Annotated in this window: 57 protein-coding genes, 1 tRNA gene and 1 pseudogene (1 of these 59 only partly in view); 25 read left to right on the forward strand and 34 right to left on the reverse strand. The window is 69.8% G+C overall.

The genetic code is table 11. From position 1 onward, the window contains the following. Nucleotides 1–72 carry the start of an NAD(P)H-binding protein gene (locus ACIA8X_RS04325; RefSeq protein WP_393456338.1) on the reverse strand. It extends 762 nt beyond the left edge of the window, so the window shows 72 of its 834 coding nt (coding positions 1–72); it begins with the start codon at nt 70–72; its stop codon lies beyond the left edge, outside the window. Between the two features lie 109 nt (nt 73–181). Here ACIA8X_RS04325 and ACIA8X_RS04330 point away from each other — a divergent pair, with 109 nt between their 5' ends. Beyond that, nucleotides 182–595, forward strand: a complete 414-nt coding sequence (locus ACIA8X_RS04330) for a winged helix-turn-helix transcriptional regulator (RefSeq protein ID WP_393455972.1) — start codon at nt 182–184, stop codon at nt 593–595. A 12-nt stretch (nt 596–607) separates the two neighbouring features. Here the strand turns inward: ACIA8X_RS04330 and ACIA8X_RS04335 are convergent, their stop codons facing one another. Further along, entirely contained in the window at nt 608–1,090 is a 483-nt protein-coding gene (locus ACIA8X_RS04335; RefSeq protein ID WP_399457731.1) for a MarR family transcriptional regulator, read from the reverse strand. A 116-nt stretch (nt 1,091–1,206) separates the two neighbouring features. Between ACIA8X_RS04335 and ACIA8X_RS04340 the strand changes: the two genes are divergently transcribed. Genes ACIA8X_RS04340 through ACIA8X_RS04350 form a run of 3 tightly spaced genes read left to right on the forward strand, consistent with a single transcriptional unit; the run spans nt 1,207 to nt 2,724 of the window. After that, the gene (locus ACIA8X_RS04340) at nt 1,207–1,608 is read left to right on the forward strand and encodes an HGxxPAAW family protein (protein WP_399457732.1); all 402 of its coding nucleotides are present in this window, start codon (nt 1,207–1,209) and stop codon (nt 1,606–1,608) included. 39 nt (nt 1,609–1,647) lie between these two features. Then, a complete protein-coding gene (locus tag ACIA8X_RS04345) occupies nt 1,648–2,520 on the forward strand; it encodes a DUF2797 domain-containing protein (RefSeq protein WP_393455981.1) in 873 nt (290 codons plus the stop codon). Between the two features lie 27 nt (nt 2,521–2,547). Then, nucleotides 2,548–2,724: a hypothetical protein gene (locus ACIA8X_RS04350; RefSeq protein ID WP_393455984.1), complete on the forward strand. Its 177-nt coding sequence runs from the start codon at nt 2,548–2,550 to the stop codon at nt 2,722–2,724. A 3-nt stretch (nt 2,725–2,727) separates the two neighbouring features. On the opposite strand, the gene ACIA8X_RS04355 is transcribed toward ACIA8X_RS04350, so the two are convergent. After that, nucleotides 2,728–3,222, reverse strand: coding sequence for a hypothetical protein (locus ACIA8X_RS04355; protein ID WP_399457733.1), 495 nt, complete (start codon nt 3,220–3,222; stop codon nt 2,728–2,730). Nucleotides 3,223–3,898: 676 nt separating this feature from the next. Between ACIA8X_RS04355 and ACIA8X_RS04360 the strand changes: the two genes are divergently transcribed. From ACIA8X_RS04360 to ACIA8X_RS04395, 8 genes are all read left to right on the forward strand, one after another. Beyond that, nucleotides 3,899–4,150 (forward strand): type II toxin-antitoxin system RelE/ParE family toxin, encoded by a 252-nt coding sequence (locus tag ACIA8X_RS04360; RefSeq protein ID WP_393455990.1) that lies wholly within the window; start codon nt 3,899–3,901, stop codon nt 4,148–4,150. Nucleotides 4,151–4,272: 122 nt separating this feature from the next. Further along, on the forward strand, nt 4,273–4,881 hold the full coding sequence (locus ACIA8X_RS04365; RefSeq protein WP_393455993.1) for a hypothetical protein: 609 nt from the start codon (nt 4,273–4,275) through the stop codon (nt 4,879–4,881). 162 nt (nt 4,882–5,043) lie between these two features. After that, on the forward strand, nt 5,044–5,784 hold the full coding sequence (locus ACIA8X_RS04370) for a response regulator transcription factor (RefSeq protein WP_093911972.1): 741 nt from the start codon (nt 5,044–5,046) through the stop codon (nt 5,782–5,784). Further along, on the forward strand, nt 5,781–7,427 hold the full coding sequence (locus ACIA8X_RS04375) for an ATP-binding protein (RefSeq protein WP_393455997.1): 1,647 nt from the start codon (nt 5,781–5,783) through the stop codon (nt 7,425–7,427). The genes ACIA8X_RS04370 and ACIA8X_RS04375 overlap by 4 nt, the downstream gene beginning before the upstream one ends. Nucleotides 7,428–7,441: 14 nt before the next feature. Next, nucleotides 7,442–9,001: a glycosyltransferase gene (locus ACIA8X_RS04380; RefSeq protein WP_393456000.1), complete on the forward strand. Its 1,560-nt coding sequence runs from the start codon at nt 7,442–7,444 to the stop codon at nt 8,999–9,001. Next, entirely contained in the window at nt 8,998–11,265 is a 2,268-nt protein-coding gene (locus tag ACIA8X_RS04385) for an ArnT family glycosyltransferase (protein WP_399457734.1), read from the forward strand. The genes ACIA8X_RS04380 and ACIA8X_RS04385 overlap by 4 nt, the downstream gene beginning before the upstream one ends. Before the next feature lie 110 nt (nt 11,266–11,375). After that, nucleotides 11,376–12,896, forward strand: coding sequence for an MFS transporter (locus ACIA8X_RS04390; protein ID WP_393456006.1), 1,521 nt, complete (start codon nt 11,376–11,378; stop codon nt 12,894–12,896). A 153-nt stretch (nt 12,897–13,049) separates the two neighbouring features. After that, nucleotides 13,050–13,814, forward strand: a complete 765-nt coding sequence (locus tag ACIA8X_RS04395) for a TetR/AcrR family transcriptional regulator (protein ID WP_393456009.1) — start codon at nt 13,050–13,052, stop codon at nt 13,812–13,814. 95 nt (nt 13,815–13,909) lie between these two features. Here the strand turns inward: ACIA8X_RS04395 and ACIA8X_RS04400 are convergent, their stop codons facing one another. The 4 genes from ACIA8X_RS04400 to ACIA8X_RS04415 all read right to left on the reverse strand — a co-directional run bounded on the left by ACIA8X_RS04400 (nt 13,910) and on the right by ACIA8X_RS04415 (nt 18,484). Continuing rightward, a complete protein-coding gene (locus tag ACIA8X_RS04400; RefSeq protein ID WP_393456012.1) occupies nt 13,910–14,383 on the reverse strand; it encodes a PPOX class F420-dependent oxidoreductase in 474 nt (157 codons plus the stop codon). Between the two features lie 177 nt (nt 14,384–14,560). Further along, nucleotides 14,561–15,385, reverse strand: coding sequence for a YceI family protein (locus ACIA8X_RS04405; protein ID WP_399457735.1), 825 nt, complete (start codon nt 15,383–15,385; stop codon nt 14,561–14,563). 96 nt (nt 15,386–15,481) lie between these two features. After that, on the reverse strand, nt 15,482–17,980 hold the full coding sequence (locus ACIA8X_RS04410; protein WP_399457736.1) for an MFS transporter: 2,499 nt from the start codon (nt 17,978–17,980) through the stop codon (nt 15,482–15,484). Nucleotides 17,981–18,034: 54 nt separating this feature from the next. Further along, nucleotides 18,035–18,484, reverse strand: coding sequence for a MarR family winged helix-turn-helix transcriptional regulator (locus tag ACIA8X_RS04415; RefSeq protein ID WP_393456021.1), 450 nt, complete (start codon nt 18,482–18,484; stop codon nt 18,035–18,037). A 206-nt stretch (nt 18,485–18,690) separates the two neighbouring features. On the opposite strand from ACIA8X_RS04415, the gene ACIA8X_RS04420 reads away from it, so the two are divergent. Next, a complete protein-coding gene (locus ACIA8X_RS04420; RefSeq protein WP_393456024.1) occupies nt 18,691–18,888 on the forward strand; it encodes a hypothetical protein in 198 nt (65 codons plus the stop codon). 33 nt (nt 18,889–18,921) lie between these two features. Here ACIA8X_RS04420 and ACIA8X_RS04425 read toward each other — a convergent pair whose 3' ends face one another. From ACIA8X_RS04425 to ACIA8X_RS04455, 7 genes are all read right to left on the reverse strand, one after another. Next, nucleotides 18,922–19,695: a hypothetical protein gene (locus tag ACIA8X_RS04425; RefSeq protein WP_399457737.1), complete on the reverse strand. Its 774-nt coding sequence runs from the start codon at nt 19,693–19,695 to the stop codon at nt 18,922–18,924. A gap of 49 nt (nt 19,696–19,744) precedes the next feature. Then, on the reverse strand, nt 19,745–20,665 hold the full coding sequence (locus tag ACIA8X_RS04430) for an RNA polymerase sigma factor SigF (RefSeq protein ID WP_393456030.1): 921 nt from the start codon (nt 20,663–20,665) through the stop codon (nt 19,745–19,747). A gap of 269 nt (nt 20,666–20,934) precedes the next feature. Next, nucleotides 20,935–21,819 carry an RNA polymerase sigma factor SigF gene (locus tag ACIA8X_RS04435; RefSeq protein ID WP_393456033.1) on the reverse strand — a complete coding sequence of 295 codons (885 nt, stop codon included), beginning with the start codon at nt 21,817–21,819 and terminating at the stop codon, nt 20,935–20,937. A 146-nt stretch (nt 21,820–21,965) separates the two neighbouring features. Further along, the gene (locus ACIA8X_RS04440; RefSeq protein ID WP_393456036.1) at nt 21,966–22,259 is read right to left on the reverse strand and encodes a Dabb family protein; all 294 of its coding nucleotides are present in this window, start codon (nt 22,257–22,259) and stop codon (nt 21,966–21,968) included. A 47-nt stretch (nt 22,260–22,306) separates the two neighbouring features. Next, nucleotides 22,307–22,486 (reverse strand): hypothetical protein, encoded by a 180-nt coding sequence (locus ACIA8X_RS04445; protein ID WP_093911986.1) that lies wholly within the window; start codon nt 22,484–22,486, stop codon nt 22,307–22,309. Nucleotides 22,487–23,112: 626 nt separating this feature from the next. Continuing rightward, entirely contained in the window at nt 23,113–23,964 is an 852-nt protein-coding gene (locus tag ACIA8X_RS04450; protein WP_399457738.1) for a DUF2690 domain-containing protein, read from the reverse strand. Next, entirely contained in the window at nt 23,961–24,758 is a 798-nt protein-coding gene (locus ACIA8X_RS04455; protein WP_399457739.1) for a peptidoglycan-binding protein, read from the reverse strand. Before ACIA8X_RS04455 ends, ACIA8X_RS04450 begins: the two co-directional genes overlap by 4 nt. Nucleotides 24,759–25,081: 323 nt before the next feature. On the opposite strand from ACIA8X_RS04455, the gene ACIA8X_RS04460 reads away from it, so the two are divergent. Together ACIA8X_RS04460 and ACIA8X_RS04465 are read left to right on the forward strand one after the other, a co-directional pair. Then, nucleotides 25,082–25,528 carry a peptidoglycan-binding protein gene (locus ACIA8X_RS04460; protein ID WP_393456045.1) on the forward strand — a complete coding sequence of 149 codons (447 nt, stop codon included), beginning with the start codon at nt 25,082–25,084 and terminating at the stop codon, nt 25,526–25,528. Between the two features lie 158 nt (nt 25,529–25,686). Beyond that, nucleotides 25,687–26,775 carry a peptidoglycan-binding protein gene (locus ACIA8X_RS04465; protein WP_399457740.1) on the forward strand — a complete coding sequence of 363 codons (1,089 nt, stop codon included), beginning with the start codon at nt 25,687–25,689 and terminating at the stop codon, nt 26,773–26,775. A 421-nt stretch (nt 26,776–27,196) separates the two neighbouring features. Here the strand turns inward: ACIA8X_RS04465 and ACIA8X_RS04470 are convergent. The 4 genes from ACIA8X_RS04470 to ACIA8X_RS04485 all read right to left on the reverse strand — a co-directional run bounded on the left by ACIA8X_RS04470 (nt 27,197) and on the right by ACIA8X_RS04485 (nt 28,910). Further along, nucleotides 27,197–27,281: transfer RNA gene (locus ACIA8X_RS04470), tRNA-Ser, on the reverse strand. A 59-nt stretch (nt 27,282–27,340) separates the two neighbouring features. Beyond that, the gene (gene tadA / locus ACIA8X_RS04475; protein ID WP_393456051.1) at nt 27,341–27,772 is read right to left on the reverse strand and encodes a tRNA adenosine(34) deaminase TadA; all 432 of its coding nucleotides are present in this window, start codon (nt 27,770–27,772) and stop codon (nt 27,341–27,343) included. A gap of 65 nt (nt 27,773–27,837) precedes the next feature. Further along, entirely contained in the window at nt 27,838–28,368 is a 531-nt protein-coding gene (locus ACIA8X_RS04480; protein ID WP_393456341.1) for a hypothetical protein, read from the reverse strand. 320 nt (nt 28,369–28,688) lie between these two features. Further along, nucleotides 28,689–28,910 carry a hypothetical protein gene (locus ACIA8X_RS04485; RefSeq protein ID WP_393456054.1) on the reverse strand — a complete coding sequence of 74 codons (222 nt, stop codon included), beginning with the start codon at nt 28,908–28,910 and terminating at the stop codon, nt 28,689–28,691. Between the two features lie 140 nt (nt 28,911–29,050). Between ACIA8X_RS04485 and upp the strand changes: the two genes are divergently transcribed. Continuing rightward, nucleotides 29,051–29,686 (forward strand): uracil phosphoribosyltransferase, encoded by a 636-nt coding sequence (gene upp, locus ACIA8X_RS04490; protein WP_393456057.1) that lies wholly within the window; start codon nt 29,051–29,053, stop codon nt 29,684–29,686. Between the two features lie 50 nt (nt 29,687–29,736). Here upp and ACIA8X_RS04495 read toward each other — a convergent pair whose 3' ends face one another. Both ACIA8X_RS04495 and ACIA8X_RS04500 read right to left on the reverse strand, forming a co-directional pair. Next, the gene (locus tag ACIA8X_RS04495; protein WP_399457741.1) at nt 29,737–30,387 is read right to left on the reverse strand and encodes a LytR C-terminal domain-containing protein; all 651 of its coding nucleotides are present in this window, start codon (nt 30,385–30,387) and stop codon (nt 29,737–29,739) included. A gap of 173 nt (nt 30,388–30,560) precedes the next feature. Further along, on the reverse strand, nt 30,561–30,857 hold the full coding sequence (locus tag ACIA8X_RS04500; protein ID WP_003999914.1) for a type II toxin-antitoxin system VapB family antitoxin: 297 nt from the start codon (nt 30,855–30,857) through the stop codon (nt 30,561–30,563). A 271-nt stretch (nt 30,858–31,128) separates the two neighbouring features. Between ACIA8X_RS04500 and ACIA8X_RS04505 the strand changes: the two genes are divergently transcribed. Beyond that, nucleotides 31,129–32,835 carry a helicase HerA-like domain-containing protein gene (locus ACIA8X_RS04505; RefSeq protein ID WP_399457742.1) on the forward strand — a complete coding sequence of 569 codons (1,707 nt, stop codon included), beginning with the start codon at nt 31,129–31,131 and terminating at the stop codon, nt 32,833–32,835. A gap of 92 nt (nt 32,836–32,927) precedes the next feature. Here ACIA8X_RS04505 and ACIA8X_RS04510 read toward each other — a convergent pair. The 6 genes and pseudogenes from ACIA8X_RS04510 to ACIA8X_RS04535 all read right to left on the reverse strand — a co-directional run. Continuing rightward, nucleotides 32,928–33,083, reverse strand: a pseudogene (locus ACIA8X_RS04510) (mobile element transfer protein); the annotation flags it as partial. 70 nt (nt 33,084–33,153) lie between these two features. After that, a complete protein-coding gene (locus tag ACIA8X_RS04515; protein ID WP_393456063.1) occupies nt 33,154–33,279 on the reverse strand; it encodes a hypothetical protein in 126 nt (41 codons plus the stop codon). Nucleotides 33,280–33,326: 47 nt separating this feature from the next. Further along, nucleotides 33,327–33,656, reverse strand: coding sequence for a hypothetical protein (locus ACIA8X_RS04520; protein ID WP_393456066.1), 330 nt, complete (start codon nt 33,654–33,656; stop codon nt 33,327–33,329). A gap of 98 nt (nt 33,657–33,754) precedes the next feature. Further along, nucleotides 33,755–34,426, reverse strand: coding sequence for an HdeD family acid-resistance protein (locus ACIA8X_RS04525; protein WP_399457743.1), 672 nt, complete (start codon nt 34,424–34,426; stop codon nt 33,755–33,757). Nucleotides 34,427–35,128: 702 nt separating this feature from the next. After that, a complete protein-coding gene (locus ACIA8X_RS04530) occupies nt 35,129–35,722 on the reverse strand; it encodes an HhH-GPD-type base excision DNA repair protein (RefSeq protein WP_399457744.1) in 594 nt (197 codons plus the stop codon). A gap of 45 nt (nt 35,723–35,767) precedes the next feature. Beyond that, entirely contained in the window at nt 35,768–36,487 is a 720-nt protein-coding gene (locus ACIA8X_RS04535) for a siderophore-interacting protein (RefSeq protein ID WP_399457771.1), read from the reverse strand. 78 nt (nt 36,488–36,565) lie between these two features. Between ACIA8X_RS04535 and ACIA8X_RS04540 the strand changes: the two genes are divergently transcribed. From ACIA8X_RS04540 to ACIA8X_RS04555, 4 genes are read left to right on the forward strand one after another with little or no spacing between them, the layout of a single operon-like run. Further along, on the forward strand, nt 36,566–38,773 hold the full coding sequence (locus tag ACIA8X_RS04540) for a penicillin acylase family protein (protein ID WP_399457745.1): 2,208 nt from the start codon (nt 36,566–36,568) through the stop codon (nt 38,771–38,773). Further along, complete coding sequence (locus tag ACIA8X_RS04545) at nt 38,766–39,377, forward strand: GNAT family N-acetyltransferase (protein ID WP_399457746.1); 612 nt, start codon at nt 38,766–38,768, stop codon at nt 39,375–39,377. The genes ACIA8X_RS04540 and ACIA8X_RS04545 overlap by 8 nt, the downstream gene beginning before the upstream one ends. After that, nucleotides 39,374–39,847 (forward strand): cupin domain-containing protein, encoded by a 474-nt coding sequence (locus ACIA8X_RS04550; RefSeq protein WP_393456081.1) that lies wholly within the window; start codon nt 39,374–39,376, stop codon nt 39,845–39,847. The genes ACIA8X_RS04545 and ACIA8X_RS04550 overlap by 4 nt, the downstream gene beginning before the upstream one ends. After that, nucleotides 39,844–40,623: an SDR family NAD(P)-dependent oxidoreductase gene (locus ACIA8X_RS04555; protein ID WP_393456084.1), complete on the forward strand. Its 780-nt coding sequence runs from the start codon at nt 39,844–39,846 to the stop codon at nt 40,621–40,623. Before ACIA8X_RS04550 ends, ACIA8X_RS04555 begins: the two co-directional genes overlap by 4 nt. Before the next feature lie 46 nt (nt 40,624–40,669). On the opposite strand, the gene ACIA8X_RS04560 is transcribed toward ACIA8X_RS04555, so the two are convergent. The 3 genes from ACIA8X_RS04560 to ACIA8X_RS04570 all read right to left on the reverse strand — a co-directional run bounded on the left by ACIA8X_RS04560 (nt 40,670) and on the right by ACIA8X_RS04570 (nt 41,955). Continuing rightward, nucleotides 40,670–41,152, reverse strand: coding sequence for a hypothetical protein (locus ACIA8X_RS04560; protein ID WP_393456087.1), 483 nt, complete (start codon nt 41,150–41,152; stop codon nt 40,670–40,672). Nucleotides 41,153–41,257: 105 nt separating this feature from the next. Further along, complete coding sequence (locus ACIA8X_RS04565; RefSeq protein WP_393456090.1) at nt 41,258–41,482, reverse strand: DUF397 domain-containing protein; 225 nt, start codon at nt 41,480–41,482, stop codon at nt 41,258–41,260. A gap of 284 nt (nt 41,483–41,766) precedes the next feature. Then, nucleotides 41,767–41,955 carry a hypothetical protein gene (locus tag ACIA8X_RS04570; protein ID WP_393456093.1) on the reverse strand — a complete coding sequence of 63 codons (189 nt, stop codon included), beginning with the start codon at nt 41,953–41,955 and terminating at the stop codon, nt 41,767–41,769. A 180-nt stretch (nt 41,956–42,135) separates the two neighbouring features. Here ACIA8X_RS04570 and ACIA8X_RS04575 point away from each other — a divergent pair, with 180 nt between their 5' ends. From ACIA8X_RS04575 to ACIA8X_RS04585, 3 genes are read left to right on the forward strand one after another with little or no spacing between them, the layout of a single operon-like run. Then, nucleotides 42,136–42,390 (forward strand): hypothetical protein, encoded by a 255-nt coding sequence (locus ACIA8X_RS04575; protein ID WP_393456096.1) that lies wholly within the window; start codon nt 42,136–42,138, stop codon nt 42,388–42,390. Continuing rightward, nucleotides 42,362–42,877 carry a DUF6879 family protein gene (locus ACIA8X_RS04580; protein ID WP_393456099.1) on the forward strand — a complete coding sequence of 172 codons (516 nt, stop codon included), beginning with the start codon at nt 42,362–42,364 and terminating at the stop codon, nt 42,875–42,877. Before ACIA8X_RS04575 ends, ACIA8X_RS04580 begins: the two co-directional genes overlap by 29 nt. A 14-nt stretch (nt 42,878–42,891) precedes the next feature. Then, nucleotides 42,892–43,740: a helix-turn-helix domain-containing protein gene (locus tag ACIA8X_RS04585; RefSeq protein ID WP_399457747.1), complete on the forward strand. Its 849-nt coding sequence runs from the start codon at nt 42,892–42,894 to the stop codon at nt 43,738–43,740. A 45-nt stretch (nt 43,741–43,785) separates the two neighbouring features. On the opposite strand, the gene ACIA8X_RS04590 is transcribed toward ACIA8X_RS04585, so the two are convergent. The 4 genes from ACIA8X_RS04590 to ACIA8X_RS04605 all read right to left on the reverse strand — a co-directional run bounded on the left by ACIA8X_RS04590 (nt 43,786) and on the right by ACIA8X_RS04605 (nt 45,649). Then, nucleotides 43,786–44,307, reverse strand: a complete 522-nt coding sequence (locus ACIA8X_RS04590; protein ID WP_393456105.1) for a DUF6879 family protein — start codon at nt 44,305–44,307, stop codon at nt 43,786–43,788. Further along, nucleotides 44,288–44,515, reverse strand: a complete 228-nt coding sequence (locus ACIA8X_RS04595; RefSeq protein WP_393456108.1) for a hypothetical protein — start codon at nt 44,513–44,515, stop codon at nt 44,288–44,290. Before ACIA8X_RS04595 ends, ACIA8X_RS04590 begins: the two co-directional genes overlap by 20 nt. Nucleotides 44,516–44,604: 89 nt before the next feature. Beyond that, the gene (locus tag ACIA8X_RS04600; RefSeq protein ID WP_393456111.1) at nt 44,605–44,787 is read right to left on the reverse strand and encodes a DUF397 domain-containing protein; all 183 of its coding nucleotides are present in this window, start codon (nt 44,785–44,787) and stop codon (nt 44,605–44,607) included. A 10-nt stretch (nt 44,788–44,797) separates the two neighbouring features. Then, on the reverse strand, nt 44,798–45,649 hold the full coding sequence (locus ACIA8X_RS04605) for a helix-turn-helix domain-containing protein (RefSeq protein WP_399457748.1): 852 nt from the start codon (nt 45,647–45,649) through the stop codon (nt 44,798–44,800). 236 nt (nt 45,650–45,885) lie between these two features. Here ACIA8X_RS04605 and ACIA8X_RS04610 point away from each other — a divergent pair, with 236 nt between their 5' ends. After that, on the forward strand, nt 45,886–46,329 hold the full coding sequence (locus ACIA8X_RS04610) for an ATP-binding protein (RefSeq protein WP_393456117.1): 444 nt from the start codon (nt 45,886–45,888) through the stop codon (nt 46,327–46,329). Nucleotides 46,330–47,040: 711 nt separating this feature from the next. On the opposite strand, the gene ACIA8X_RS04615 is transcribed toward ACIA8X_RS04610, so the two are convergent. Further along, nucleotides 47,041–47,379, reverse strand: coding sequence for a hypothetical protein (locus ACIA8X_RS04615; protein WP_399457749.1), 339 nt, complete (start codon nt 47,377–47,379; stop codon nt 47,041–47,043). Nucleotides 47,380–47,602: the final 223 nt, after the last annotated feature.

Genomic DNA, 47,602 nt, shown 5'->3' on the forward strand with positions numbered 1-47,602 from the left:
CTCGCCCGCGTCCACGAGGGCCCGTACAAGTGGCCGTCCCACATTGCCCGTTGCTCCGGTCACCACGATCATCATCGGTCTCCGTTCCGAGTGCGGATCACGTCTCTCATCTCGTACGGCGACGCTACTGTTGTGGGGGTAGTAGGTACCTAGAGGAAAGTATTGGCGGACGGAGGCGGTTGTGACCGAGGACACAGGAATTCGGGTCCGGGCCCCGCGCGCGGGCGCCGACCCGGCGAGCGCCTGCCCCATCGCCCCCGTCGTCGACATCGTCTTCAGCCGCTGGACCACCCCGATCCTGTGGGCGCTCCACGAGTACGGCCGTCAGCGCTTCGTCGAATTGGAGCGCCGTATCGCCACGATCACGCCGAAGGTACTGACGCAGCGGCTACGGCAGTTGGAGCGGGACGGGCTGGTCGTGCGCACGTACCACCCCGAGGTCCCGCCGCGTGTCGAGTACGAGATCAGCGAACTGGGGCGCAGCCTCTCGCCGTTGTTCGCCGCGCTGTCGGAGTGGTCGGTCAATCTGGGCGAGGTCGAGCGGGCGCGGGTTGCGTACGACGCGCGGGAGGAGCGGCAGGGCCGGTTTCGCTGACCGGACCGCCCGTCACCCCTTGTCCTGCTCGCGGAGTTCGTCGACGTAGGCCTGCGCGAGTCCCGTCGTACGGGTGAACCAGTCCGTGAGTACGGCGATCTCGGCGGCGGTGTACGACGCGAAGAGGTCGTTCAGGTGGGCGTAGTAGGGGCCGTAGAGGGCCTCGACCCGGGTGACCGCGGCCGGTACGGCGGCCACGCGGACGCGACGCCGGTCGGTCGGGTCCGGACGGCGGGTGACGAAGCCCGCGCGCTCCAGGCGGTTGAGGATGCCGGTCATCGCGCCGGTCGTGACGTGGGCGTGCTCCGCGAGGTCGCCCGCGGTGAGCAGGTCGTCGCCGGCCTTCAGGACACAGGCGAAACAGAGCAGGTCGGTGATGTTCAGGCCCAGCCGCTGGGCCATCTCCTGCTGGCCGAGCAGGTGGGCGGCGATGAGGGAGTCCATCGCCTCCAGTGCCTGGGCCGGAGAGGCGGAGGGGCGCGGCTTGGCGTGCATCTTTCGGATTACCTTAGCTTGTGAGAGATTCAATGCCTAAACTTCTCACGTCGTGAGGGAATTCGGTCCCTTCGACGCGGGTGAGTTCCGCTGCCCTGGGAGAGGGAGGCAGGCACGTGAGCCAGTATGACGAGGGGCACACGATCGCGGGATGGACCGGAACGGGGATCGCGACCGTCGGTGCCACGGTGCTGGGGGTGGGGGTATGCGCGGTTTCGGGCGTACTGATGGCGGGTGGGATCGGGATCCTGGCGGCGGGCGTCCTCGTCACCTGGGCCCTGCACCTCACCGGGTGGGGCAAGCCTCCGGGTGTCCGGCCGCGGGGGCAGTGGCGGATGGGGGCGCGTGACCTGACCGCGCGGGACGGGCATGCGGGCTGCTGGGGGTGCCGGCTGGCGGGGCGTGGGCGGGGTGCGGCGGTGGCCGGGGCGGCGGTAGCGGCGGCGGGGGCGTCGGAGGGGGTTCCCGTGGCCAGGGAGCCCGAGCCCGCCGCCGAGGCCGGTCGCGCCGGTCTCTGAACGGGCGTTGTCAGTGGCAGCCCCTACGCTCGAAGAGCGATGGCACAGGCATGGAGATGCAAGGGGCTGCGTTGGTCGGCGGACGGCCCCGAGCTGGCGTGGGACGGTGGTCGGCGCTCGGCGCTGACCTGGGGGAAACGGGTGGCCTTCGGGGTCGCTGAAGGGGGCGTGCGGACATGCGTGGGAGCGCGGGGGCATGCATGTCCGGTGCGGGCGGTCGTGCCGGGGCGGAGTACGGGGGCGCGGTGCGAGGAGTGTGCGCGGCTGGACCGGGCGCACTCGGTGGCCGCGGACACGATCGCGGACGACCCGCGGCCGTACCACGTATATCTGGCGTGGTTCGGCCCCGGGATGACCAAGGTCGGCATCACCGCCCTTGAGCGCGGCTCGGCACGGCTGTTGGAGCAGGGGGCGGTCTGCTTCAGCTGGCTGGGCGTCGGCCCGCTGATGGCGGCGCGGCGCACGGAGGAGCTGTTGCGCGCGGCGTTGCGGGTGCCGGATCGGATCCCGTACGCCGACAAGCGGGCGGTACGGTCCGCGCTGCCGGCGTCGGCGGCGGAGCGGGCGACCGAGGTGGAGGACCTGCACGCCCGGGCCGTGGCCCTCCCCGGCTGGCCGGAGTCGCTCGACCGCGAGCCCTGCCAACCCGTCGATCACGCCGGGGTGTTCGGGCTCGCGGACCTGTCGGCGGCGGTCGGGCAGGTGGCCGAGCTGGTCGCGGGCGGGGTGGTGAGCGGGCGGTTGGTGGCGGCTGCGGGGCCGGATCTGCATGTGGAGACGGGCCGTGGGGTCGTTGTCGTCGATACGCGGCTGCTGCGGGGGTGGGAGCTGATTCCTGCCGCTGACGCGGAACTGTCCCTTCCCTTGAGGGAGTTCAGATCGCAGGCGAGTGTGCAGGAGGGCTTGTTCTGACCGGCCTCCTCGCCGGGCACCGGTCAGATGCCCCAGCTCAGCCAAGGCGTCTGGTCGCTGGTCAAACGCGATATCGGCAACCTCGCCGCAGTCCACCTTGGCGAGGTCACCCGCGCGGTCAAGCATCGGCTCAAGCAGATCCAGTACCGGCCGCACGTGATCGACGGCTGCTTCGTCGGCACCAGTTTGGCTCTCGGACCCTGATCGTCAGAACGTGCCGAAGAAGCGATGCCACCAACTGGGCCGCTGGACGTGCCAGGGCAGCCGGCTCGGCCCGTCGTAGTTGCGCTCCAGTAACTCTTCGGGAACGACCGCATACCCGAGGTCGATCAACGCTCGATTGACCTTCGCGAGATCGGCGGCATCCAGCTCGCCCTCAGCCTGGGCGTCCTCAGTACCGAAAAAGGCTCCGGGGTTGTCAGCACAGACCAGGGCAAGGGACCCGAACTTGCTTACGCACACTACGATCCGCGTCCCACGCACGCTTGTTTCCGCGGGCACGACGACACGTCCGTATTCGCTGGAGTCCTGGGCGTCCTGCTCAGTCGCGCAGCGAGCTGCGAAGTCGCCCTCCAGCCGTGCCACCAGGTCGCCGAACAGCACAGCGGTCACGCTGCGGTTGTAGTGTCGCGGCCACTCCAGCCACTCCGGATCATCGAGCTCCCGCAGCAAGGCCAGCAGATCCGCTTCGCTCTCCGTCACTCGCACATCTTGACGCGAGAGCCGCACCTGGATCCACACGTGGTGCCACATGCGGTGCGGCCAGGCTCGCCCGCCTGACCTATCGCCCCCGACAACGCCCATTCAAATTCAGTACCTACGTCGACAATCCGCAATCCTTGATTGACCCACTCGGCCTTTCACCCTGCCCGAGAGAGGGCTATTGGAAACCACCCTGACTACCAAAGATCCGAGCTGGAAGGAGGGCAGTATTTTGAGGTGCCTCTGGACTGCTGGAAATGCTCTGATTCCCGGGAAGTGAGCGTCATGACTGAGCAGAATCTGGTGAGCGACCTAACTGAATGGCTTCTGGTGCGTGGCTTTTCGGTCTCGGAAGAGCATCAGGCCGAGGGGTTTGAAGACATCTGGCTTCGTTTTATCGGGGAGGGGTGTGAGGTGCATCTGATCCGAGAAAGGGGGGACTGGAGGTGGGGGTAACGCTTACCGAACCATCTGAGTCTTTTGAGTCGGAGGTCGCCTTTGTTCGGGATGGACTGCATGAAGTCCTTGAGGCAGTCCAATCAGACGACAACATCGGAGATCGCCTTGTTCAAATAAATTGGGCGATCGTCAAAGACAGGCTCGGGCTGGATCCGGACATGCCGCGGCCTGGGCAGCCGGGAATCGGAAAATCGTTCTGACGGCGGAGCGGGAACGGGTGCACGAAGAGGGCGACGGGAACCTCAAACGACTCCGGGCCCGTGACGGCGAAGCAGTGAAACCCCTCGTCAAGGCGATCAACGCCCTGGCAAACAACCCTGAACCCGCGGCGAGCAGCAAACTCGGTACCACCAGCCTGAGGCGGCTGGGTGTCGGTGTGTACAGAGCCACCTACGACATCGACGGCAACAGCGTGGCCATCAGATCCTCGTGGTGGGTAGTACGGCCGCCTGACAGGGCGCGGCTGTAGGGATCTGGTGCTTGAAAGGTAAAGGAACTCGCCCGGCGTTGCCTACTGATCAGTCGTGTCTTAGGCATGACGATCAAGAGCGTTCGCAAGGAACGCATATGTGAGAGGAAGCCCTCCGTCTCATGCGGCCCCCCACCAAGTTCCTCACCACGTCCGTCGCCGCCGCGGCAGGCCTCGCCCTCGTGCTGTCGGCAGCCGGCGCCGCGAGCGCTCTACCGCTCGGCGGTCACGCGGCCCCGCCGTTCGGTGGGTTCGCGCATCGCACCGTCACCACCGCCACCGGCGACACCTTCGACCTGAAGCTGGCCGCCGGCCCGACCGTCCTGCCCGCCTCGGAGCGCAGCACAGTGCAGGTCAAGGGCGCCGGATACAACCGCGCCCAGGGCATCTTCCTCGCGTTCTGCGTGATCCCCGAGGGGGTGCGGGTCGGCGACCCGTCGACGTACACCACCCTCCCCGGCCCCTGTCTCCCCGGTGCCGAGACCAAGGACGGATCCTCGCGCCGTATCACCGGCACCGGCACGGGCACCCCCGGAATCACGATCCCGTACGAGGACGGCGGCAGGTTCCGTACGACGTTGGAGAACATCCGGCCCGAGATCGAGGACGGCGCTGTCTGTGATGTGAACGTGCGCTGTGCGATCGTCACCCGCGCCGACTTCACGGCCACCGGCGTGCGGCTGTACGACCAGTACATACCGGTCCACTTCGTCCCCAACTCCCAGGGCTGACCTGCGAGTTCACGGCGAGGGGCCCTCGGTGTCCGCTGCCGGTGCGGAGGGGCCCCTCGTGTCGATCACCCAAGCGCCCGCTGAGAGTCTCCTGTGCGTTTCTTAGGAAAATCACAGCTTTCGGAAAGCGTGTTCTTAGAGGGCACCGACATGGTGTTCACCATGACCACGACCTCGCCCCAGGGGCGCACCGAACTGCTGAGGCCGGACGGGAGCCCCGTCCGAGTGCTTGTGGTGGACGACGAGCTGTCGATCACCGAACTGCTGTCCATGGCCCTTCGCTATGAAGGCTGGCAGATCCGCAGCGCGGGAGACGGCCAGGGTGCCGTCCAGACCGCGCGTGAGTTCCGGCCCGACGCCGTCGTCCTGGACATGATGCTGCCGGACATGGACGGGCTGACCGTCCTCGGGCGGCTGCGTCGGGACCTGCCGGACGTGCCGGTGCTGTTCCTGACCGCCAAGGACGCCGTCGAGGACCGTATCGCCGGGCTCACGGCCGGTGGCGACGACTACGTCACCAAGCCGTTCAGCCTGGAGGAGGTCGTCGCCCGGCTGCGCGGACTCATCCGGCGTTCCGGCGCGGCGGACCGGCGCTCGGACTCCGTGCTCGTCGTCGGCGACCTGACGCTGGACGAGGACAGCCACGAGGTCTCGCGGGCCGGGGAGGGCATCCACCTCACCGCCACCGAGTTCGAGCTGCTGCGCTTCCTCATGCGCAACCCGCGGCGCGTGCTCAGCAAGGCCCAGATACTCGACCGGGTCTGGTCGTACGACTTCGGTGGGCAGGCCAATGTCGTCGAGCTCTATATCTCCTACCTGCGCCGGAAGATCGACGCCGGCCGTGAGCCGATGATCCACACCCGGCGTGGCGCCGGCTACCTGATCAAGCCCGCGGCGTCATGAGCGGACGACGACGACCGCGTGCGCAGAAGCGGCAGTGGCGGGCGGGGCAGCCGCGCACCCTGCGGACGCGGCTCGTCGTCGCGTCCGTGGTGCTGATCGCCGTGGTGTGTGCGGTGATCGGTGCGGTCACGACCATCGCGCTGCGGACCCATCTGTACGGCCAGCTGGACACCCAGCTCACCGAGGCCGTCGGCCGGGCCACCGGTTTCGGCAAGCCTCCCGGCGACGGCCCCGGCAAGGACGACCCCAACAACAACGGTGCGGACGACAAGGGCGCCAAGACCCTCGACCTCGGCGAGTTCGTCAAACGCGCGGGCCCGCAGTCGGCCGGCACGGTCATCGCCCTGGTCCAGAACGGCACCATCACCGAGGCCAAGGTCGGCAAGAAGCTGAGCGACAGCACCACGGCCGACGACTTCGGGATGGATGACGAGGACCTCACCGACGCGCAGGTGGAGGCGCTCAACGAGGTCGCCCAGGACAACAAGAAGCACACGGTCGACCTGGGCAGTCTCGGCCAGTACCGCGTGGAGTACCAGACCAACGTCGATGGCACCCGCAGCTACTACGTCGCCGTTCCCACCACGAGTGTCGACAACACCCTCAACACCCTGATGCTCATCGAGGCCAGCGTCACCGCCGCCGCGCTCGTGGCCGCCGGTATCGCCGGCACGGTGATCGTCGGCGTAGCCACCCGCCCCCTCCGCCGCGTCGCCGCCACGGCAACCCGCGTCTCCGAACTCCCCCTCCACACCGGCGAGGTCAACCTCAGCGAACGCGTCCCCGAGTCGGAGACCGACCCGCACACCGAGGTGGGCCAGGTCGGTGCCGCGCTCAACCGCATGCTGAACCACGTCCACGGCGCCCTGCACTCCCGCCAGCAGAGCGAGATGCGGGTACGCCAGTTCGTGGCCGACGCCAGTCATGAGCTGCGCACCCCCCTCGCCTCCATCCGCGGGTACGCCGAGCTGACCAGACGCGGCAGGGAAGAGGTCGGCCCCGACACCCGGCACGCGCTCGGCCGTATCGAGTCCGAGGCCGGGCGCATGACCCTGCTCGTCGAGGATCTCCTCCTGCTCGCCCGACTCGACGCCGGGCGGCCCCTGCAGTTCGAGCAGACCGATCTCATCCCGCTCGTCGTCGACACCATCAGCGACGCCCGCGCGGCCGGCATGGACCACAACTGGCGCCTCGACCTGCCCGACGAGCCCGCGCTCGTGTCCGGAGACGCGGCCCGGCTCCAGCAGGTGCTCATCAACCTGCTCGGCAACGCACGCAAGCACACCCCACCGGGTACGACCGTCACCGCCCGTGTTCAGCGGCGCGGGCCCTGGATGTGCGTGGACGTCGAGGACAACGGCCAGGGCATCCCGCCCGAGCTGCTCCCGCACGTCTTCGAACGGTTCGCCCGCGGCGACTCCGCGCGCTCGCGTGCCACCGGCTCGACCGGCCTGGGACTGGCGATCGTGCAGGCCGTGGCGACCGCGCACGGCGGTGCCGTGACCGTCGACAGCGTGCCCGGACGCACCGTTTTCACCGTGCACCTGCCGGCGCTCCCCGCGCCGCCGCGCCCCGAAATGAGCTGGCAACAGCACTCACAGGCACAGCACAGCGTCACCACATCGGTGGAACAGGGCGCCTGACGAAAGTCGGTGTCATGCGAACCGACTCTTCTCCCGGCACCCTGCCGGCGCGGGAGCACCTCCCGGCCGGCGACGCCGGTACGCCTGTCCTGGACGTAGTGATCCCCGTCTACAACGAGGAGAAGGACCTCCAGCCGTGTGTGCTGAGACTGCATGATCACCTCAAGCGCACATTCCCGTACGCGTTCCGCATCACCATCGCGGACAACGCGTCGACGGACACCACCCCCCAGGTGTCCCAGCGGCTGGAGGCGGAGCTCCCGGAGGTCAGGGCCTTCCGGCTGGAGCAGAAGGGGCGCGGCCGGGCCCTGCGGACCGTCTGGTCCGCCTCGGACGCCCCGATCCTCGCCTACATGGACGTGGACCTGTCCACCGACCTCAACGCCCTGCTGCCGCTGGTGGCGCCGCTGATCTCGGGCCACTCCGACCTGGCGATCGGCTCCCGCCTCGCCCGTAGTTCCCGTGTGGTGCGCGGCCCCAAGCGGGAGTTCATCAGCCGCGCCTACAACCTCATCCTGCGCGGCTCGCTCCAGGCCCGCTTCTCGGACGCCCAGTGCGGGTTCAAGGCGATCCGCCGGGACGTCGCCCAGGTGCTGCTGCCGCTGGTGGAGGACACCGGCTGGTTCTTCGACACCGAGATGCTGGTGCTCGCCGAGCGCGCGGGCCTTCGTATCCACGAGGTCCCGGTCGACTGGGTCGACGACCCCAACTCCACGGTCCACATCGTGAAGACGGCGACCGAGGACCTCAAGGGCGTCTGGCGGGTCGGCAAGGCCCTGGCGTCCGGCTCGCTCCCGCTGGACCGGATCACCCGCCCCTTCGGCGACGACCCGCGCGACCGCGAGATCAAGGACGTACCCAAGGGTCTGGCCCGCCAGCTCGTCGGCTTCTGCGTGGTCGGCGGCCTGTCCACCCTGTTCTATCTGCTGCTGTACAGCGGCTTCCGCGTCTTCACCGGCTCTCAGGTCGCCAACGCGCTCGCCCTCCTGGTCTCCGCGATCGCCAACACGGCGGCCAACCGGCGCCTCACCTTCGGAGTGCGCGGCCGGGGCGGCGCCGTACGGCACCAGGCGCAGGGCCTGGTCGTCTTCGGTATCGGCCTCGCCCTGACCAGCGGCTCGCTCGCCGCCCTGAACGCGGCCAGCAGCGACCCCTCCCACTCCACCGAACTCGCGGTCCTGATCGCCGCCAACCTCGCGGCGACGGTCCTGCGCTTCCTGCTCTTCCGGGCGTGGGTGTTCCCCGACCGACGCGACGGCGACTCGACGGTGGTCGCCTCGCACCACCCGGAACACGCCCTGGCCCACCACACCTCCTCGCGGACCTACTCCACGGTCTCCGCCGCGCAGCCCGCCCACCGCGGCCCGCTCCCGCAGCGGCCGGTGGCGCAGGGCGCGCCCCAGTACACGTACGACACCGCACAGTTCGACGCCGCACAGTTCCGCGCCGGTGAAGCCGCGGACGGCACCAGGGGGGTGCCCCCGCTCGAGCGAAGTCGAGAGTGGGGGAGGGACGCCACCGTGCAACTGCAGCCGGTGCGCCCGCACGACACCGACCCGAGGGACTCCCGATGAGCGTCCACTACGACCAGCAGACCTACGGCGACAGAGATACGAGCCCCACCGCGGGCCCGGCGTCCTGGGACCCACCCTCGACACCTTCGCCGGCCACACCGGCCCCCGACTCCGGTGAGCCCAAGCAGCCCTTCGTGCGACGGCTGTGGCGCGGCCGCCCCGAGGACCCGCGCTGGGCCCGCCCGGCCTTCCTCGGCCTCCTCCTCGCCACCTTCGCCCTCTACCTCTACAACCTGAGCGCCTCCGGCTACGCCAACTCCTTCTACTCGGCGGCCGTCCAGGCCGGCAGCGAGTCCTGGAAGGCGTTCTTCTTCGGCTCGCTCGACGCGGCCAACGCCATCACCGTCGACAAGCCCCCGGCCTCCCTGTGGCCGATGGCCCTGTCGGTGCGGCTCTTCGGCCTCCACTCGTGGGCGATCCTGCTCCCCGAGGTCCTCATGGGCGTCGGCACGGTGGCCGTGGTCTACGCGGCCGTCCGCCGCCGGTTCAGCCCCGGGGCCGGCCTGATCGCGGGCGCGGTGCTCGCGCTCACCCCCGTCGCGGCGCTGATGTTCCGGTTCAACAACCCGGACGCGATGCTGGCCCTGCTGATGGCCGTGGCCTGCTACTTCGTCATCCGCGGTCTGGAGGACGGCCGTACCAAGTGGCTGGTGTGGGCGGGTGTCGCGATCGGCTTCGCGTTCCTCGCCAAGACCCTCCAGGCCTTCCTGATCCTGCCGCCGCTCGCGATCGTGTACGCGGTCTGCGCGCCGGTGTCGGTGAAGAAGCGCATCGGTCAGCTGGCCGCGGGCCTCGTCGCGATCGTCGTCTCCGGCGGCTGGTGGGTCGCGGTCGTCGAACTGTGGCCCGCCTCCTCCCGCCCCTACATCGGCGGCTCGCAGAACAACTCCTTCCTGGAGCTGACCTTCGGCTACAACGGCCTCGGCCGGCTCAACGGCGAGGAGACCGGCAGCGTCGGCGTCGGCGGTGGCGGCGGCAACGGCGGTGGCGCCTGGGGCGAGACCGGTTGGGACCGCCTCTTCAGCTCCAGCATCGGCGGCCAGATCTCCTGGCTGATCCCGGCCGCGCTGATCCTGCTGGTCGCGGCCCTGGTGGCGACGCGCAAGGCACGGCGTACGTCGGTGACGCGCGGTTCGTTCCTCGTCTGGGGCGGCGCGCTGATCACGACCATGCTGGTCTTCAGCTACATGCAGGGCATCTTCCACGAGTACTACACGGTGGCCCTCGCCCCCTACATCGCCCCGCTGATCGGCATGGGCGCGGCGCTGCTCTGGGAGAAGCGCGACAAGGCCTGGGCGTCGCTGAGCCTCGCGGCCGCGATGACGGCCACCGCGGTCTGGGGCTACGTCCTGCTCAACCGCTCCTCCGACTACCTGCCCTGGCTGAAGTGGCTGGTCCTGGTCGGCGGTCTGGCCTCCGCGCTGGGCCTGATCTTCGCGAGCAAGCTCGGACGTCAACTGACCATGGGCGTCGTCGGGTTGGGCCTCGCCGCAGCACTGGCCGGCCCGACCGCGTACACCCTCACCACGGTGAACGAGGGCCACACCGGCTCGATCGTGACGGCGGGTCCGGCGGTCTCGGGTGGCCGTGGCGGCCCCGGCGGTGGCGGCGGCATGGGCGGCGGTCCTGGCGGGGGCGGCATGCCCGGCCAGAATCAGCAGGGGCAGCAGGGCCAGGGCCAGAACAACCAGCAGGGCGGCCAGAACCAGCAGAACGGCAACGGCTTCCCCGGCGGCGGCATGCCCGGCCAGAACAACCAGCAGGGCCAGCAGGGCCAGCAGAACGGCAACGGCAACACCCAGGGCCAGAACCAGGGCCAGGGCCAGAACCAGCAGGGCGGCCCCGGCGGCCAGACCGGCGACGGCGGTGGCATGGGCGGCGGTGGCGGCATGGGCGGTCTGCTCAACGGCGCCAGCGTCAGCGACGAGGCCAAGGCACTGCTGGAGAAGAACGCGGATGACTACACCTGGGCCGCCGCGGCCATCGGCGCCCAGAACGCCGCCAGCTACCAGCTCTCCACCGGCGACCCGGTGATGGCGATCGGCGGCTTCAACGGCACCGACCCGTCCCCGACGCTGGCCGAGTTCAAGCAGTACGTGGCGGACGGCAAGATCCACTACTTCATCTCCAGTGGCTCCGGCGGCGGCATGGGCAGCAGCAGCGGCACGTCCTCGCAGATCACCACCTGGGTGGAGGCAAACTTCAAGAAGGTCACGGTCGGTTCGTCGACCTTCTACGACCTGACGCAGGAGGCGAGCAGCTGACGTAGCCGGGCTGACGTAGCCGGAAGAAGAGGGCGGTGGCCGAGCGTGGCCACCGCCCTCTCCCGTATCTCTGTTGTACGCCGTATAGGGAGTGTTCTACGGTGTACAGCATGACGACGTCGTCCCCCCAAGAACAGGCCCCGGCCCAGCCGCAGCCGGAGTCGCAGCCCCAGTCGCCGGGCGGCCACCCCCAACGCTGGCTGATCCTCGGTGTCATCTGCCTCGCCCAGCTCACCGTGCTGCTCGACAACACGATCCTGAACGTGGCGATCCCCTCGCTCACCAGCGAACTGGGCGCCGCCACGTCGGACATCCAGTGGATGATCAACGCGTACTCGCTGGTGCAGTCCGGCTTGCTGCTGACCGCGGGGAGCGCCGCCGACCGCTACGGCCGTAAGAAGATGCTGGCCACGGGCCTCGTCCTGTTCGGCGTCGGCTCGCTGGTGGCGGGACTCGCGAACAGCTCCGGCCAGCTGATCGCCGCCCGGGCCGGCATGGGCATCGGCGGCGCACTGCTGATGACCACCACACTCGCCGTCGCGATGCAGATCTTCACGCTGGAGGAGCAGCCGAAGGCGATCGGCATCTGGGCGGCAGTCAACTCACTGGGCTTCGCGACCGGACCGCTCCTCGGCGGCTTCATGCTGGACCACTTCTGGTGGGGCGCGATCTTCCTGATCAACCTGCCGGTCGCGGCGTTCGCCCTGGTGGCGGTCGTCATCCTGGTCCCGGAATCGAAGAACCCGCAGGGAGACCGCCCCGACCTCCTCGGCGCCGTACTGTCCACGATCGGTATGTCCTCCCTGGTCTTCGCGATCATCTCCGGACCCGAGCACGGCTGGACGTCCGGCAGGGTGCTGACGTCGGCGACCGTCGCGGTCGTGGTGCTGGCCGGCTTCGCGTACTGGGAGAGCCGGATCCCCTACCCCATGCTCGACATGCACTTCTTCCGGAACCGCCGCTTCACGGGAGCGGTGGCCGGCGCGGTGCTGATCACCTTCGGCATGGGCGGATCGCTCTTCCTGCTCACCCAGCACATGCAGTTCGTACTCGGATACGGCCCTCTGGAGGCGGGTATGCGCACGGCGCCGCTCGCCTTGATGATCGTGGCCCTGAACTTCACCGGAGTGGCGGCGAAGTGGTCGGGCAAGCTCGGGACCCCCTTCTCCATAGGGCTGGGCATGACGGCGATGGCCGCCGGCCTCGTCTCGATCGCGACGCTCACCGAGCACGGGTATCCGGGCACGCTGCTGGGTCTGGTGCTCATCGGCGCGGGCGCGGCGATCGCCAGCCCGGCGATGGCACACGCGATCATGAGCGCGATTCCGCCGGAGAAGGCGGGGGTCGGCGCCGGCATCAACGGCACGGTGGCGGAGTTCGGGCAGGGCCTGGGCGTCGCGGTGCTCGGGGCCGTACTCAACTCCCGCTTCGCCGCGTTGATTCCGGTCGCCGCGGTGTCCCTGCCGGGGGCGTTGGCCGAGGCGGGGTCGGATGCGGAGCGGGTGCGGATCACGGAGGCGTTTGCCTCCGGCCTGGAGACGAGTCAGTTGGTGGGGGCGGTGGCTGTGCTGGCCGGCGGGTTGGTCGCGGCGGCGTTGCTTCGGCGGGCTGAGCGGGCAGAGTCCGCCTAGGAGCTCGGTGTGTGCGGTTGTGGGGCGACCGCGGGATCGTTGTGGCTGGTCGCGCCCGCGCGGCGGAGCCGCATATCGATGCAGCCCCGCGCCCCTTTCAGGGGCGTTGCCGCCTAGCATCTTGATCAATAACGGTGTCGAGGAAGGTGCGCCATGGCTAGGGCAGCCCGGCAGTCCGCTCGGACCAGCGTCTGGCTGGAGGGCAAGGAGCGCCGAGGGGGACGCGGCGGGGGACAGCCCTCCGGTCTGGATCGTGACCGCATCACCGCGGTCACCGTCCGGCTGCTGGACGCCGACGGGCTGGCCAAGTTCTCCATGCGGCGGCTGGCGGCCGAGCTGAACGTGACGGCGATGTCCGTCTACTGGTACGTCGACACCAAGGACGACCTCCTCGAACTCGCCCTCGACGCCGCCTTCGGCGAACTGACCCTGCCCGACCCGGAGTCCGACGAGGACTGGCACGACCAGCTGCGCGAGCTGGCCCGCGGATACCGCGGCCTGCTGGTCCGCCACCCGTGGCTGTCCCCGCTGATCGGCACCTACGTCAACATCGGCCCGAACAGCCTCGCCTTCTCCCGCCTCGTCCAGCGGATCATCCGCAAGACCGGCCTGCCCGCACACGGCCTCGTGGCCGCCATCTCCGCCGTCTTCCAGTTCGTGTACGGCTTCGGCACGAACGAGGGCCATTTCATCGCCCGCAGCGCAGCCTTCGGCATGACTCCCGACGACTACTTCCACCACGCCATGAGCACGGTGACACAGTCCCCGGAAGCCGCCGACCTCGTCCAGGGGTCCGCGGAACTGATGGAGGCGCGGGGCGGCGACACGGTGGAGGAGATGTGGGAGAGGGACTTCGAGTTCGCCTTGGACCTCTTGGTGGCGGGCATCGAGGCGATGGTGGCGCGAAGCGCCACCTAAGGGGCGCGGGGCTGTATTCAATTTGCGGCTCCGCCGCGTGGGCGCGACCAGCCCCAACGAACCCGCAGACGCCCCACAACCGTATGCCCGAGCTCTTAGGCGCCACCCTCAACAAGCCGCGCAGGGAACCCCCCGGTGGCCACCGGCCCCCACTTCTCCGGCGTGATCCGAATGATCGACTTGCCCTGCTTCACCATCGCCGCCCGGTACTCGTCCCAGTCCGGATGCTCCCCGGCGATGTTCCGGTAGTACTCGACCAGCGGCTCCACTGACTCCGGCGAGTCGATGACCTCCGCGGTCCCCTCGACCTGCACCCAGGGCCCGTTCCAGTCGTCGCTGATGACCAGCACACTCACCCGGGGATCCCGCCGCGCGTTCCGCGTCTTGGCCCGCTCGGGATACGTGGAGACCACGATCCGCCCCGAATCATCGACCCCACAGGTCAACGGCGAGGCCTGCGGACCGCCGTCGGCCCGCCGGGTCAACAGGATGGCGCGATGACGGGGCCGTACGAAGTCGAGCAACTCTTCGAGCGAGACGCGGGTGTTGGTCGCGATGTTCGGTGACATGGGCTCAGCCTAGGGTCTGACCGGCCCGCTCAGCGTGACCCTGTCGTTGGCACGCATACGTCCGGCCCGCACTCCGAAGAGTTACAGGTGCCTCCCGAGGCGGAATCCCTGGCCGCCGCGCCCGCATCCGCCGCCACGACGACTTGGACGCGTGGTCACGGGCAGCGCCGCACGCCCTCACGCGGCCGGCAGCGACTCCCCCTGCACAGCCTGGATGTCCAACTCCACCTTCAACGTCGTACCGATCGCTGCGATCCCCGCCTGCACCACCTGGTTGTAGTTCATCGCGAAGTCGTCCCGATGCAGCTCCGCCGTCGCCCGGAACGCCGCCCGAGTCCCGCCCCACGGGTCCGCCCCCGTGCCGAGGTAGGCCAGGTTCAGGTCCACGGGGCGTACGACACCGTGCATGGCGAGTTCGCCGTGGACCGTCCAGCGGTCGGAGCCGGTGGCAGCCGTGGCGCTCGTCGAGCGGTAGGTGATCTCGGGGTGGTTCGCCACGTCCAGGAAGTCCGGGGACTTCAGGTGGCCGTCCCGCATGGCGTTGCCCGTGTCGATCGAGTCGGCCCGGATCGCCGCCTCCACGCGGGACTTGGTGACATCGTCCGGCGCGATCTCGATGGCGCCGGCGAAGGCCGTGAAACGCCCCCGCACGCTGGAGATGCCCAGGTGCTGGGCGACTGCGGCGACGGACGAGTGCGCGGGGTCGATGGTCCACGGGCCGGGCGGCGGCAGTTCCGTGCCGCCCTGGCGGGCCAGCGTCACCGTGCCGACCTCGGCCCGGCCGCTCGCCGTCACGATCGCGGTCGCGGCGGCGGGGGCGTATCCGACGGCGGTGACGATGACGGTGTACGCCCCCGGTGGGAGGGGGTTCGCGTCCCGTACGGCTCCCTCCGCGTCCGCCTCCACCCGCAGCACCTGCGCTCCGGTCATGTCCGTCACCGTGACGACCGCGTGCGACACGGCCCATCCGTCCCGGGTACGGATCCTCGCGGTCAGTCCCATCTCACGTACTCCTCACAAGCTCAAAAGAAACCGGCCCGTGGCGGGCGGCACCGCCTCCGCTCAGAGCGCGCCGCCTCACCACGGGCCGGGGCCCAACTACTCGCCGGGATGGGCGAGTTCGATGTCGTGGCCCTCGGCGCCGCGGCCGGTGACCGTCAGGGCCGTCGCCACCGGCGGGTAGCCCGTCGCGATGACCGTGTACTCGCCGCCGTCCAGGTCGGTGAAGGCGTACGCCCCGTCCGAGCCGGTCGTCGCGGTGCCGACCACGTTGCCCGCCGCGTCGACCAAGGTGACGCGCGCGTCGGCCAGCGGCCCGTGCGGCGCCCGTACGACGCCCTGGACCTGGGCGCCGGCGTCGAGGTCGACCTCGATCCGGGTCACCCCGGTGCCGCCGATCTCGACGGGCAGGGCGCGCGGCCGGAACCCGGCGGCGTTCACCGCGACGGTCACGGCACCCGGCACCAGCTCGGCGAAGCCGAACTCGCCCTGTTCACCGGTGGCGGAGGTGGCCAGCAGGTCACCGCGCACGTCGGTGACGATCACCATCGCGTCCTTCACCGGCAGCGCGCTCCCCGCGGCCCGCACCACACCGCTCAGGCCGCTCGTGCCGCTGAGCAGGATGTCGTACGCCACCGGCTCGTCGCCGTTCACGACGATCGTGGACGCCTGCGGCTGGAAGCCGTCGGCGGAGGCGATCAGGACGTACGATCCCGCGCCCGGCGCGTCGACCCCGTACGAACCGTCGGCCTGCGCCACCGACCGGCCGAGCTGCCGCCCGGCGAGGGAGATCAGCGTGACGGCTGCCTGCGGCACGGGCGCGCTCTCGGCGCCCCGGACGAAGCCGCGGACGGGTACGCCGCCACCGGCCGACTCGTCGGCGCGGGTCGCCGTGGCGACGGCCGCGAGCCTCTGGGTGCCTTCGGGAGCGGCTTCCGTCTCCGACGTGACCGCCCAGCTCGGGATCCGCTCCTGCGCGACGGCCGGCGCGGAAACCTCGGAGGCCTCCGGGGTCTCCGGCTCGGCGGCCTGCGCCAGGGCGCCCTTCGTCTTCAACGGGACCTCCTTGATGAACAGGGCGAACAGGAGGGCGAGGAAGGCGATCGGGGCGGCGTAGAGGAAGACGTCCGCCACGCCGTGGCCGTACGCGCTCTCGATGACCGTGCGCACCGGGCCGGGCAGCGCGTCGAGGTCGGGGATCTCGCCGTGGCCGGACGAACCCTGCACGCCGAGCTTGGTCAGGCCCTCCTCGGCGTAGTGGGTGATGCGGTGGCTGAGGACCGCGCCCAGGGCCGAGACGCCCATGGCGCCGCCGAGGGAGCGGAAGAAGTTCACGACCGAGCTGGCGACGCCCAGGTCGCTCGGAGCCACCTGGTTCTGCGTGGCGAGGACCAGGTTCTGCATCATCATGCCGACGCCGAGGCCGAGGAGGGCCATGAAGATCGCCACGTGCCAGTACTCGGTGTCGTAGCGGATCGTGCCGAGGAGTCCGAGGCCCGCGGTCACCAGGACACCGCCGGCCAGCAGCCAGGCCTTCCAGCGTCCGGTGCGGGTGATGACCTGGCCGGAGACGGTCGACGAGACGAACAGGCCGACGATCATCGGGATGGTCAGGACGCCGGACATGGTCGGCGACTCGCCCCGGGCCAGCTGGAAGTACTGGCTGAAGAAGATCGTGCCCGCGAACATCGCGATGCCGACGAAGAGCGAGGCCAGCGAGGCGAGTGTGATGGTGCGGTTGCGGAACAGGCGCAGCGGGATGATCGGCTCGCTCGCCTTGGACTCCACGAAGATGAAGATCAGCAGGAGCGCCAGCGCGCCGCCCGTCATCGCGCCCGTCTGCCAGGACTTCCAGTCGTACTTGTCACCGGCGAAGGTCACCCAGACCAGCAGCAGGCAGACCGCGGCGGTGATGAAGAAGGCGCCCGCCCAGTCGACCTTGACCTTCCGCTTGACGACCGGGAGGTGCAGGGTGCGCTGCAGCACGATGAGCGCGATCACGGCGAAGGGCACGCCCACGTAGAAGCACCAGCGCCAGCCGAGCCAGTCGGTGTCGGTGATGACGCCGCCGATCAGCGGGCCGCCGACCATCGCGGTGGCGAAGGTGGCACCGAGGTAGCCGTTGTAGCGGCCGCGCTCGCGCGGGGAGATCATCGCGGCCAGGATGATCTGGGCCAGGGAGGACAGACCGCCCATGCCTATGCCCTGCACCGCGCGGAACGTGATGAGCATGGCCGGGTTCTGCGAGAGACCGGCCAGCGCTGAGCCGGCCACGAAGATCACGAGGGCCAGCTGGATGAGCAGCTTCTTGGAGAAGAGGTCGGCGAGCTTGCCCCACAGGGGTGTGGACGCGGTCATCGCCAGCAGCGACGCGGTGACCACCCAGGTGTAGGCGCTCTGGCCGCCGCCGAGGTCCTTGATGATGTCGGGCAGGGCGTTGGAGACGATCGTCGACGACAGGATCGCGACGAACATGCCGAGCAGCAGCCCGGTCAGCGCTTCCATGATCTGCCGGTGCGACATCGGGGCGCCGTCGGCGGACGGGCCTCCGGCGTGCTTGGCGTGGGCCCGCACACCGGCTGGTGTGGTCGTTGCCATGGGCTTCCTTCTCTTACTGGCTCTCTGGCGCTGTGGCTCGGGGGCTCGGGGCTGTTACTGGGTGATCGCGGGTGTTCGGCAGTCGTCGAAGCTGGCCCTCAGCCGGGCCATGAGCCGGGTGAGCTGGGCGACCTCGTCGTCGGTCCAGTCGCTCAGCCGTTCGGCGAGCAGGTGCGTGGTCCGCCGGGACATGTCCCGCACCCGGTCCTCACCGGCTGCGGTGAGGCGCAGGATGCGGCTCCGCTTGTCCGCGGGGTCGGGGGAGCGCTCGATCCAGCCGCGCTCGGCGACGTGGGCGACATGGCGGCTGGTGACCGACATGTCCACGGCGAGCAGCTCGGCGAGCTTGCTCATGCGCATCTCTCCATGGCGGGCCAGCAACGTCAGTACGGCGCCGGAGCCGGCGGGGCAGTCGGACGGCAGCGTGCGTCCTATCTCCCGCTTCACGGCGCCGAAGGCGCTGAACTGGCGGACCAGCTCCTCGTACTGCGCCTGCTCGGCCATCACACCTCCCGTGTTTGTTGCTTTGGGCAACCATAGAAGCATTTGGTTGCTACAGGCAACAAATAGAGGGGTCTGCGCCGCAAAAACTTGGCAAAGGCAAGTATTGCGACCGTAAATGTGCAGGTGGGGTGGGTCCTGTGACCCCCTGTGCAGGCACGCGGCCCCACACTTGGGCCGAACGGGCGGATTCGCTAGGGTCTCAGGCCATGGCTAACACCCAGGGCCCCCAGGGCAACCACGACCCCGCCGGCAGCACCCAGATGTTCCGCGCGTTCGTCGACGAGACCCCGCAGGGCGGTCGACAGCAGGCCTCCTCCGGCGGCGGACCGCGCATCGGCCTGATCCTCGGCGTCGTCGTCGCCGTGGCGGTCGTCGCGGCCGTGGCCTGGCTGGCGTTCAAGTAGGCCGTACGGTCACTGCTTCCGCCCGGCGTCCGGTCACTGCTCCCAGCGGACGTCCCGGACCTCGACGTCCCGCGTCTCGATGTGCATGCCCAGCGGCACGCGCCAGGCGTCGACGCACACCGTCCAGGTCTTCTCCTTGCGCGCGCCGGCCCCGATCGGCGCCGGGAGCTTCTCCGTCGACTCCACCGTCGCCCAGTCGATGCCGAGCGCGCCGATGATGTGGGTGCCGAAGGTGACGGTGCCCGAACGTACGGCGGTGCCGCCCGAGTTGCGGAGGTCGAGAGTCACCTCTTCGCACCAGCGCTTGTCGGTGGGCTCCCGTTCGGGGTCGCTCACGGTGAGCTCGGCGGGCGTCGAGGGTGTCGAGGGTGTCGCGGCCGCCGGGGGTGCGGGTGAACCGCTGGGCGGGCCGGCCGAGTCGGCCGGTGGGCCCGCGGGTTCGGGGGTGTCGCTCGGGAGTTGGGCCGGCCTCTCCGTTCCTTCAGGTGAGGGCGGTTCCTGACTCCCCTCCCGCCCAGGGGAGTTGCTCGAAGCCCGACCGGAGCCACCGACGTCACCGGTGCCGCCGCCGCCCGCGCCGCGCGCCGGTCCGTCGAGCGGCACCAGCGTCACCTCACCCGTCGGCCGGACCGCCGTACCGGAGACCCTCGGCGGACCACCCGCCGCGCCCGTCGCGACGTACCCCTCGCCGCTCCCGCCGCCTCCGCACGCGGCCAGTGCCGTGCCCAGACAGACGACGGCCGCCGACGCGCCGATCAGGGCGCACCGACGGCCATGTGTCCATGTCGTCCACGGTGAGCGAAGCATCGGGCCATGGTGGCTGACGCTCCGTCAAATATGAAGGGGACGGAAGGGATCAGTCGGAGATGAGGCCTTCGCGCAGCTGCGCCAGGGTCCGGGTGAGCAGCCGGGAGACGTGCATCTGGGAGATGCCGACCTCCTCGCCGATCTGCGACTGGGTCATGTTGGCGAAGAAGCGCAGCATGATGATCCGCCGCTCGCGGGGCGGCAGTTTGGCCAGCAGCGGCTTGAGGGACTCGCGGTACTCGACGCCCTCGAGGGCGGTGTCCTCGTAGCCGAGGCGGTCGGCCAGGGAGCCCTCGCCGCCGTCGTCCTCCGGGGCCGGGGAGTCCAGCGAGGAGGCCGTGTACGCGTTGCCGACCGCGAGGCCGTCGACGACGTCCTCCTCGGACACGCCCAGCACGGTGGCGAGTTCGGTGACCGTCGGGGAGCGGTCCAGCTTCTGGGACAGCTCGTCACTGGCCTTGGTGAGGGCCAGTCGCAGCTCCTGGAGCCGGCGCGGCACGCGCACCGACCACGAGGTGTCGCGGAAGAACCGCTTGATCTCGCCGACCACCGTCGGCATCGCGAACGTCGGGAACTCCACGCCCCGTTCGCAGTCGAAGCGGTCGATCGCCTTGATCAGGCCGATGGTGCCGACCTGGACGATGTCCTCCATCGGCTCGTTGCGGGAGCGGAAGCGGGCAGCCGCGTAACGCACCAGCGGGAGGTTGAGCTCGATCAGGGTGTCGCGGACGTAAGCGCGCTCGGGGCTGTTCTCGTCCAGCGCGGCGAGCCGCAGGAACAGGGAGCGGGACAGGGTGCGGGTGTCGATGTTCCCCGAAGCCGGCACGGCCGGGACGTCGGCGGCCGGGAGGGCCGGGGCGTCAGCGGCCGCCAGGGCCGTCACATCATCGATGGGGCCGAGCGCGGCGTCGGGCACTGACTCGCTCTTTGTGAGCGTGAGCACCTTCGAGCTGCCCTGATCTGCGGACATGCCACCCCCTCTGGGTCGCGGGACGGTCGTGGCGAACGCTCCGGATCGAGGAACGCCAGCCTTCACCTGAATACCGGAGCCGAAGCCACGGCAAACGCGCTTCCCGAAGAATGTCACATGTCGGCAACACGCTGTAGAGACATGTCGACATGTGAGACTTGAATCCGCCCTGGATAAAGGGGGTCTGACGGTTTTTCACCGCAGAATCGTCGGGATCCGCCCTGGTGAGCGATTCGCTCGTGACGGTGATCGGTCGATCCTGTTTGCGGTTACGCCTCGATCCGGTTCGCCGAACGCAGTCGCTGGAAGCTACGCGCGAGTAGCCTCGAAACGTGCATCTGGGATACCCCGAGTTCCGCACTGATTTGCGATTGGGTGAGGTTGCTGTAGTAGCGCAGGAGAAGGATTCTCTGTTCGCGTTCGGGGAGTTGCACCAGCAGGTGCCGGACGAGATCGCGGTGCTCCACGCCGTCCAGGGCCGGGTCCTCGTAGCCGAGCCGGTCCAGCAGTCCGGGCAGTCCGTCGCCCTCCTGCGCGGCCTCCAGGGACGTGGCGTGGTACGACCGCCCGGCCTCGATGCAGGACAGCACCTCGTCCTCGGTGATGCGCAGTCGCTCGGCGATCTCGGCGGTCGTGGGGGTGCGTCCGAAGGTGGTGGTCAGGTCCTCGGTCGCGCTGTTGACCTGGACCCACAGCTCATGCAGCCGGCGCGGTACGTGGACCGTGCGGACGTTGTCGCGGAAGTACCGCTTGATCTCGCCGACGACGGTCGGCATCGCGAACGTCGGGAACTGCACGCCCCGGTCCGGGTCGAAGCGGTCGATGGCGTTGATGAGCCCGATGGTGCCGACCTGGATCACGTCCTCCATGGGCTCGTTGCGGGAGCGGAAGCGGGCGGCCGCATAGCGCACGAGCGGGAGGTTCGCCTCGATGAGCGCCCCGCGCACGCGGTTGTGCTCCGGCGTGCCCGGCTGCAATCCCTTGAGTTCGCCGAAGAGCACCTGGGTCAGCGCCCGGGTGTCGGCACCGCGACTGCGGGGTGGAGCGGCCGCGGGAGTCTCCTCCTGGCTGGGGGTTTGCGGGCTCGGCGCTTGAGGGCTCGGGGCTTGAGGCGCAGTACTGGCCGGCACGGTCAACTCCACCTCGTGATCCATCAACTCATCGGTCAAAAGCGGTCATAGCATCACAAGACAGTTCATTGTGTTCAAGTACCGCATAATCCCGTGTTGGGGATGGATCGGTGCGCAAGACACGCGAAAGCCCCCCGCCGTTACGGCGGAGGGCTCCGGGGTACCGCGCCTCAGTATTCGTAGTCCGCGATCACCCAGGTGGCGAACTCCCGCCACAGGGTGACGCCCGCCTGGTGCTCGGGGTGCTCCACGTACGTCCGCAGAGCGGCCGTGTCCTCGAAGGCGGAGTTGATGGCGAAGTCGTAGGCGATGGGGCGGTCGCTGATGTTCCAGCCGAGCTCCCAGTGCCGGAGTTCGGGGATCCTGCCCTCCAGCGAGCGGAAGGCCTCGACGCCCTCCACGACCCGCGGGTCGTCGCGCTCGACGCCCTCGTTGAGCTTGAAGAGGACCAGGTGGCGGATCATGGGTACTCCCTGGGTCAGGCCTGGGCCGTGATCCAAAACGGCAGGGCCTAGCTGTCACCGCCGTTGGCGATCCACGTCATGAAGTCGCCGATGGCCTTGGCGGCGTCCGATATGCCCTCGAACCCTATCTGCACGTAGTCGGCGGCCTTGGCCGGGTCCGTGATGATCAGATAGAGCACGAAGACCACGAGTACATAGACGGCGACCTTCTTCGAATTCACCGCCATCGCGGCCTCCCCTGTGGCTGCTGCCGAATGAGCCGAAAGAGCCAAAAGGGCCCTGTGTTACCGGCGGTGAGTGTAACCTTCGCGCCTCTCCTGAGATCAACAGCACGAAGGGCCCCGTCTGTCGACGGGGCCCTTCTTAAGCGGTGGTGGAGGGATTTGAACCCACTTACGTGGCCCGTCTCACCTGCGGTTTTTCCAGCGGGCACATGCGGGGCGGGGAAAGCTCGTGATCGCAGTCGCACAAACAGCGAAGCGGTCGACGTCGGGATGACGGCGGGCGGCTCGGGCACCTGGGGGGCCCGGGTCGGCGACAGACCGCCCACGGCCAGAGCCGCGGCCGGCAGCGCGCCGCCGGACGCCAGAGCGGCCCGCCTGCGGCGCAGGCGCTGCTCACCGCGCGCCCGGATCCGCTCTGCGACAAGCGGCGCCGCGTGTCGCCGACCCGACTCGGCGAGGTCGGCCAGGTACATCCGCCGCTCGACCGTCCACGTCAGCACGTCCACGATGCAGATCTCTCCCGCGCAGAAGCTACGCGGCAAGCCGAGGCCCGCACCCGGGAAGCGCAGAAGACGCCCCTGATGGACGATCACGTGCTGCCGATCTCCGCTCCGACCAACACGAGCACCTCATCGAGACGGCACGCCAGCCCCGCCCACGCGGGCCTCGAAGCACTCCCGTTCGCCGTCCGCCGACGCGGGCCGGAAGCAGGCCCGGACGGTGCTGCCGGGACGGACTTCGGTCATCTCGGTATAGATGAAGGTCGCCGCGTCGTCCTTGTTCCTGATGTGCACGCCGTGGGTCGGGCCGCCTGCCGTGACGTCCAACCGGTCGCCGATCTCGGTCGCCCAGGTCCGGGCCCAGCTCGCACCGCACTTCTTGCTGTGGCGCAGCTCGACGTGGGCGCCGGTGGCCGTGCGGTACGAGGCGAGGGTGACGGGGCCGATGCCGCAGATCAGGCGCATCGGATCCCGGCCCTCGCAGGCGGCTCCGTGACATTCGGGAGCGAAGGAGAACGGGACGGAGGCCGGCAGCGGTCCGTCTTCCTGAGCCTCCGAGTCAGGCAGCAGGAAGAACAGCAGGGCCGCAGCACCACCGACGATCACGGTGTACGTCGACGCCAGCACCACCAGGAGCCTGCCCCTGCGGAGTCGCCGCCACCCGGTCCCGGCGGGCGGTGACTCCTGAGGATGTGGCCGCGGCGACTCGTCCGCGGGAGGGTCGGGCGCGGGGGCCACCGCGCGTCCGCTCCAGTGTGACTCGGCGATCTCCCACAGGGCCAGCAGCCGCCCGTCAGGTTCGTTCGCCAGCCGGCACAGTTCCTGTACGGCCTGGCGAGGAGGCAGGCTCTTGCCGTTGAGGTAACGCTCCCACGAGGACTTGCTGTACGCCGTCCGCTCCGCCAGCGCCGCCAGGCTCAGCCCCGCACCGGCCCGCAGCTCCCGCAGCGCCGCGGCCAGCCGGGTGTGTTCCGCGGTCACTTCGCATCCGCCGACCGCAGGGCCTGCCAGGTGGGCGGGTCGATGACTCCGTTCACGATCAGCCCGTTCTGCTTCTGCATGCGCTCGACCGCTCGCCGGGTCTTCGGGCCGAAGACGCCGTCGATGTCCCCTGGCGCGGTGCCCGCCCGGTGCAGCAGGCACTGCGCCTCGGCCACTTCGAGCCCCACCTGGGTGTTGGACAGGAGGATGTCCGTGGTCCGGCTCAGTCCCGCGTACCAGCGGCCGTCACGCTGCTTCAGCCGGCAGGTGTAGATGACCGGCACCAGGGACTCCGACACGGTGGCCGGGGCTGTCGCGACAGCATCGCCGCGGTCGTGCGCGAGCTGGGCACGGGCCTCGGTGAGCCGCACGGTCAGCAGCAGGGCCACGGAGACGGACAGCACCGTGACCAGGGCTCCCGCCGTGACCGCGGCGCGCAGGTGACGCCGGTACGGCTGCTGTTCCGTGGGGGGTTGTGCCGGTGTCGCGGAGAGGTTCTCCGGGGCGTCGGTGGTTACCACCCGTCCCTCCGCCCAGCGTTGGGCGGCGATCTCGTGCATCACCAGCAGCCGGGGCGGATCGTCACCGCCGACGCGGGCCATCGCCTCGACGGCCTCCCGGGGCGGCAGAGACCTGCCGTTCAGATATCGCTGCCACGACTTCGCGCTGTACCCGGTCTTCGCGGCCAGTTGACGGGTGCTCAGTTCGCTGTGGTCCTTCAGTCTGCGCAGTCGCACGATCAACTGGCGGACGTGTGGATGCAGTTCTGCGGGCAGTTCCTTCCAACGCGACACGCTGTCCCCCCACTCGCGTCAGGGACCGCGGGCCCGGCCCCGTGTCCCCGGGCTCATTCTGCATCAGCTGTCACGGGGATCACAGCGCGGTACCCCGCCCTGGTGCGACTCAGCCCTGGCGCCGAATCAGCCATCCCCTTCGTGGCAGTCCCTCCGCAGGGACTCGGCGGGCGGCATCTCAGCAGGTCAGCGCGCGGGACGTCCCGGGACGAGGTCACTTCTGCGTCAGCTGTGGCCGGGCGTGGTGCCGAACCCGCAGTCTCGTTGCGGAGCCGGCCGGTGCGGTCGGCTCCGACCAACGCACGTCAACGGAGGGGAACAGCATGCGAGCTCTCACCAAGGCACTCGTCAGTGTCACCACCGCCGTCGGGATCGCCGCCGGCGGCCTGGCCACCGCGGGCACAGCCATGGCGGCTCCCGCACCGGCCCAGCAGCAGGCGGCGAGCGCCAAGGCCGTCACGCCGCTCGCGGTGCAGAACCTGGGCCTGACCCGGGCGGAGGCCCGTAACGTCCAGCGCTGGCTGGCGACGCACTGGAACTACAACGACGCGATCGACGGGTACCTCGGCACCAACAGCTGGAAGGCGTTCCAGCGCTGCCTGGCGAAGTACTGGGACTACAACGACGCGATCGACGGAATCGTCGGCCCCAACACGATCAAGGCGCTGCAGCGCCTGCTGAAGGCCAACGGCTACTACAACGGCGCGATCGACGGCAGCGCCGGCGACGGGACCAGGTCGGCGTTCAAGACGTGGGCCAACAAGGTCTGACGGACCAGCCGTCCCACGAATTCACCGCGGCCCGTCCCCTCATGCAGGAAGGGACGGGCCGCGTGCGTCCCTCCGGTCCGCCCGGTGATCCGGACGAAACCGAGCCCTGGTCGGCCCGCTCGGCTCGGCGTGCCACAACAAAAGGAATACGGGGAATCATGTCTCTTCGCAGCCGACTCACGCGCCGCGCGCGGGTCACTCTCATAGGCGTCGCCGCCGGAGGTGTCGCGGCCGCAATCGCCGTCACACCGTCGCTCGCCGACACCGACTCCTCGGAGCTGGCGACGGTCGCCGCCCAGAAGGAGACCGGTTACGGGCCCGAGCCCGAGGCCGACAGCAAGCTCGTCACCCAGGTCAGCGAGCTGTCGACCATGGCGACGGCCACGCTCTCGCCCGACACGATGATCAACCGGGCCCGTACCTGGCTCACGGCCAACAACGGAGCCCCGGTCCCCTACAGCATGGAGCGCACTTGGAAGGACGGCTACCGCCAGGACTGCTCCGGCTATGTCTCCATGGCGCTCGGGCTGGGGCAGCCAGGCCTGAACACCGTCGGGCTGGCCGACTCGCGCGTCACCACGCGGCTCAGCAGCGTGAGTCAGCTCAAAAAGGGTGACCTGCTGATCGACTACAGCACCACTGACGGCGATTTCCGTCACGTAGTGATCTTCGAGAAGTGGGCCAACACGTCGCACAGCGCCTACTGGGCGTACGAACAGCGCGGTACGTACGGCACGACCCACCGGCAGCTCACGTACGGGATCGGCAGTGACAACTACGACCCCTTCCGCCCGGTCAAGCTGGGTGATGGCGGTGGCGGCGGGGAGCTCCCGTCCCCGGGTGTCTCCTGGCCGATCCTCCAGAGCGGTTCCGAGGGCGCGGACGTGCGGTCCGCCCAGCAGCTGCTGACCGCGCGGGGCTACACGCTCGAGGCCGACGGCATCTTCGGCCCGAACACCCGCTCGGCGGTGATCCAGTTCCAGAAGTCCCAGTCCCTGGCCGCTGACGGCGTCATCGGCCCGAACACTTGGTCAAAGCTGATCAAGACGGTGCAGTACGGCTCGTCCGGCCAGGCGGTGAGGGCAGCGCAGACGCAGCTGAACGTCTACGGCTACGGCCTCGCGGTCGACGGCGCGTTCGGCTCGGGGACGAAGTCGGCGGTGGTCGCCTTCCAGGAGAACCACCACTTGCAGGTCGACGGCGTCATCGGCCCGGAGACCTGGCGCGCCCTGCTCGGCACCCGCTGACGCGAGCGGTCCCGGCGGCCCGCCGACGGCTCCTTCCCACTGCGCCCGCAGTGGGAAGGAGCCGTCGCTGTACATCAGTGAAGCCGATGAAGGCGTGGCAGCGTCCCGAGGGCTACTGGCTGGGCACGCCACGCTCGTACGCCGACTCGCCGGGACATTCAGTCGTACTGCGCGATGGCCTGCGTCGGCGCCTGTTACGTGTTCCGGAAGATCGCCTTCACTACGGGCGTTCAGGCCGTCACTCAGCGGGGATTGCCTCGGAGGGACCGTAGAGGCGGATCCCTCAGTGGGAGGGCGTAACGCGCTTGGCGCGCGGGGCAGTTGTGCTCTCGACGTCTGCCGTGCGGCACGGTGGTGAGGTACGTGCCGCACGCAAAACACCCTCCTGACTGCGTTTCCGCAGGTCAGGAGGGTGTGAGAGCGGTAGCGGAGGGATTTGAACCCTCGGTGACTTGCGCCACACTCGCTTTCGAGGCGAGCTCCTTCGGCCGCTCGGACACGCTACCGAGGGAGACATTACAGCAAGGCGGGCCATGCTTTGAAATCGGTATTCGCCGAGCTCGGGTCACCGATCCCGGAAGAAGTCCGTGAGCAGACGGGCGCACTCCTCGGCGAGCACGCCCTCGATCACCTCGGGGCGATGGTTGAGCCGCCGGTCGCGTACGACGTCCCAGAGGGACCCCGCCGCGCCGGCCTTCTCGTCCCGGGCGCCGTAGACGACCCGGTCCACGCGGGACTGCACGATCGCGCCGGCGCACATGGTGCAGGGCTCCAGCGTGACGACGAGCGTGCAGCCGGACAGCCGCCACTCGCCGACCTCGGCCGCGGCCCTGCGGATCGCCAGCACTTCGGCGTGCGCGGTCGGATCGCCGGTCGCCTCGCGCTCGTTGTGCCCGACGCCGAGCACGGTCGTCCCGTCGGCGGACAACACGACGGCGCCGACGGGGACGTCCCCGCCCCGGACGGCCAGTTCGGCCTCGTCCAGGGCGAGCCGCATCGCGGCCCGCCAGCGGTCGCGTACGGGGTCGGGCGGCTCGGCCGCCGACCCCTGGTCGAACGAGGTCAGCGGACGGTCTCCAGCACCTCCGAGGCGCCCAGCGCCTCGGCGATCGCGCTCAGCGCGTCATCGGCGTCCAGGGCCTTCAGCTCCTTCTCGCCGACGCCGAGGTCGTCGAGGATCTCGCTGTCGCCGACGGGGCTGTGCGGGACCGCCTCGGCGCCGCCGCCCTCCTCGTCGTCGTCCGAGTCGCCGTCGGGCTCCTCGGTGCCGTCGAGGTCAAGGGAGTCCAGGTCGGCGCTGTCGTCGCCGGGCTCCCTGCCGAGCAGTTCGTCGGTGAGCAGGATCTCTCCGTAACTGCTGCGGGCAGCGGCGGCGGCGTCCGAGACGTAGATACGAGGGTCGTCCTCGCCGTCGATCCGGACGACACCGAACCAGGAGTCCTCCTGCTCGATGAGCACCAGCACCGTGTCGTCCTCAGGCGAGGCTTCACGGGCCAGTTCGGCCAGATCCGACAGGGTCTCCACATCGTCGAGCTCTGTGTCGCTCGCTTCCCACCCGTCTTCGGTGCGCGCGAGCAGTGCGGCGAAGTACACCGTGACTCTCCCACTGGTCATAGGCGTGCCGGTTGGGCTTCCCCCCGGCGGAGGTTGCGGGCGGGGAGGCTCGGGGTCCGAGCCCCACCCACTCGGAATCGTGGCAGAAACAAGGCGTTCAGGGGACGTCTTCGGCACCCTGTGTCCGGCAGTTTTGATCGCGTTGGCCCGAGGGGGCCCGCGAGCACGTCCGTGAAGGACTCACCAGCGCACTCGTTGCCGCCACCAGCGGATCGTACGCGGCTTTTCCAACAGCCCACGCACGCCCACCGCTCCAACGCCCCGGAGAGCCGCGGATCTTCCCCTGCGGCTCGCCCGCCCTACCAGCGGAACGTTCGCATGCGCATGGCGTGTCGCAGGCGGGCCGTCTTGGCGCGGCGCGGCTGGACGCGGTCCCGGAGTTCGCGGGCCTCGGCGAGTTCCCGCAGGAACTGGGCGCGGCGCCGACGGCGCGCGGCGTCGGTCTCTTCCCGCGTGTCCTGAGTGTTCCGCGTGTCCTGCGCGTCCTGCGTGGGGTCCGCTGGGGACTCACGATCGGGCATAGGCTCACCACCCCCGGTACGTGCCTCCCACTTTCCCTCCGACGGGTGGTTTGATGCCAGCGCAAGGGTGAAGCGATGGCCTTCGGCTTGCTGTGTGTGCGGGGGCGCCGGGCATACCCGGCCCGGTTACTGTTGTGGACATGCGTCTCCACGTCGTCGACCACCCCCTGGTCGCCCACAAGCTCACCACGCTGCGCGACCAGCGCACCGACTCCGCGACCTTCCGCCGCCTCGCCGACGAACTGGTCACCCTGCTCGCCTACGAGGCCACGCGGGACGTGCGCACCGAAGCGGTCGACATCACGACCCCGGTCACCGAAACCACCGGCGTCAAGCTCTCCTACCCGCGCCCCTTGGTGGTGCCGATCCTGCGGGCCGGCCTCGGCATGCTGGACGGCATGGTCCGGCTGCTGCCGACCGCCGAGGTGGGCTTCCTTGGCATGATCCGCAACGAGGAGACGCTCCAGGCCTCCACGTACGCCTCGCGCATGCCCGAGGACCTTTCCGGGCGTCAGGTGTACGTCCTGGACCCGATGCTGGCCACCGGCGGCACGCTGGTGGCGGCGATCCAGGAGCTGATCAAGCGCGGTGCGGACGATGTCACGGCCGTGGTGCTGCTCGCCGCGCCCGAGGGCGTCGAGCTGATGGAGCGCGAGCTGGCGGGAACGCCGGTGACGGTGGTGACGGCGGCGGTCGACGACCACCTCAACGAGCACGGGTACATCGTGCCGGGGCTGGGGGACGCGGGAGACCGGCTCTACGGCGCGGCCGAGTAACCGAGTAACCGTTCCGGCTCTTCAGGCGGTTCTGGAGCGGATACGACCGCTCAGCAGCTCTGCTCCGCGGCGGTGGACGTCGGCTCGGGCTCGGCCAGCGCGGCCAGTGCCTTGTCGGCGTCCGCCTTCTTCGTCAGCGCTTTGAAGCTGTTGCCGATGATCAGGTCGACGTCCTTGCCCTTGCGGGCGGCGTCGGTGCGGCGCTCGGCGCTGGTGAGCTGGGTGGCGAGGACGGGCAGCGAGCCGTTGATCGACTCGGCCGGGCCGAGCACTATCCCGGTGCCCTTGACCTTCTTGTCGAACTCCTTCGGCGCGTTGCCCACGTCGCCGATCTTGAAGCCGCGCTTCTTGAGCTCGTCCGCCGTCTGCTTGGCGAGCCCGCTGCGGGTGGTGGCGTTGAAGACGTTGACGGTGATGCCGCCCGGCTCGGGCAGCGGCCCCGTGGCGCTGGGCGAGGGGGTGCCCGAGGGGGTCACCTTGGTCTCGCAGTCGGCCTTCGCGCCGGCTGCCGAAGCCTTTCTGCCGTTGCCGGTGAAGACGTCGATGAGCTGCAGCGTTCCCCAGCCGATCATGCCGAGCGCGGCGACAGAGGCGACGGCGAGGACCACGAGCCTGCCGCGCCGGGGACGGCGCATCCGCGGGTACTTGTTCCCCCGGATCCGGTACTCGCCGCCCATGCCCGGGGGAGTCAGCATGCTCATGAGCGCAGCGTAGTGCGCCTGAGCGGCGATGCCTACCTGATGATCATTCGATACCGCTCAGTCCAACCCGAAAGGGCCAACAGATCGACCAGAACGACGCACGGGGGCGCCGCCCCGGGTGTCCGGGACCGTTGCGGCCCGTCCGTCCGTCCGCCAGCCTGTCCGTCCGCCCGTCAGTCCAGTTCCAGGACTCTCGCGTGCAGCACCTGGCGCTGCTGCAGCGCCGCGCGCACGGCGCGGTGGAGGCCGTCCTCCAGATACAGGTCGCCCTGCCACTTCACGACGTGCGCGAAGAGGTCGCCGTAGAACGTGGAGTCCTCGGCGAGCAGGGTTTCCAGATCGAGCTGACCCTTGGTCGTCACCAGCTGATCGAGGCGGACCGGGCGCGGCGCGACGTCCGCCCACTGCCGGGTGCTTTCCCGGCCGTGGTCGGGGTACGGCCGGCCGTTTCCGATGCGCTTGAAGATCACACGGAAAGCCTACCGGTCAAGACGTTCCGGGCGCAGCCATGACGGCGGAGTGCGACGCTGGAAAAGTCGGGACAAAGCAGGGTGAACCGGCGAGGTGTGAGGGAACCGTGGCCGGATCGGAAGCCGGAACGGGCCTGAACGGAAGCCGGGGCAGGCGGCCGGGGGCCCAACCGAACGGATACCGAACGCATGTTGGGCCGGATGGTGGAGGGCTGGTCCGATCGGGGGGTCGGAGGGGTGGGCCGACCGGTGGTGGGAGTGGAGGTCTGAGATGAGGGATCGAGAGAGCGCGGCCAAGGCCGGTTCCGGGACCGTGTCGCCGGGGGCTGCTCCGGGGGCGCGTGGCGAGGCGCGTGGCAGTGCTCCCGCCCTTGCGCGGGAGGCGCTGGAGATCGCGGCCGGGTACGCGTTCGGCGGGCCCGCCCTCGACCTGGGTGCGCTGCTCTGGGACGGGCGGTGTCTGCCCGACGCGCAGATCCGGATCCCGCTGGCCGTGCTGAACCGGCACGGCCTGGTCGCGGGCGCCACCGGCACCGGGAAGACCAAGACGCTCCAGCTGATCGCCGAGCAGCTGTCGGCGCAGGGCGTGCCGGTGTTCCTGGCGGACATCAAGGGCGACCTCTCGGGGATCGCGGCGCCGGGGCAGTCGAACGACAAGGTGCGGTCCCGGACCGCCGAGGTCCACCAGGAGTGGGCCGGGACCGGCTTTCCCGCCGAGTTCTACGCGCTCGGCGGCATCGGCCGCGGCATCCCCGTACGCGCCACGATCACCAGCTTCGGCCCCGTCCTGCTCTCCAAGGTCCTCCAGCTCAACCAGACCCAGGAGCAGTCCCTCGGCCTGATCTTCCACTACGCCGACACCAAGGGCCTGGAGCTGATCGACCTCAAGGACCTCAGGGCGGTGGTCGCCTTCCTGACCTCCGACGAGGGCCGGACGGAACTCAAGAACATCGGCGGGCTGTCCACCGCCACGGCCGGGGTGATCCTGCGGTCCCTCACCGCGTTCGAGGCGCAGGGCATGGCCGACTTCTTCGGGGAGCCGGAGTTCGACACGGGTGAGCTCCTGCGGACGGCGTCGGACGGGCGGGGCGTGGTCTCGGTCCTCGAACTGGCCGCCGTACAGGACAGGCCGCAGCTGTTCTCGACCTTCCTGATGTGGCTGCTCGCCGACCTCTTCCACGATCTGCCGGAGGTAGGAGACGCCGACAAGCCGAAGCTGCTGTTCTTCTTCGACGAGGCGCACCTGCTGTTCGACGACGCGTCCAAGGCGTTCCTGGACTCGATCACCCAGACCGTGCGGCTCATTCGCTCGAAAGGGGTCGGCGTCTTCTTCGTGACGCAGACCCCGAAGGACGTACCCGCCGACGTCCTGGGCCAGCTCGGCAACCGCGTCCAGCACGCGCTGCGCGCCTTCACCCCGGACGATCAGAAGGCGCTCAAGGCCACGGTGAAGACTTTCCCCAACTCGGCGTACGACCTGGAGGAACTCCTCACCGGCCTCGGCACCGGCGAGGCCGTGGTGACCGTCCTGAGCGAGAAGGGCGCGCCGACGCCGGTCGCGGCGACCCGGTTGCGGGCGCCCGAGTCGCTGATGGGGCCGATCGAGGCGGGCGCGCTGGAGCGGGCGGTGACGTCGTCCGGGCTGTACGGGCGGTATGCACAGGCTGTGGACAGAGAGTCGGCGTACGAACGGCTGCAGGCGTCCCGGGGCGCGAAGGGCCCCGACGAGATGCGCGCGGCGGCGACTGCCGGGGAGCGCGGGGCCGGGGCGCGCAGGGCTGAGCAGCGCAGGGCTGAGCAGCGCGGGGCAGAGCAGCGCGGGGCAGAGCAGCGCGGGGGCGAGCAGAAGGAGCAGCCCTCGGTCGTCGAGCAGGTCGTCGGGAGCGGCATGTTCAAGTCCCTGGCTCGGTCAATCGGTACGCAGATCGGGCGGGAGATCACACGGTCGGTCTTTGGGACGGCTCGGCGGAGGCGGTAGGTCGGTCTGCCGGGGGGGGCTCGGGGCGGGCGCTGGCAGGGGCGGGGGTGGGGCGGCCGTCTTCGGCGGTGGGTCTCCCCGGCCGTCCAGGTGCGGGCGGCCAGTTCGGCGGCGGCGCGGCTGTCGTAGGCGGCGGAGAAGCCGCAGCGCAGGGCGGGCGCTGGCCGAGGTGGCGGTCTTCGGCGGTGGGTCTTCCCGGTCCTCCAGGTGCCGGAGGCCTTCCGCGGCGGGATTTCGGGGCCGGCCACGTGCCGGAGGCCTCGGCGGCGCGGCGGAGGGGCCGGCTCCGGTGGGAGCCCGGCCTCCGCCGCGCCCGCGTCAGCCGCGCTCCCGCTTCTGCGGGGGCTGCTGCGGCTTGTCCTGCTTCAGCTGCGGTTTCGGGGCGTTGCGGACGGCCTCCGCGCGCAGCAGGGCGCGCAGGACTGCGTAGTGGTCGGTGGGCATGACTGTGCTCCTTGTGTCGTCCTGAGGGACCTCGTCGCGGGGGCCTGTCAGCAGCGCAGGACCACGGTGCGCAGGATGTGCGGGACGTACGGCGGTCGCGGCGGCGCGGGGTGGGAGAGGCGGGCCGGAACGCTGGGCGCCGGCTTCGGCGGGGGCGTGGAGCACGGCCGTACGGTGGTGCGCCGGTCGGTGCGGGCAGGTGGCCGCAGGACCGTGTCGAGGGCGTCGTGCTCGGCGGCGGCCTCACCGGAGACCCCGGCCGCCATGGCGGGCACGGCATGCGCCTGGGCGTGCGCGCCCGGTACCAGCAGGGCGAGCAGCAGCACGAGGACCCGCAGCCAGGTGCGGCTGCGCGGGAGAATGCTCGCGGTGCTCACGGGAGGTCATCTCCCCGGTGGCCGTACGGCGTTCATCGCGTCGGACGCGAGAACCGCCCGCTCGGCGTACCGATGCGCGTACCGATGCTCGCTGGATATCACAGCTCGTGCGGGACCTGCCGGGCCCGCCCCCGCATCCGGAGTCCGGTGACGATCTCGACGACGCCGACCGCCACCAGCCACCAGCCGCCCAGCAAGGTGAGCACGGTGACCGACTCGATCGGGGAGTCGATCAGCACGATCCCGCCGATGACGGTGACCACGCCGAGGAGGATCTGCCAGCCGCGGGCCGGCATGGACCGGTCGGAGGCGGCGGCCAGGGTCTGGGTGATGCCGCGGATGAGCCAGCCGATGCCGATCCACAGGGCGAGCAGCAGGATCGACTGCATCGGTCGGCGGAAGCAGAACAGGCCGAGCAGGACCGACACGGTGCCGCTGATGAACGCCAGCACCCGTAGCGAGGTCGTCTTGTGCGTGCCGAAGGCGGCGACCAGTTGGAATACGCCGCTGATCAGGAGGTAGAGGCCGAAGAGGACCCCGGACGCGAAGAGTGAGGCGCCCGGCCAGACCAGGATCAGGACCCCCAGGATCAGGGAGGCGACCCCGGTGAGCAGGACGACCTGCCAGGCGGCGCGGGAGAGGGCGTGCAGGGGGCCCTCGAAGGGCGGCTCGGGCTCGTGGGACGTCCCCGGCCCGGGTGGCCGCCCGGCATGCACCCGGCGGTCGTCGTAGTCCCGGCCCCCGGCAGGACCGGTCGGTACCTCGGTCATGCTCCATGCTGCGAACGCCCGCACGGGCTCCGCCATTCGGGAAGGGCCACTCGGCTGACGGCTGACGGCTGACGCGGGATCGCTGCCGCGTGCTTCGGCCGGGTGGGGTGGGTGGCGTGCGGAAGTCGGCGTGCGGAGGTCGGCGGGGGGAGGCCGGCGGGCGCGCGGGATTCGGGCAGGGCGGCGGCCGTGGGGCCACGGGGCCACGGGGCTCCAGGGAGGCAGGCTGTGGATCGGCAGGACGGGTAGCGAGTGCGGGTCAGTCGACCGCCCCCGGACGCGACCCCGTCCCGCGGGTGGAGTGAGCGCGGTCCGCCGCGCCTGGCGACGAGCTCCGTGGCGTCGGCCGCAGCAGGGCGTGCAGATGGTGAGGGCACGGAGGGTCGTCAGGTGTCAGATGAGCTGCGCGGTGACCCCGGCTTGAGCCGCAGCAGGGCGGGAGGTCCGCCGAGGATGTTCGTGCCGCCGGACGCCGTATGGGCCCTGGAGGCTACGCGTAGCGCTGGTCGCTGGCTGTGGTGCCGCAGGCAGTCCGTGGCGCGGCCGCCGTCCGTGGCGCCGGAGATCCCTCGCGGGCGCGATCGCATCCTGCGGTGCGGAGGTCGCTTCTGGCGCCGATCGCCATCTGCGGCGCCGGAGGTCACCCGTGGCCTGGTCCCTGGTCGCTGCCGACGAGCCGCAGTCCCCCCGCGGCCCCGCCCGCTACTTCCCAGCCCCCTTCGCCGCCTTCGCCGCCGCCTTCATCTCCTGCTTGTGGGCCCGTACCTTGGTCAGGGATTCCGGTCCGGTGATGTCGGCGACGGAGCGGTAGGACTTGGGTTCGCCGTAGGCGCCGGCGGCCTCTCGCCAGCCCGTGGGGGTCACGCCCAGTTGCTTGCCCAGGAGGGCGAGGAAGATCTGGGCCTTCTGCTTGCCGAATCCGGGCAGGCCCTCCAGGCGGCGCAGCAGTTCGCGGCCGTCGTCGACGCCCTTCCAGACGAGCTCGGCGTCACCGTCGTAGTGCTCGACGAGGTACTGGCACAGCTGCTGGATCCGCTTGGCCATCGACCCCGGGTAGCGGTGCACGGCCGGCTTCTCCGACAGCAGGGCCGAGAACGCCTCCGGGTCCTGGGCGGCGATGTCGTGCGCGTCCAGGTCCTCCGCGCCGAGCCGGTCCGCGATCGTACGGGGCCCCTTGAACGCCCACTCCATCGGAACCTGTTGGTCCAGCAGCATGCCGACCAGCGCGGCGAGCGGGCTGCGGCCGAGGAGTTCGTCGGCCTCGGGGTCCTGGGCGAGGTGAAGGGTGACGTCCATGCCCCCGATCATGCCCCCTCGCCTCATGCCCCGCAGCCGTACGGTTCAGGGGCGCCAGTACCCCAGCGCGTTCACCCGCTGCTTGGGAATGCCCAGCTCCTTGCGGACGTACGACGTCAGGGCCCGGGTCGTCGCCGTGTCGCAGGCGATCCAGACGTACGGGTCGGCGGTGCCCTTGAGGAGGTCGGGGAGGGCCTCCTTCACCTGGGCGACCAGGTGGGCCCCGGCGTCGCGCCTCGGCAGGGTGCGTATGTCGTGGCGGGCGCGCTCGGTGCGGAAGGGGAGGTCGCCCTGCTCGCCCTCGAACCAGACCGTCGCCGGCGCCGAGTCCAGGGCGGTGAGCAGGGAGTTGAGGGCGGGGAGCGAGGCCGGGTCGGCCACGGCGAAGACATGGGAGGGCGCGGGGTCGGGGTCGGTGAACCCCGTGCCGTGGATGGTCGCCTCGATCGTGTCGCCGGGCTTGGCCGCCCGCGCCCAGTCGCTGGCGCAGCCCTCGTGCAGGGCGAACTCCAGGCTGAAGGTGCCGGCCGCCGGGTCCGGGTCGACCAGGGTGTACGCCCGCTGGTGCGGCTTGCCCGCGTTGTCGAACCACAGGCGGACCCACATCGTGGGGTGGACGCCCGCCGCCGCGAGCAGGCCTCCGTCCTGAAGGTGGACGCGGCGATAGTGCGGAGTGACGTCCTCCGCGCCCGTCACCGTGAACACGAAGTCCTTCGCGCGCAGCAGCTTCAGGACCGCGCCCTCCCAGCCGTGCCCCTGCCCCATGGCTTCTTCACCCTTCAAGTACGATTCCTGCCCAGATTACTTAGGGAAGGCTAACCTAAAGCATAGGAGGGACACAGGGTGACGGGTGAGATCTACCGCGACGCCTGGGGCATTCCGCATCTCCGCGCGGACGACGTGACCGAACTCGCCCGCACCCAGGGCCGGGTGACCGCCCTCGACCGGGCCTGGCAGCTGGAGGTCGAGCGGCACCGGGCCAAGGGCACCTCCGCGTCCTTCCTCGGCGCCGAGGCCCTGCCCTGGGACCGGTTCGTCAGACGGGCCCGCCTCGACGACACGGCGAGACGGTGTTTCGCCGAACTGGAGAGACGGGACCCCGAGACGGCGCGCTGGGTGCGGGCGTACGTCGACGGGGTCAACGAGACACTGGCCGAGGGCGCCCGCCGCACCCCGGAGTTCGCGCGGGCCGGGCTGACTCCCGGTGACTGGGAGCCTTGGACCCCGCTCGGCGTCTGGCTCGGCATCCACATCCTGTTCGCGGGCTTCCCGGCCAAGCTCTGGCGCGAGCAGGCCGTACGGCATCTCGGCCCCGACGCGATCGGGCTGTTCGCCATCGACGGGCCGGGCACCTCCGGCAGCAACGGCTGGCTGGTGAGCGGCGAGCGGACCGTCACCGGGCGGCCGATCATCGCCGGTGACCCGCATCGCTTCATCGAGGAACCCGGCGTCTACCAGCAGATCCACCTCTCCTGCCCCGAGTTCGACGTCATCGGCCTCGCCGTCCCGGGCGTCCCCGGCATCGCCCACTTCGGCCACACCGGCACGGTCGCCTGGGCCATCACCAACGCCATGGCGGACTACCAGGACCTGTACCGGGAGCGGCTGCGGCGCACCGGTGCGGGCGTGGAGGCCCTGGGCCCGGACGGCGTGTGGCGGCGCGCCACGCGGCACACCGAGGTAGTGGAGGTGGCGGGGGAGGAGCCGGTCGAGGTCGAGGTGATCGAGACGGAGCGGGGGCCGGTGATCATCGGGGGGCCGGAGGGCCTGCCGGACGGTTTGCAAGAAGGTCTGCAGGAAGGTCTGCCGGACGGTTTGCAGGAAGGTCTGCAAGAAGGCCTGCCGGACGGATTGCAGGAAGGTTTCTCCTCCGGGTTCGAGCTCCCCGACGCCCCACCCCTCGCCGTAGCCCTCCGCTACCCACCCCGCGTCACCGCCGACCTCGGCTTCAGCGCCCTCCTCCCCCTTCTCCGCGCCCGCCGCGTCGCCGACGTCGACCGTGCCGTGGACCTCTGGGCCGAGCCCGTCAACGTCGTCCAGGCCGCCGACACCGAGGGCGGCCTGCTGCACCGCGTCGCCGGAAGGGTGCCGGTGCGCTCCGCCGCCAACCGCACCCGGCTGGTGCCCGCCTGGGAGCCCGGCCACGACTGGCAGGGCTGGCACGAGACGCCCCGAGGCGGGCTCACCGACGGAGTCGCCGCCATGGCCAACCAGCGCGGCATCGCCACACCCCTGGGCGTCGAGTTCGCGCCGCCCCATCGCGCCGACCGCATCACCGCCCTGCTGGGCGAGAAGGCCCGCTGGTCCGCCGCCGACATGCCGGCGATCCACATGGACACCCAACTGGCCTCCGCGGAACCCCTGTTGGAACTCCTGAACTCCCTCGACGCCCTCACCCCCGAGGCCGCCCGCATCCGGCGGACCCTCCTGGCCTGGGACCGCCGCATGGACGCGAGCAGCTACGCCGCTGCCGTCTACTCGGCGGTGCGCGGGGCGGTCGTACGACGACTCGCCGCAGACCCGGCCTTCGCCGCGCTGGTCACCCCGCCCGCCTACCCGGAGGTACTCCTCCCCTGGCTGGCCCTGCTCCCACGCGTCGGCTTCGCCCTCGAACACCTGCTGCGCGCCGAGGAGTTGTACGGAATCGACCGTGCCGAGGCCGTCCGCGCGGCGGTCGAGGAGGTGGCCGCCGAGCAGCCCGCTGGAACCGAGGGGAACGGGGGCCGAACCTGGGGCGACACCCACCGCCTCGCCCCCTGGCGGGCCCTCCCCGACCCGTCGTACGACGCACCCGGCCTCTCCGGCGACCACGACTGCGTCCTGTGCACCTCGGCCGTCCCCGGCCTCACCGACCTGAGCGCGCGCGGCCCGGCCGCCCGCTACGTCTGGGACCTGGCCGACCGCGAGGCGAGCCTCTGGGTGGTCCCGCTCGGTGCCTCCGGGGTTCCGGGCACGGCCCATCACCGCGACCAACTCCCCCTGTGGCTCGGGGGAGAGCTGGTCCCGGTCGTCACCGATTTCACCAAGCTCAAGAAGGAATCCGATGTCTGAACAGCCGACGGCAGCCCGCGAATGGGTGCATGAGCAGATGGTCGACGGGCTCGGCGCCGTCCGAATCCGGCCCCTGGACCCGCAGGCCGACGCCGACGTCGTCCATGGCTGGGTGAGCGAGGAGCGGGCCGCCTTCTGGGGGATGAACGGCCTGACCAGGGACCAGGTGGCCGAGATCTACGCCCACATGGACACCCTCGACACCCATCACGCCTTCCTGGTCCTGCGGGACTCCGACCCGGTCGCGCTCCTCCAGACGTATGAGCCGGAGGCCGACCGGGTCAGCGAGTGCTACGACGTCCGCCCCGGCGACATCGGGGTCCACCTGTTGCTGGCGCCGGCCGGTGCCGGGGGCGGGCGCCCCGGCTGGACCTCGGCGCTCCTGACGGTCATGACGTCGTACGTCTTCCTGGCCCTGGACCGGCAGCGGGTCGTGGTGGACCCCGATGTGCGCAACGAGAAGGCCATCGCCCGTTTCCTCAGGCAGGGCTTCACGGCGGGCCCGGCGGTCGTGCTGCCCGAGATCGACCTCCCGGAGGTGCACATCCCGCAGAAGGAGGCCCAACTCGCCTTCCTCACCCGGGAGGTAGCCTTCCCGGCGTGACCCCTGAAGACCTCGTCGCGCACTACGCACTGGAGCCGATCCCGCGCGAAGGCGGACTGTTCCGCCGCACCTGGGCGGGCCCGGAGATGACCGACGGGCGCCCGCAGGGCTCGGCGATAGTCGTGCTGCTCACCGCGGACGACTTCTCGGCCCTGCACCGCCTGCCGTCCGACGAGGTCTGGCACTTCTATCTGGGCGGCCCCCTGGAACTCCTGCTCCTCGCACCCGACGGCACGACCCGCACCGCCGTACTCGGCCCCGACCTCCTCCACGGCCAGCACATCCAGCTCACCGTGCCCGCCGGTACCTGGATGGGCGCGCGGGTGGTGCCGGGCGGCTCCTGGGCCTTCTTCGGCTGCACGATGGCGCCGGGCTTCACCTACGAGGGCTACGAGCACGGCGACCTGGCGGAGCTGACGGCGCGGTATCCCGCCGAGGCCGACCGTATCGAGGCACTGTGCCGCCCATGAGCGGACGCGGACTCCTCGAAGGACAGGTCGCCCTGGTCACGGGTGCGGGCGGCGGCATCGGGCGCGGGATCGCGATCCGGTTCGCGGAGGAAGGGGCGGCGGTCGTACTGCACTGCCGTACGGCGATGGAGTCGGCGGGGGAAGTGGCGTCCCGTATCCGGGAGTCGGGTGGGCGGGCGCTGGTGCTGCGGGCCGATCTGACGGACGAGGAGGAGTGCCGGCGGGTGGTGGCCGAGGCCGCCGAGTGGGGGGACGGGCGACTGACCGCGCTGATCAACAACGCGGGCGTGCAGCCGACGCGGGAGCTGGCGGGCATGACGGTGGCGCAGTGGCGGGCGGTCGTGGACACCAACCTGTCGAGCGTGTTCGCGTGCACGCAGGCGGCGGCCGAGGCGATGCGGGGGCAGGAAGGGGGCGGGGGCGGTTCGATCACCCACATCGCCTCCATCGAGGCGACCCACCCCGCGCCCCTGCACGCCCACTACTCCGCCTCCAAGGCGGCAGTCGTGATGCACGCCCGCTCTGCCGCCCTGGAGTACGGCGCCTTCGGCATCCGCGTGAACACTGTCTCGCCCGGGCTGATCCACCGGGAGGGGCTGGAGGAGGCTTGGCCGGAGGGGGTGCGGCGGTGGGAGCGGGCGGCGCCGGTCGGGCGGTTGGGGCGGGCGGAGGACGTGGGGGACGCGTGCGTGTTTCTGGCGTCGGGGCTGGCGTCCTGGGTCACGGGGCATGACCTGGTGGTGGATGGTGGTGTGTCGGCTCGGCCGACGTGGTGAACGGGGCCCATGTCTTTCCTGTGGCCATCAGACGGTCATGCGAGGGTCATCCGAGGGGACACGACAGGCTGGGCATCGAGCGGTTCGGGGAGCATGTCACCACGGCCATGGACAGGTAGGCGGGGCGCTCGAGGTAGAAGCCGTACGACACGTCGGTTCCCGAGGCGAGTCGTTCAGCGGCGGATTCGACCAGCCGGATCAGGCGTCCGGTGTCACGGTCATGCTGCTCCGCGAACCGATGAGCGTGCTCGGCCAGCCGCTCCCCGAGCCAGGCTGCCGCTTCCTTCGCCTCGTCCCAGGTGCCGCGAACGAGTGACCGCGGTTTGATCAGCCAGTACGCCGTCTCCAGCGGTGGCAGATCGGAGGTCGGGAACTCTGCCGCCACTTCCCGGTAGCGCTGGAGCAGGCGTTCCCCTGTGGGGTCGTTGGGGGCCGGTGGGGGTGGGGGCTGAGGATGCGGGGGTCGCCGTAGGGCCTCGTTGTCGAAGCGCTCTTTGGGGCCGGTCCATAGGTAGGCGTGGTGGTGCACCAGTCGTTCCCGTTTCGTTCCCGTTCGACGATGCCGGTCGGGCCGGATTCAGGGGTCTGATTCAGGGGCGGGATGAATCCGGCCCGACCGGTGGAGGGGAAGCGGTCAGACGGTCAGGCCGAAGCGCGCCGGGTCGATGCCGGCCGCGTCCAGCTCCTCGGTGGTGAAGCGGAGCGGCTGCGCGTCCGGCCGCTTGCTGTCGCCGAGGGCCCAGGCGTCGTCGCCGATTCGGGCCAGGGTTACGCACCCTTCGGTGCAGGGGCCGCCGCACGCCTTCACGAACGCGGCTCCGTCGATGTCGAGTGCGTACAGGTCGGTTCCGTTCAGCATCGCTGTGCCTTCCTGCTCAGCTGGTCTGATCGCGGCCATGCTGACCGCCGCCGCCCGGTCGGGCGGGAGTTCGTGGGAATGAGGCGCTCTTCAGCGGTTGCGATGCCTGCCGGACTCTGTGCAACGCCGGCACTGGCAAGACGGCCATTGGTTGGTCATCAGGGGTGGGAGGTCGCCTGCCGCAAACACAGCCTGCTCGGAGCCCCAGGTCGGCCCGGAGTCGCGCGACACCCGTAGCGTCATCAAGGGGTGTTCGGCGAAGAAGTGCGCGTTGGTTTCTGTGCTCACGAGGCGTGGGCCTCTGCCTGGTGTTGCCGCAGCTCAACGTTCGCGTCGGATACGCCGCTGTAGTCGCCTCTGGAGCGTGCGTTCTCTCTGCTGACCGAACGGGACAGGCAGTCCGAGCACCCGGGCACGGCGGAGGGTTCGGCCAGTAGCTCGGTCAGGTGGTAGTCCTGCGGCTTCTGTGACATCGCTGCCTCCCGGGCTCATATGGCGATGGCACGACGCTAGGAGTCGGTGTGTCCGGGGCTCTACAAACTTGCATGAGCTTGCACATGAATTGGCTTGGCCGATTGCGGTGTTGACGCTTTATCCGCAGCTCAACCAAGCTTTTGCAAGCCCAAGCAAGTGCCTGAACCAGGGAGTCAGTCATGGCCGTAGTGTTCGTTGGTATCGACCCCGACACGGACCGGGACCACTGCCCCACCGTGTGGGCGGACGCAGAAGCTCAGGAGATCTTGTTGCAGGGTTGGAAGCCGAGCCCCGAGACTCAAGCGGAGTGCGAGGCGAGTAGCCCTGCGAACGGCAGGGTGCCCGATAGTGAAGCCATCGTCAGGATTCCGGCCCGGATGATCCCGATGATCAGGGAGGCATGTGATGCCGTCGAGCGTGCCCAGCTTCGCTGAGCTGCTTGGGCAGTGCGAGCGGTCTGCCGTCCACCTGGAGCTACGGGACTCCTACGCAGCGACAGACCGGTTCGAAGCGTGGAAACGTGGTGAACGGATCAACTGGCAGGAGCGCGAGTCCTGGTGGCATCCGTACGACCAGTTGATCGCGGACACTGTTGCCCGGGGCGTACGGATCCGCCGGGCCCGGGTGATCTCGGAGCCCGTATCGGAGTACATCCGCTGGGAGCACTACGTCACTCACGCCAACGTCACTGCCGGTGAGGAGGTTCGGTGGTTGCCACGGCGACGGGCCACGGCCCTTCCCCTGCCGGGAAATGATTTCTGGCTGTTCGACGGTGCGCTGCTCCGGGTGCACCACTTCTCCGGTGACGGCGTGGTGGTCGAGGACGAGATCACGGCGGACACGGAGAGCGTGAAGCTGTGCTCTGCTGCCTTCGAAGCAGTCTGGGAGCGAGCAATACCGCACCACCTGTACAAGATCTGACGAAGGCCAGCTCCATGCCCCAACACCCCTCTTCAAGCGTCCAGAAGGCGCGCGAGGCCCTCGCCGGCCGTCTGCGTGAGATTCGGAAGGATGCCGGGATCAGCGGGCGGGCGCTGGCTGTCAGGTGCGGTTGGTCAGAGTCGAAGTCGTCCCGGATCGAGAACGCTAAGACCCCTCCCTCTGACGCGGACATCAAAGCGTGGTGCCGGGCCTGCGCCGCTGAGGATCAGGCTCCCGACTTGATCGCGGCAAACCGGCAGTCCGCCGACGCTCACGTTCAGTGGCGGCGACTCCAGCGGAGCGGTCTCCGTCGCCTGCAAGAGTCGACAGGCGATTTGTACCAACAAACCAAGACCTTCCGCGTGTACGTCTCTGACGTGATCCCCGGATTCCTCCAGACAGCCGGGTACGCCAGCGCCCTCCTGTCGTCCATTGCGGACTTCCGGGGAACGCCCGACGACGTGAGTGGGGCAGTGGCGGCCCGCATACGGCGCAACGCGGTGCTGAGCAATGGAGCTCGGCGATTCTCGTTCGTACTGGAGGAGCCGGTGTTGCGGTACCGGCTGTGCAGCGCCGAGACCATGGCTGCACAGCTTGGCCACCTGCTCGGGGTCATGGATCTCCAGAACGTTGCTGTGGGTATCGTCCCGTTGTCGGCGCAACGGACCGTGTGGCCCATGCCAACCTTCACCATCTTCGACAACGCCAGGGTGCACGCGGACACATTGGATGCTGCTGCAACCCTCACGCAGCCCAGCCAGGTCGAGCTGTACGCCCGGGCCTTTGAGCGGCTGTCAAAGGGGACTGTGCGGGGTGCGGCGGCACGCTCCCTGATAGCTGACGCGGTGGGCTCCCTGACGTGACAAGCGATGTCGGACATTGGAGGAAGTCACGCTGGGGGTTGGGGATCAGAGGATCCTGTAGTCCGTGTGCGGTATCGCCAAGGCCCAGACCGCTTCGAAGGCATCCGCACACAGCTTCACGATGACCGGATCGTCGGTGAACTCCTCGTCGTCCGGCGCGAGTTCACCGTCGCCGGCGAAGTGGTGGAAGACGACCGAGCTGTCGTCGAAGAGCCAGAAGTCGTTGCCGGGCAGAGCCAGTCCGGATGCGTGGCGGCGAGGCAGCCAGCGCACTTGCTCGCCCGCCGCCACATTTGGGCCGGTCAGGTGGTGCTCGAACCGGATGTAGTCCGACACCGGCTCCGACACGATCCGGGCCCTGCGTACCTCGGCCCCCTGGGCTACGAGGTCGGCGACGAGCCGCAGCCACGGCCGACGCTCCGGGTCGCTCTCCGCAGGATCATTACGGACGCCGCTCTGCCAGGCGGCGAATCGAGGGTCCGAGCGCATGTACCCGTCGCGCATCTCCAGATGTACGGCGGAACGGATGCAGCGTCGCAGTCGGTCCTCAAGAGTCGGCACGGCCATCGCCTTTCACCTCCGGGAAGAACTGCACCATCTGCTTCGGGATCTCGATCACGTCCTCGTGGCCCGGAAGATCCAGCTGCGAGCGCCGAGCCTCGTCGTCCACCTTCCAGCCTTGCACCAGGTAGGTGCCCTTCACGTCGTCGAGGTAGATGGTGGGCGACTTGCCTTCCGGGCTCTCGGGATCCTGGCCAAGCTTGATCAGAGCCATCGTTGCCTCCCCTGTCGTTGGGCATCCGTGCTCGATCTTGTGCTCAACGTCGACCGGAGGCCAGGAACTTGCGAGAACTTGCGCGCGGATTACCGCTTCGTGGTCATCGCGTGTGAAAGGAAGCCTGCCCACGCGGTGGGCCGGAGGGTGAGGTAGGGGCCGGTCGGGTTCTTGGTGTCGCGGATTTGGATGGTGGTGGGGGTAGTGGCTATCTCGACGCAGTTGGCGGCTTCGGCGCTGTACGTGGACTTCTGCCAGGTGAGTTCGGGCATGGTGGGTTCCTCAGAGTTCGGCGGCGATGCGGTGGATCAGGTCTCGGGATTCGGGCTCGGGAAGAGCGCGGGACTCCATGCGGTCCAGTACGGAGCGGTAGCGGTCCAACTGAGCCTCGGCATCCAGGAACTCGCAGCCATGGTCGGTGTCCAGGACCACGGTGTCGAGCTGTGGGACAGGGCCGCTCGCGCATGTGATGGGCTGTCCCGAGGCGGGGAAGCCGGTCTGGCCGAAGGGCAGCACCAGCACAGTGACCGTCGGCTGCTCGCTCATCTCCAGTAGGTGCCGCAGCTGGGCGTAGGCGATATCCGTGCCGCCGAAGCCCATGCGCAGGGCTGCCTCATGGACGATGGCTGTGTAGGGGGTCGGAGTGCCCTCGAACAGGACGGCCTGGCGCTTCACGCGGTAGGAGACGCGGTGCTCGATCTCGTACGGACGTAGGGGCGGAACGGCTTCCCGCATAGTGGCGCGGGCGTGCTCCGAGGTCTGGAGCAGTCCCGGCATGTGCACGGTGACGGCCACGCGGACCGCCGTGGCGTGGTACTCGAGTTCCGCCAGGTCGAGGAGTCCCGACGGGAGGGTGTCGCGGTACTCCTCCCACCAGCCTCGTGTTCGGGCGCCCGTCATGCCGGCGAGGGCGTCGACGTATGCCTCGTCAGCACAGGTGTAGTTGCGTGCCAGCGTGCGCACGCGATCGGCGCTCACGGCGTAGCGCCCGGCCTCGATATTGCTGATCCGAGCCTGCGGGGCGCTCAGGAGTTCGGCGGCTGCGGTCGACGTCAGGCCCGCGCGCTCGCGGAGTTTACGCAGCTCGGCGCCGAGGCGCTGCTGGCGCAGGGTCGTGATGGGGGCGGGAGACATGTCGTGTCGTTTCTCTCCTCAGCGCGGGCGTGCAGCGTCACTCACACGGGTGGCTATTGGTAGGTCTTCGTGGATTCAATGGAATACCTTCCAATCTCCACGCTACGTTGTGCGTGCTGGCAGCTCAACTCCCCCCGCCCATAAGCCGGAAGCGCACCAACCCAGGCAATGCCACCGCCCAGCACGGCAGTTGAGCGAGCTCAGGCCCCCTTCCTTGCGAGACTCCTGGAGGTTCCATGCGCACCGTATCCCCGCCCGACACCTGGGTGTACGCCCTCCGCCTCCCCCACGACCCGCGCGCGGCACGGGTCGCACGCATGACCGTACGGTCGGTGCTCGTCGGCCACGGCAGGCTCGAAATCCTTGACACGGTCGAGTTGTTGACGTCAGAGATGGTGACGAACACCTACCTCCACACCAAGGGCCCCGCATCACTCCGCCTGACCGCCCTCGCCGACGGACGTCTGCGCGTCGGCGTCTGGGACAGCCACCCCCGCATTCCCGCACCCTTCGGCCGACCGCCCCAAGACCACGTCCCGCTCGCCCGGCCGGACGCCGACGGTGGACGCGGCCTGCGCCTCGTGCAGGAGTACGCCGACTGCTGGGGCGGCGTGTCCCTCGGTGACGGCGTCCTGGACCGTCGCGCAGGGAAGCTGCTCTGGTTCGAGACGGGAAGGTGAGCGTGGAACGCTTCGCATCAGATGCTGGGCCTGTTCCTCCTCGGCGGTACGGGGCCGGGGACAACGGACGGTGAACGCACTTTCTCCGGTTCGCCCTGGGGGTCATACGCGTCATACGTGCGCGTTGGCCACAGCGCGACGGTCACAAGCCGCCGACTCCCGACGTGGCCCAGGCGCCCAGACAACCGGCCCCCGGCGCGTGGCCCACGCTCAGCCCCGAAACGGCACGTTGGCGCCGTTGGTGGAGAAGTTCGGAGCGCCTACGAACCGAGTGCGGACGGGGCTTGCCGCTCCTTGCCGCCGAGCTGTGTTGGGAGCCTCTAGCCCGGCCCTGGTTCCACGGGCGGGTGGGAAGCGCAGCGAACGGCCTGAGGAAGTGGATGCCGTGGTGCGGCTCTACGTCACGGTGGACATGGCGGAAGGGAAGCAGCTGACATGAGTGAGCAATCGCGGCAGTCGCAGTCGCAGTCGCACAGCCTTGCCGAGGCCACCTTTGTCGAGTGGCACGACCATGCCATCGCCTGTCGGCTGGCATGCCGCGTCGACGGAATGAGTTGCTACGAGTCGATGTGGTTGGAGGCTCTCTATAGCGACGCTAAACGAGCCGCGCGCAGGGCTCGAGGGGGCGACCGGGGAGGCGGGCGGCAGACGCGGAATCCGACAAGACAGTGCACTCGGCACTGACGACACCGGACCTATGCGCCTGCCGGCTCAGAGGGTTTCCGCGGCTGCTCCCTCGCCGTGACCGATGGTCATGGACCAGCGCACCGTCGTCGGCGCCTCGACGGAGACGGTCCCCTTGTCGTCCGCTCCGGCGATGTCCACCTGGTTTTGGATGGTGCTCACTTCGCTGTCGAGGCATTCCAGTGGAAAGGAGAAGGCAAGGGGGCGCACAGTGACGTTGATGGTCCCTTTACCTTGGCATCGCACCGCGACGATGAGCGCGTCGCCCTTCTTTCCCTTGCCGAACTCGAAGCTGCGATTGCCGTGCGTCTCACCCTGCTCCGCGGCAACGGTCTCGGTCGCGTCCAGCTCTGGAGGCTGCGCCACGGACGGCTGGCTCGCGTCGTCGGACGGGGCGGCCTCTGTCTCCTTCTCCTGGCTGGGCTTGGAGGACTTCGTGGGCTCCTCCGCCCGGGAGTCGTCTGCGGAGCAAGCAGTCGCGGAAAACACCGCAAGGTCACGTCCGCTGGAGTGGTGTATCGACGGCCACTCGGTGATCTCGTTTTGAGGCTATGCGGTGAGTTCGGTGGGCAGGGCTGTGTCGTCGGTT

It is taken from the genome of Streptomyces sp. NPDC051738 (assembly GCF_044453205.1).
GTDB lineage: Bacteria > Actinomycetota > Actinomycetes > Streptomycetales > Streptomycetaceae > Streptomyces.

Excerpts from the sequence above, each read along its gene's own strand:
- ACIA8X_RS04570 (WP_393456093.1), bottom strand. The coding sequence starts at position 41,955 with ATGTCACAGAAGCCGCAGGACTACCACCTGACCGAGCTACTGGCCGAA.
- ACIA8X_RS04605 (WP_399457748.1), bottom strand. The coding sequence starts at position 45,649 with ATGTCTCCCGCCCCCATCACGACCCTGCGCCAGCAGCGCCTCGGCGCC.
- ACIA8X_RS04370 (WP_093911972.1), top strand. The coding sequence starts at position 5,044 with ATGACCACGACCTCGCCCCAGGGGCGCACCGAACTGCTGAGGCCGGAC.
- ACIA8X_RS04580 (WP_393456099.1), top strand. The coding sequence starts at position 42,362 with ATGCCGTCGAGCGTGCCCAGCTTCGCTGAGCTGCTTGGGCAGTGCGAG.
- ACIA8X_RS04525 (WP_399457743.1), bottom strand. The coding sequence starts at position 34,426 with ATGACCGAGGTACCGACCGGTCCTGCCGGGGGCCGGGACTACGACGAC.
- ACIA8X_RS04485 (WP_393456054.1), bottom strand. The coding sequence starts at position 28,910 with ATGCCCGATCGTGAGTCCCCAGCGGACCCCACGCAGGACGCGCAGGAC.
- ACIA8X_RS04545 (WP_399457746.1), top strand. The coding sequence starts at position 38,766 with ATGTCTGAACAGCCGACGGCAGCCCGCGAATGGGTGCATGAGCAGATG.
- ACIA8X_RS04365 (WP_393455993.1), top strand. The coding sequence starts at position 4,273 with ATGCGGCCCCCCACCAAGTTCCTCACCACGTCCGTCGCCGCCGCGGCA.
- ACIA8X_RS04505 (WP_399457742.1), top strand. The coding sequence starts at position 31,129 with ATGAGGGATCGAGAGAGCGCGGCCAAGGCCGGTTCCGGGACCGTGTCG.
- ACIA8X_RS04335 (WP_399457731.1), bottom strand. The coding sequence starts at position 1,090 with ATGCACGCCAAGCCGCGCCCCTCCGCCTCTCCGGCCCAGGCACTGGAG.
- ACIA8X_RS04345 (WP_393455981.1), top strand. The coding sequence starts at position 1,648 with ATGGCACAGGCATGGAGATGCAAGGGGCTGCGTTGGTCGGCGGACGGC.
- ACIA8X_RS04420 (WP_393456024.1), top strand. The coding sequence starts at position 18,691 with ATGGCTAACACCCAGGGCCCCCAGGGCAACCACGACCCCGCCGGCAGC.
- ACIA8X_RS04375 (WP_393455997.1), top strand. The coding sequence starts at position 5,781 with ATGAGCGGACGACGACGACCGCGTGCGCAGAAGCGGCAGTGGCGGGCG.
- ACIA8X_RS04390 (WP_393456006.1), top strand. The coding sequence starts at position 11,376 with ATGACGACGTCGTCCCCCCAAGAACAGGCCCCGGCCCAGCCGCAGCCG.
- ACIA8X_RS04400 (WP_393456012.1), bottom strand. The coding sequence starts at position 14,383 with ATGTCACCGAACATCGCGACCAACACCCGCGTCTCGCTCGAAGAGTTG.
- ACIA8X_RS04600 (WP_393456111.1), bottom strand. The coding sequence starts at position 44,787 with ATGCCCGAACTCACCTGGCAGAAGTCCACGTACAGCGCCGAAGCCGCC.
- upp (WP_393456057.1), top strand. The coding sequence starts at position 29,051 with ATGCGTCTCCACGTCGTCGACCACCCCCTGGTCGCCCACAAGCTCACC.
- ACIA8X_RS04385 (WP_399457734.1), top strand. The coding sequence starts at position 8,998 with ATGAGCGTCCACTACGACCAGCAGACCTACGGCGACAGAGATACGAGC.
- ACIA8X_RS04425 (WP_399457737.1), bottom strand. The coding sequence starts at position 19,695 with ATGCTTCGCTCACCGTGGACGACATGGACACATGGCCGTCGGTGCGCC.
- ACIA8X_RS04430 (WP_393456030.1), bottom strand. The coding sequence starts at position 20,665 with ATGTCCGCAGATCAGGGCAGCTCGAAGGTGCTCACGCTCACAAAGAGC.
- ACIA8X_RS04380 (WP_393456000.1), top strand. The coding sequence starts at position 7,442 with ATGCGAACCGACTCTTCTCCCGGCACCCTGCCGGCGCGGGAGCACCTC.
- ACIA8X_RS04495 (WP_399457741.1), bottom strand. The coding sequence starts at position 30,387 with ATGAGCATGCTGACTCCCCCGGGCATGGGCGGCGAGTACCGGATCCGG.
- ACIA8X_RS04610 (WP_393456117.1), top strand. The coding sequence starts at position 45,886 with ATGCGCACCGTATCCCCGCCCGACACCTGGGTGTACGCCCTCCGCCTC.
- ACIA8X_RS04530 (WP_399457744.1), bottom strand. The coding sequence starts at position 35,722 with ATGGACGTCACCCTTCACCTCGCCCAGGACCCCGAGGCCGACGAACTC.
- ACIA8X_RS04565 (WP_393456090.1), bottom strand. The coding sequence starts at position 41,482 with ATGCTGAACGGAACCGACCTGTACGCACTCGACATCGACGGAGCCGCG.
- ACIA8X_RS04595 (WP_393456108.1), bottom strand. The coding sequence starts at position 44,515 with ATGGCTCTGATCAAGCTTGGCCAGGATCCCGAGAGCCCGGAAGGCAAG.
- ACIA8X_RS04410 (WP_399457736.1), bottom strand. The coding sequence starts at position 17,980 with ATGGCAACGACCACACCAGCCGGTGTGCGGGCCCACGCCAAGCACGCC.
- ACIA8X_RS04440 (WP_393456036.1), bottom strand. The coding sequence starts at position 22,259 with ATGATCCGCCACCTGGTCCTCTTCAAGCTCAACGAGGGCGTCGAGCGC.
- ACIA8X_RS04555 (WP_393456084.1), top strand. The coding sequence starts at position 39,844 with ATGAGCGGACGCGGACTCCTCGAAGGACAGGTCGCCCTGGTCACGGGT.
- ACIA8X_RS04535 (WP_399457771.1), bottom strand. The coding sequence starts at position 36,487 with ATGGGGCAGGGGCACGGCTGGGAGGGCGCGGTCCTGAAGCTGCTGCGC.
- ACIA8X_RS04445 (WP_093911986.1), bottom strand. The coding sequence starts at position 22,486 with ATGGCGGTGAATTCGAAGAAGGTCGCCGTCTATGTACTCGTGGTCTTC.
- ACIA8X_RS04415 (WP_393456021.1), bottom strand. The coding sequence starts at position 18,484 with ATGGCCGAGCAGGCGCAGTACGAGGAGCTGGTCCGCCAGTTCAGCGCC.
- ACIA8X_RS04435 (WP_393456033.1), bottom strand. The coding sequence starts at position 21,819 with ATGGATCACGAGGTGGAGTTGACCGTGCCGGCCAGTACTGCGCCTCAA.
- ACIA8X_RS04460 (WP_393456045.1), top strand. The coding sequence starts at position 25,082 with ATGCGAGCTCTCACCAAGGCACTCGTCAGTGTCACCACCGCCGTCGGG.
- ACIA8X_RS04590 (WP_393456105.1), bottom strand. The coding sequence starts at position 44,307 with ATGGCCGTGCCGACTCTTGAGGACCGACTGCGACGCTGCATCCGTTCC.
- ACIA8X_RS04350 (WP_393455984.1), top strand. The coding sequence starts at position 2,548 with ATGCCCCAGCTCAGCCAAGGCGTCTGGTCGCTGGTCAAACGCGATATC.
- tadA (WP_393456051.1), bottom strand. The coding sequence starts at position 27,772 with ATGCGGCTCGCCCTGGACGAGGCCGAACTGGCCGTCCGGGGCGGGGAC.
- ACIA8X_RS04465 (WP_399457740.1), top strand. The coding sequence starts at position 25,687 with ATGTCTCTTCGCAGCCGACTCACGCGCCGCGCGCGGGTCACTCTCATA.
- ACIA8X_RS04585 (WP_399457747.1), top strand. The coding sequence starts at position 42,892 with ATGCCCCAACACCCCTCTTCAAGCGTCCAGAAGGCGCGCGAGGCCCTC.
- ACIA8X_RS04395 (WP_393456009.1), top strand. The coding sequence starts at position 13,050 with ATGGCTAGGGCAGCCCGGCAGTCCGCTCGGACCAGCGTCTGGCTGGAG.
- ACIA8X_RS04405 (WP_399457735.1), bottom strand. The coding sequence starts at position 15,385 with ATGGGACTGACCGCGAGGATCCGTACCCGGGACGGATGGGCCGTGTCG.
- ACIA8X_RS04515 (WP_393456063.1), bottom strand. The coding sequence starts at position 33,279 with ATGCCCACCGACCACTACGCAGTCCTGCGCGCCCTGCTGCGCGCGGAG.
- ACIA8X_RS04575 (WP_393456096.1), top strand. The coding sequence starts at position 42,136 with ATGGCCGTAGTGTTCGTTGGTATCGACCCCGACACGGACCGGGACCAC.